At 50.2% G+C, this 46,137-nt stretch carries 28 protein-coding genes (1 of these 28 cut by a window edge); 16 read left to right on the top strand and 12 right to left on the bottom strand.

Going from position 1 to position 46,137, the window contains the following annotated elements:
* The 11 genes from ACQ4MZ_RS29750 to ACQ4MZ_RS29800 all read left to right on the top strand — a co-directional run.
* Nucleotides 1-359: the end of an alpha/beta hydrolase-fold protein gene (locus ACQ4MZ_RS29750; RefSeq protein WP_430851452.1), read on the top strand. The gene continues 1,555 nt to the left of window position 1, outside the view; only the last 359 of its 1,914 coding nucleotides appear in the window; its start codon lies off the left edge, out of view; the stop codon is at nucleotides 357-359.
* A gap of 192 nt (nucleotides 360-551) precedes the next feature.
* A complete protein-coding gene (locus tag ACQ4MZ_RS29755) occupies nucleotides 552-4,700 on the top strand; it encodes a hybrid sensor histidine kinase/response regulator transcription factor (protein WP_430851400.1) in 4,149 nt (1,382 codons plus the stop codon).
* A 277-nt stretch (nucleotides 4,701-4,977) separates the two neighbouring features.
* Nucleotides 4,978-8,073, top strand: coding sequence for a SusC/RagA family TonB-linked outer membrane protein (locus ACQ4MZ_RS29760; RefSeq protein WP_430851402.1), 3,096 nt, complete (start codon nucleotides 4,978-4,980; stop codon nucleotides 8,071-8,073).
* A 44-nt stretch (nucleotides 8,074-8,117) separates the two neighbouring features.
* Nucleotides 8,118-9,701: a RagB/SusD family nutrient uptake outer membrane protein gene (locus tag ACQ4MZ_RS29765; RefSeq protein WP_430851404.1), complete on the top strand. Its 1,584-nt coding sequence runs from the start codon at nucleotides 8,118-8,120 to the stop codon at nucleotides 9,699-9,701.
* A 12-nt stretch (nucleotides 9,702-9,713) separates the two neighbouring features.
* Nucleotides 9,714-10,904 (top strand): hypothetical protein, encoded by a 1,191-nt coding sequence (locus ACQ4MZ_RS29770; RefSeq protein WP_430851406.1) that lies wholly within the window; start codon nucleotides 9,714-9,716, stop codon nucleotides 10,902-10,904.
* An 80-nt stretch (nucleotides 10,905-10,984) separates the two neighbouring features.
* Nucleotides 10,985-13,114, top strand: coding sequence for a glycoside hydrolase family 44 protein (locus tag ACQ4MZ_RS29775; protein WP_430851408.1), 2,130 nt, complete (start codon nucleotides 10,985-10,987; stop codon nucleotides 13,112-13,114).
* 54 nt (nucleotides 13,115-13,168) lie between these two features.
* Nucleotides 13,169-14,059 carry a hydroxypyruvate isomerase family protein gene (locus tag ACQ4MZ_RS29780; protein WP_430851410.1) on the top strand — a complete coding sequence of 297 codons (891 nt, stop codon included), beginning with the start codon at nucleotides 13,169-13,171 and terminating at the stop codon, nucleotides 14,057-14,059.
* A gap of 108 nt (nucleotides 14,060-14,167) precedes the next feature.
* Nucleotides 14,168-15,193 carry a sensor histidine kinase gene (locus tag ACQ4MZ_RS29785; protein ID WP_430851412.1) on the top strand — a complete coding sequence of 342 codons (1,026 nt, stop codon included), beginning with the start codon at nucleotides 14,168-14,170 and terminating at the stop codon, nucleotides 15,191-15,193.
* On the top strand, nucleotides 15,190-15,888 hold the full coding sequence (locus ACQ4MZ_RS29790; protein WP_430851414.1) for a LytR/AlgR family response regulator transcription factor: 699 nt from the start codon (nucleotides 15,190-15,192) through the stop codon (nucleotides 15,886-15,888). Before ACQ4MZ_RS29785 ends, ACQ4MZ_RS29790 begins: the two co-directional genes overlap by 4 nt.
* 128 nt (nucleotides 15,889-16,016) lie before the next feature.
* Complete coding sequence (locus ACQ4MZ_RS29795; RefSeq protein ID WP_430851416.1) at nucleotides 16,017-18,323, top strand: TonB-dependent receptor; 2,307 nt, start codon at nucleotides 16,017-16,019, stop codon at nucleotides 18,321-18,323.
* 3 nt (nucleotides 18,324-18,326) lie between these two features.
* A complete protein-coding gene (locus tag ACQ4MZ_RS29800) occupies nucleotides 18,327-19,121 on the top strand; it encodes a DUF4249 domain-containing protein (RefSeq protein WP_430851418.1) in 795 nt (264 codons plus the stop codon).
* Between the two features lie 275 nt (nucleotides 19,122-19,396).
* Here the strand turns inward: ACQ4MZ_RS29800 and ACQ4MZ_RS29805 are convergent, their stop codons facing one another.
* The 4 genes from ACQ4MZ_RS29805 to ACQ4MZ_RS29820 form a co-directional block, all read right to left on the bottom strand.
* Nucleotides 19,397-21,823, bottom strand: a complete 2,427-nt coding sequence (locus ACQ4MZ_RS29805) for an ABC transporter permease (protein ID WP_430851420.1) — start codon at nucleotides 21,821-21,823, stop codon at nucleotides 19,397-19,399.
* Nucleotides 21,824-22,094: 271 nt separating this feature from the next.
* Nucleotides 22,095-24,161, bottom strand: coding sequence for a copper-translocating P-type ATPase (locus ACQ4MZ_RS29810; protein ID WP_430851422.1), 2,067 nt, complete (start codon nucleotides 24,159-24,161; stop codon nucleotides 22,095-22,097).
* 216 nt (nucleotides 24,162-24,377) lie between these two features.
* Complete coding sequence (locus tag ACQ4MZ_RS29815; RefSeq protein WP_430851424.1) at nucleotides 24,378-24,755, bottom strand: RidA family protein; 378 nt, start codon at nucleotides 24,753-24,755, stop codon at nucleotides 24,378-24,380.
* 40 nt (nucleotides 24,756-24,795) lie between these two features.
* The gene (locus ACQ4MZ_RS29820) at nucleotides 24,796-25,488 is read right to left on the bottom strand and encodes an NUDIX hydrolase (RefSeq protein WP_430851454.1); all 693 of its coding nucleotides are present in this window, start codon (nucleotides 25,486-25,488) and stop codon (nucleotides 24,796-24,798) included.
* A 77-nt stretch (nucleotides 25,489-25,565) separates the two neighbouring features.
* Between ACQ4MZ_RS29820 and ACQ4MZ_RS29825 the strand changes: the two genes are divergently transcribed.
* The gene (locus ACQ4MZ_RS29825; protein WP_430851426.1) at nucleotides 25,566-27,188 is read left to right on the top strand and encodes a carboxylesterase/lipase family protein; all 1,623 of its coding nucleotides are present in this window, start codon (nucleotides 25,566-25,568) and stop codon (nucleotides 27,186-27,188) included.
* A 27-nt stretch (nucleotides 27,189-27,215) separates the two neighbouring features.
* Here the strand turns inward: ACQ4MZ_RS29825 and ACQ4MZ_RS29830 are convergent, their stop codons facing one another.
* Nucleotides 27,216-27,866, bottom strand: coding sequence for a hypothetical protein (locus tag ACQ4MZ_RS29830; protein ID WP_430851428.1), 651 nt, complete (start codon nucleotides 27,864-27,866; stop codon nucleotides 27,216-27,218).
* A gap of 80 nt (nucleotides 27,867-27,946) precedes the next feature.
* On the bottom strand, nucleotides 27,947-28,429 hold the full coding sequence (locus tag ACQ4MZ_RS29835; protein ID WP_430851430.1) for a CinA family protein: 483 nt from the start codon (nucleotides 28,427-28,429) through the stop codon (nucleotides 27,947-27,949).
* A gap of 194 nt (nucleotides 28,430-28,623) precedes the next feature.
* On the opposite strand from ACQ4MZ_RS29835, the gene ACQ4MZ_RS29840 reads away from it, so the two are divergent.
* The gene (locus tag ACQ4MZ_RS29840; protein ID WP_430851432.1) at nucleotides 28,624-29,394 is read left to right on the top strand and encodes an SDR family NAD(P)-dependent oxidoreductase; all 771 of its coding nucleotides are present in this window, start codon (nucleotides 28,624-28,626) and stop codon (nucleotides 29,392-29,394) included.
* Nucleotides 29,395-29,403: 9 nt separating this feature from the next.
* Here the strand turns inward: ACQ4MZ_RS29840 and ACQ4MZ_RS29845 are convergent, their stop codons facing one another.
* Together ACQ4MZ_RS29845 and ACQ4MZ_RS29850 are read right to left on the bottom strand one after the other, a co-directional pair.
* Nucleotides 29,404-31,503, bottom strand: a complete 2,100-nt coding sequence (locus ACQ4MZ_RS29845) for an HRDC domain-containing protein (protein ID WP_430851434.1) — start codon at nucleotides 31,501-31,503, stop codon at nucleotides 29,404-29,406.
* A gap of 75 nt (nucleotides 31,504-31,578) precedes the next feature.
* Nucleotides 31,579-32,040 carry a hypothetical protein gene (locus ACQ4MZ_RS29850; RefSeq protein WP_430851436.1) on the bottom strand — a complete coding sequence of 154 codons (462 nt, stop codon included), beginning with the start codon at nucleotides 32,038-32,040 and terminating at the stop codon, nucleotides 31,579-31,581.
* Between the two features lie 541 nt (nucleotides 32,041-32,581).
* Here ACQ4MZ_RS29850 and ACQ4MZ_RS29855 point away from each other — a divergent pair.
* Entirely contained in the window at nucleotides 32,582-32,974 is a 393-nt protein-coding gene (locus tag ACQ4MZ_RS29855) for a hypothetical protein (RefSeq protein WP_430851438.1), read from the top strand.
* Between the two features lie 88 nt (nucleotides 32,975-33,062).
* On the opposite strand, the gene ACQ4MZ_RS29860 is transcribed toward ACQ4MZ_RS29855, so the two are convergent.
* From ACQ4MZ_RS29860 to ACQ4MZ_RS29875, 4 genes are all read right to left on the bottom strand, one after another.
* Nucleotides 33,063-35,348 carry a multicopper oxidase domain-containing protein gene (locus ACQ4MZ_RS29860; RefSeq protein WP_430851440.1) on the bottom strand — a complete coding sequence of 762 codons (2,286 nt, stop codon included), beginning with the start codon at nucleotides 35,346-35,348 and terminating at the stop codon, nucleotides 33,063-33,065.
* 76 nt (nucleotides 35,349-35,424) lie between these two features.
* A complete protein-coding gene (locus ACQ4MZ_RS29865; protein WP_430851442.1) occupies nucleotides 35,425-36,273 on the bottom strand; it encodes a DUF3347 domain-containing protein in 849 nt (282 codons plus the stop codon).
* A 121-nt stretch (nucleotides 36,274-36,394) separates the two neighbouring features.
* Complete coding sequence (locus ACQ4MZ_RS29870; RefSeq protein ID WP_430851444.1) at nucleotides 36,395-36,757, bottom strand: hypothetical protein; 363 nt, start codon at nucleotides 36,755-36,757, stop codon at nucleotides 36,395-36,397.
* 328 nt (nucleotides 36,758-37,085) lie between these two features.
* On the bottom strand, nucleotides 37,086-41,048 hold the full coding sequence (locus tag ACQ4MZ_RS29875; RefSeq protein WP_430851446.1) for a hybrid sensor histidine kinase/response regulator transcription factor: 3,963 nt from the start codon (nucleotides 41,046-41,048) through the stop codon (nucleotides 37,086-37,088).
* Between the two features lie 236 nt (nucleotides 41,049-41,284).
* Here ACQ4MZ_RS29875 and ACQ4MZ_RS29880 point away from each other — a divergent pair, with 236 nt between their 5' ends.
* On the top strand, nucleotides 41,285-44,296 hold the full coding sequence (locus ACQ4MZ_RS29880; protein ID WP_430851448.1) for a SusC/RagA family TonB-linked outer membrane protein: 3,012 nt from the start codon (nucleotides 41,285-41,287) through the stop codon (nucleotides 44,294-44,296).
* A 14-nt stretch (nucleotides 44,297-44,310) separates the two neighbouring features.
* Nucleotides 44,311-46,038 carry a RagB/SusD family nutrient uptake outer membrane protein gene (locus ACQ4MZ_RS29885; protein ID WP_430851450.1) on the top strand — a complete coding sequence of 576 codons (1,728 nt, stop codon included), beginning with the start codon at nucleotides 44,311-44,313 and terminating at the stop codon, nucleotides 46,036-46,038.
* Nucleotides 46,039-46,137 lie beyond the last annotated feature (99 nt).

The raw sequence follows: 46,137 nt of genomic DNA on the forward strand, positions 1-46,137 counted from the left end.
GCGCACTGGCCGGCCTTTCTATGGGTGGGATTCAGACACTTTACGCCGGTATCAAAAATACGGACATGTTTTCGTCGCTTGGCGTGTTCAGCTCGGGCTGGTTTGCGAATAATAATGCATTGTCGGGGCCGCATTACGAGTTTGCCAAAACCAATGCGGCCACTATCAATAACAACCTGAAAAACTTCTGGATTTCGATGGGCGGCCCTGAGGACATTGCCTTCAAGAACTGCAAGATTATGCTTGCCAAATATGACGAGCTCGGCATTAAATACCAATACAGTGAATATCCCGGCGGGCACACGTGGCCGGTATGGAGGCACGACCTGTTTGGATTCGCCCAACTGCTTTTTAAATAGTATCAATACACGCGCTCTGCGCACAAGATAACCTGGGAACCCGATCATTGCATTGGGTTCTTTTAGATGTGGTAGTTAACTTTGGCCGAAGGATTCACTTTGGCCAATTTCGTTTAATTAAGTATTCAAAAAGCTGAATACGCGGAACCGCCTTAGGGATTTGAATGACAAACCTTAATCTGAATTTTGGTGGTGAAAAGACAACGTCCGTGGAAGAGCAGCGTGTTGGTGATGGCGCTTCTCCTAATTCATGCCTCATTCCAATTATTTGCGCAGCAGCGCCGGTTTGTTCATATCGATGCCCGCCGGGGACTTTCCCACACTCATGTCAAAGCGATTTACCGTGACAAAAGCGGTTTCCTGTGGATTGGCACAGAATCCGGCCTTAACCGGTTTGACGGTTACGCGATCAAGGTTTTTCGGAATGACGCTTCCGACCCTGCATCCCTGTTTGACGACGATATAGCGGCATTATTTGAAATGCCGTCTGGCAAAATGGGCGTCATCACCAGCCTCGGCCCCTGCGTCTATGACCCGGCCACGGAGACCTTTTCGCGGCCCCTGCAAGGGTTTCAGCCTTATTCAATCCGTAAACCGGCTAAGCTGAGAGTCGTCGTGCCGGATCGTAAGGGTAATTACTGGTTTCTTATTGAGGACGACGGAATTATTTGCTATAACGAAAAAAGTAAAAGGGCTTTTTCGGTCAGGCATTCGGGCGGTGATACTACTTCCATTGGCAGCAACGATGTCACGTCCATGGTGCAGGGTAATGATGGCACCTACTGGCTGGCGCATTCGAATGGAATAGTGGAAAATATAGTCCTCGAAAAGCAGATCGTTCGGGTGATCAAAAGACATAATTTCTTTTACGATCGCAGACGGAGCAAAAATGATAAGCTGCAATGCCTTTTGATCGCAGATCGGGATGGGGACGTTTGGGCGTTTCCCACCAACTTTGATTTGGGTATAGCATATCTTGACAAGCGGCTGGGAAAGATCAACTACCTGGGCAAGACCTTCGGAAATCCCCGTCTGAGTTCGGATTTGATTACCGGGGTGACAGAGGACGATAGGGGCAATATCTGGATCGCCAATGGCCAAAACGGCATCGACGTGCTGGACAAAAAGACCCTATCGCTAACCAATATGCGGTATGCTTCGGAGAATGCGAATGGACTAAGCCATAATGCAATCACCGCCATGCTGAAAGATTCCGACGGGCTGATCTGGGTAGGAACCTACAAAGCAGGGGTCGATTATTTTCATGAGAATATCCGTGTGTTTCCCCTGGTTAACCGGCGAACGAAGCCTCACGGCCTGCCTTTTGAAGATATCAATGCGTTTGTCGAAGACCGTAAAGGTAATCTCTGGCTGGGAGCCAATGGAGGGGGACTGATCTATTTTGAAAGGAATACAGGGAAATTCACCACTTACCGCCACGATCCTGGTAATCCGAGGTCATTGAGCAGCGATGTGATCGTCAGTTTGTGCCTGGATCATAAAAACCAATTGTGGATAGGCACTTTTCTGGGTGGGTTAAACAGCTTTGACGGGCGCCAATTTACCCGCTACCAGCACGATCCCACCAAGGTTGAAAGCCTTCCGGGGAGGAGCGTATGGGAGCTATTCGAAGATTCGCAGCGACGACTTTGGATCGGTACCCTCGACGGCGGCCTATGCATATTTGACCAGGAAAGGAAGAGCTTCACCCGGTATCGGCATCCTGACCAGCGGGCGCTTTACTCTACCTATGTTCCCACCATTTTTGAGGATTCCAAAGGAAATATGTGGTTCGGGACTTCAACGGGGATCGACGTCTTGAAAAAGACATCGGGCGCATTGGCGCATTTTGAAACAGAAAAAGGTAACCCGGCTTCTATTGTCAGCAACGACATCTTTGGCATACTGGAAGATGCCCGTGGGCGGATCTGGATCGGCTCCCGGGGGGGGCTTAGTCTGTGGATGCCCGGATCCAATACTTTCGTGAACTATGGCGAAAAGCAGGGGCTTCCGCATAATGCGATTTTATCGATGGCCGAGGATCAAGAAGGACGGCTCTGGCTGGGTACGCCCAATGGCTTGTCATGTGCGACGATTACTCCCGGCAAGGAGCGTTTGCAGGTGAGTTTCCGGAACTACTCGGAAATGGACGGGCTGCAAGGGAGGCAATTTACGGAAGACGCTGCATTCAGGACACGTGCCGGAGAGCTGATCTTCGGCGGAGCCAACGGGTTCAATATATTCAGGCCCGCTGATTTGGCAGAGAATAAAATGGTGCCGCGGTTGGTGTTTACTGATTTTCAGCTATTCAACCGCAGTGTCCGCCCCGGACCCCTGACCGGAAGGAAGCCGGTATTATCTTCGTCGGTCACGACAAATCCTTCCGTCGTATTGCAGGCGAGCGACAATGTCTTTTCCATCGAATTTGCCGCACTAAACTTCATCCAGCCCGCCGGGAGCCAATACAAGTATAAATTGGAAGGCTTTAATGACGACTGGCTCGTAACAGATGCAAACAACAGGAAAGTCACTTTTACCAACCTCGACGCCGGCGACTACGTTTTTCGTGTGATCGCATCCAACAACGACGGATTGTGGAATCAGGAAGGGATATCGCTCCGCATCAAAGTCCTGCCTCCGTTCTGGCGATCGCCGATTGCCTATGTCTTGTATGCGACAGCGATTGCTTTACTGTTGCTCGCGGCATTAAAGCTCATACAGGAAAGGGAACGTATGAAATTTGCCATCGTGCAGACGCGCGAGGAGGCAAGGCGCTCGCAGGAGCTGGATATGTTGAAGACAAAGTTCTTTACCAATGTGAGTCACGAGTTGCGTACCCCGCTGTCCCTGATACTTGCGCCCGCTGAAAAGCTCACCGAGAAAGCTGTCGACGGCCAGGACCGCAAACAGCTGGATCTGATTCTGCGAAATGCGCGGCGGTTGCTGAACATGGTCAATCAGCTGCTGGATTTCAGAAAGCTGGAAGTAAATGAAATCCGGTTTCACCCCACGGAAGGGGACGTGATCAGATTCGTCAAGAACACCGTCTATTCGTTCTCTGATCTTTCGGAGAAAAAAGATATCCGGCTTCTGTTTGCCTCCAATGTCTCCGGGCTGGAAACGTCGTTCGATCATGACAAGCTCGAAAAGATTTTATTCAACCTGCTATCGAATGCGATCAAATTTACTTTGGGTCCCGGTGAGGTATCGGTGAACGTAGATGTCCGGGATACAGGCGATGACTATTTCGTTGAGATCCGGGTGAAAGATACAGGCATAGGAATACCGCCCGAAAAACAAGAGCTGATTTTTGAGCGCTTCTTTCAGAGTGATTTGCCGAATTCGATTATCAACCAGGGAAGCGGTATCGGGTTGGCCATCACCAGGGAATTCGTCCGGATTCACGGCGGGTCTGTCGGGGTGGAGAGCGAAGTCGGGGAGGGAAGTTGTTTTGTGGTGAAACTGCCTTTGAAGAAACGTAGCGAAGTAATCACTGCCGGACTGACTAACATATCGGGCGAAGCGACAGCACCTCCGGAAAAAGACGAGGAAAAATACGAAGCGGAAGGAAAACCACGCATCCTGATTGTGGAAGACAATGAAGATTTTCGTTTCTACCTCAAAGACAATTTGAAACAATTTTATTCGGTCATCGAAGCATCGACCGGTAAGGAGGGCTGGGAAAAAGTGCTTGAACATCGTCCGGCCCTGATTGTTTCGGATATTATGATGCCTGACCTGAACGGGCTCGACCTTTGCAGGATGGTCAAATCGGATGAACAGATCTCACAGACCCCGGTGATTCTGCTCACTGCCCGATCGGACGATGAGCAATTTCTCGAAGGCTTCCAGGCCGGTGCAGATGACTATATTACCAAACCATTCAATTTTCAGGTGCTGGAATCAAGAATCCGGAACCTGATTTCGTCGCGGGAAAAACTCCGCAGTCTTTTGGTCACCCGCAATGGGGTCAAAGCCAGCGAAATCAATGTAACGCCGCTGGATCAGCAATTTCTTCATGAAATGATTCAGGCGATCGAGCGGCATATCTCCAATCCGGAATTTACGGTAGTCGACCTTGCCCGGGAACTGGGCGTGAGCCGTTCGCAATTGTTTAAAAGAGTTCAGACGGTTACCGGCAAATCTCCTCTGGAAGTAATCCGGGAGATCAGGTTGCAGCACGCGGCCCAGTTGCTGGAAAAAAGCCAGCTTTCCATCTCTGAAATTGCCTACCAGGTCGGATTCAACAATCCTAAGTATTTCGCCCGCTATTTCAGGGAAGTTTATCATGTATTGCCTTCGGAGTATTCATGCGGCAAACGGGAAGCGGGTCGCAGCTAGGCCCGGGATTTTGAATTATTTCCCGGTTTTTTGGTCTTTAAATACCATTCTGGACTTTTTATACCCTTTATTCGGACTAATCGATACCCTTTAGTACTTAGGCTGCACTCTACCTTTGGTGCAAATAATTCCTTCTATTGTTACAGTTCGACGTAGTATGCCCGGGCGCTCCGGACTGTGATCTTTAGGTCTATTTGCAAAACATATGGTGTAATTACTTAAGGCTAATCGAATGATGAGGAAAATTTACAGGTGCTTATGTGTTACTGTGCTTATTTTGTTTTCGTGTATCGCGGCCCATGCGCAGCGACGGCAGGTGTCGGGAATCGTCAAAAGTGAAACCGGTACCCCGATGCCGGGCGTGACTGTCCTGCTGAAAGGAACCACGATGGGCGTATCAACGGATACGGAGGGGAAGTTTTCCATTCAGGCGATGCCCGAGGATGTTCTTAAAATTTCCTTCATCGGCTATCTGTCCGAGCAAATTCCGGTAGGAAACAAGACTTCCTTCGATATTACGATCCAGCCTGATATCGCCACGCTTTCCGAAGTCGTGGTGATCGGTTATGGTGAATCCAAAAGAAAAGACGTCACCGGCTCCATATCCTCTGTTACCGGAGCTGAAATTCGCAAAACGAACCCGGTGACCTTTGATCAGGCATTACAGGGAAAAGTGGCGGGTATGGTGGTCCAGCAAACATCCGGCCAACCGGGCGGAGGCGTTTCCGTACAGATCCGGGGAATATCATCGTTCGGCTCCGGGGGACCATTATATGTGATAGATGGCGTAATTATAGGCTCTACCGCTTCCATGGGCGCTGGAACTAACCCGCTGGCGGCAATTAATCCATCGGAAATCGAGTCGGTGGACGTGCTGAAAGATGCGTCTGCTACGGCGATTTACGGTTCGCAAGCGACCAATGGCGTGGTAATCATCACCACAAAGCGAGGGGTAGTAGCTCCTCCGCGCATTTCTTACGATGTCTACACAGGCTTTCAACAATTGCCGAGGCGGATTCCTACCATGAATTTACGGGAGTACGCAACCTTCATCAATGAACGAAATACCGGCTTGGGCTGGGGATTCGATACCCGGCCCGAGTTTGCCAATCCTCAATACCTGGGCAAAGGTACCGACTGGCAAAAGGAGCTGTTCAGAAACGCGCCGATGACTAACCACACCATCACCGTCAATGGAGGCGATGTCAAGACCCAATACCTGCTGTCGGGCTCGTATTTCAAACAGGACGGTATTGCGTTGGGCTCGGATTTCAGAAGAATTTCTGTCAGGTTGAATCTGGACAACAAGACGACCAACTGGCTGAAAATCGGTACGAGCCTGCAACTTGCGAACATACGCGAGAATGTAAATTCCACCAGCTCGAACGTCATCAATTCGGCGCTCAGCCAAACGCCCGACATTCCCGTCACCAATGCTGACGGCAGTTGGGGTGGTGCGTATAACCCTAACGGTTGGGTGAACAGCACCGTGAACCCGTATGCGGTGGCGAGCATCAACAAAGATCAGGTAAACCGAAATCAGCTGTTTGGAAATGCCTACGCGGAAATCGCTTTTAGCAAATCGCTGACGCTGCGAAACGAGGTTACGGGAAGTTTCTCTATGGCAACAGAGGATAAATTCAACCCAAGCTACACCATGGGGCTTGTGAAGAACAACAGCAACAGTGCTTCCTACAATTACAGCCAGAGCATTTACACCACTATCAGAAATTACCTCACTTATGCGCATACGTTCGACGACCGGTATAATACCAATGTAATGGTGGGACACGAGGCTCAATTGAGCAAAGGCGAAAACGTGGGTGCGGGGCGTAATAATTTCCCGTCCAACAACGTGCAGGTGATCAACAGCGGTGACCCTACTTCGGCTACCAATTCCGGTTCGAAAACGCAGAATGCCCAAGAATCCTACTTCGGTCGGTTGAATTTCGGGCTGTTTGATAAATACCTTATAACCGGTAACGTCCGTGCCGACGGTTCTTCAAGATTTGCGGCCGGAAACCGGTGGGTAACCACTTATTCGGGAGCGTTGGCCTGGAAAATTCAGAATGAAGGCTTTTTGAAAAATATCAAAGACATCAATGAATTGAAGCTTCGGGTAGGCTATGGCTTGACCAATAACCAGAACGTCAGGGACTTCGCCTATACATCTACGTTAGCGACGGTGGCCACCGGTTTGTCGGGGATATCCCAGCTCACCGAGAACATCGGAAACCCGTACGTGGAATGGGAGAAAACTAAATACGCCAATGTGGGTCTCGACGCTGCATTGCTATCCTGGCGGCTTAATTTTTCCGTTGACTTGTACAACCGAAAAACGGATGGCCTTTTAATGCAGATTCCGTTGCCATTTTACTCGGGGACGGCAGTGGGCTGGTCGCCAGGTGCATTGGATGCTCCATATGTGAATGTAGGTACGATCAGCAACAAGGGATTCGATTTCAAAATCAGCTCGACCAACATTCAGGGCAAAGCGCTTACCTGGAAAACCGATCTGACCGTTTCCAGGAACGTCAATAAGGTGTTGAGGCTGAATACCGATGGCGCCTCGCTTGTGGGATGGCCATATAGCCAGACGATCGTCGGCAATTCGATCGGTGAGTTTTACGGGTACAAGGTAGACGGCGTTTTTGCCAAGAAAGAGGACTTCGAGACGCATGCGCTCCCTACCAAGAACGGGGCACCCCTGCCCGTTGGCGCAGCGGGAGGTAGTATCTGGTATGGCGACCTTAAATTCAAGGATGTCAATGGAGACGGGGTGATCGACGAGCGGGACCAGGCCTACCTCGGATCACCGATCCCGAAGCTGCAATTCGGGCTTAATAACTCGATCTCGTATAAGAAGTTTGACCTGAACATCTTCCTGACCGGTAACTACGGCAATAAGGTGTTTAACCAAATGCGCATGACCGGCGAATATCCCGGAACCAGTTTCGGCTACCTCAAAGCGCTGAACAACTACGCCAAACTCGCGCTGATTGACCCCAGTAAACCGGAGACCGATATCAATAATGTTTATGTGACCAACCCCGATACGGATATTCCCGGCATCAGAAATGACAACACGAACGGCAACAACAGGGCTTCCGACAAATATGTAGAAGACGGGTCGTTCATCCGGTTCAAGACTATTTCACTCGGCTATACGCTTCCCGAAAACCTGTTGGAAAAGGCGCACATTCACGCCCTCCGTGTTTATGTAAATGTGTCGAATGCCTTCCTGATCACCAAGTACAAGGGAATGGACCCGGAAATAGGTTCCTGGAATCCGCTCAATGCAGGATATGACAATGGTTTCTATCCGCAACCGCGCGTGTTCACGGTAGGCGCAAGTTTGCAGCTGACGAAATAGCGTGCCGATTCTTCCTAATGATTTGAATCTTAAAATATCAAGCAATGAAAATAAAGAATAAACTGGCGACAGCGTTGCTTTTCGCCGGCGCGTGCATGGCTGGCTGCAGTGAAAGCTTTCTGGATCGTCCGCCTTTATCGCAAATCAGTGCCGATAACTTTTATCAGACTACCAATGACCTGCGGCTGGCGACGGCTGCTCTTTACGGAGGTAAACCGTGGGCGGAGTGGAATTATACTTGTTACCTGCCGATCGGCGAAGTTTTGAGCGGTAATATGGCCGTTAATTACTGGGGGGATGCAGTGCAGCTGCACACTTTTTCTGTCAGTGGAAGCAATGAAATCATGATTGCGAGCTGGAAAGCGATGTACAAGATCATCGCACATTGCAATGTTACCATCAAAGCCATTCAGGAAAAAGCGCCTGCTTCCATTCCTGAAAAAGACCGGAATGCAGCGATTGCCGAAGCGAAATTTTTGCGTGCATACGCCTACTATAACCTGGCCCTGCAATGGCGGGACGTTCCCATTATAGAAGATAATACCAAGCTGATCAATTCTCCATTGGTGTACCGCAATACGGTTGAGGATGTTTATCGGTTTGCGGCAAATGACCTGCTTTTTGCTGCGAAACATCTCCCGGCAAAAGATGCCGGAAGGGTATCGACCTGGTCGGCACAAGGCATGCTGGCCAAAGTATACCTGACCTGGGCGGGGCTGGACGCAAAGGGCAACGGTCCGCGAAACCAGGCGCTGTTGGACAGTGCCAAATTACATGCGGGCAATGTTTGCAAGCAAAGCGGCCTATCGCTGCTGCCCAATTATGCGGACCTTTTCAAAACGCAGTTTAACGATAATCAGGAATCCTTATTTGCTTTGCAATGGGCGGCGGGGGCAGGGTGGCTGGAAGGAAACATGCTGCAAATCTATTCGCCAGGGGGAGCAGAGATTTCAGCTGCGGGCCAAGCTGGTTGGTTTGCAATATCGCCCACTTACGATTTGTATAAGCAATACCAGGGAGGAGACTCACTCAGAAGGAAGGCTACTTTCATGCTCAAAGGCGATTATTATCCCGAGCTGAATGCGGCAGGAGGAGGTTATAAATTTAACGGTAACACCGGTTTGAAAAAGCACATTATCGGCACAAGGGTAGACAACAGTGCCCCAACGATGACATTGACGTCGTCTACCGAGCACAATGCATTGTTAAGGCTCGCGGAGGTGTACCTGATTTACGCGGAAGCCGTAATGGGTAATAATACCTCTACGACCAATGCCGACGCGCTGCTCTATTTCAATAAAGTGCGCACAAGGGCAGGTCTTGCCCCGGTAACATCCCTGGACGCCGAGACGCTGTTCAGAGAAAGAAGGGTCGAATTAGCCGCAGAAGGGCATTTTTGGGAAGATCTGGTCAGGCTTTCTTATTACAACGAACCCAAGGCCATCAAAAAGCTCAACGAACAGGAGCGGATCCTGTTTACCTATGATGACAAGGGTGTTGTGACAAAAGGTGATGCGCTCGGAGCCATTACGCCGGCCAATACGACCACATTCAAATTCCCGATCCCTTCGCCGGAAGTGACGGCTAACCCTAAGCTGCTGGAAGCTCCCGTGCCTTACTCGTTTTAAAAATTCAGAGAAATGAAAAAGACTTTATATAAGAGAATATGTTTGACGCTGTTTTACTGCATGGCGGCGGTTTCGCTGCTGCTGTCTGCCTGTGAAAAGGACGAGCTGTCTCCACCTGTTATCACTGAAATACGCAATTATGCGGCGTCTCCGGCCGATACTGTGGTTCAAACACTGCAGGCCGCCCAATGGGTAGTTGTCCTGGGGCAAAACCTGGGAGATGTTTCGCAGGTCTATTTCGGAAGTATTCCGGCGACGATCAACCACACGTTATTGACCGACAGGAGCATTGTAGTGCAGGTACCTTCGATTCCATTCGATTCTGTGGCACGGGAAAAGGTGAATGTCGTTACTGTGGTGAACGGCAGCGGCTCGGCTTCTTTTACCATCAACATCACCGGTGCACCGATGATCTCACACGTGAGAAACTACGCCGCGGCGCCAAAGGATACGATCATCAATACCATTATTCCGGGCCAAACGATCAATATTGTCGGGTATAACCTCAAAAACGCCACCAAAATAGCATTTCAGGGTCTGGGCGCTAACTTGGCGGGAGTTACTTACACCGATTCGAGTGTGATCGTGAAAGTCCCCGGCAGTTTTACCGGAGCCGATCCTTTGCTGGCGAACAAAATCACTTACGGTACAGCGATCGACACGGTCGATTATTCCATCCAAATTTTTGACCCTGCCATTCTGGAGTACTATAAAGACCCTGTGTTCAAGCTGCTTACCGGCGGAATTGGTAAGGAAAAGACCTGGGTACTTGACCTGGATGCGAAAGGTGTTTCAACCAAATTCAAAGGTCCGTTGTACTTCTCGGGCGTCGATTATGGCTGGGATAATCAATGCGGTAAGGCAGGAGGGGATTGCTGGCTGTACGATCCGAATTACGAAAGCTGGATGGGGGCCGCGCAGGACTATGGCACCATGACAATAGGTCTGAAAAGCGGAACAGCGGAGCCCGCGGTGAAGGTGAGCCAGAAAGGGATAACCAAAAGCGGGATTTTCTCGGGCAGCTACTTTTTTGATGTTAAGACAAAGACCATGTCGTTCATAAATGTAGTGCCGCTTAATATGGGCAGGGACCAGGTCTGGTCGAAGGCATATGTCATCAGTCTCAAAGAGGACAGGATGCAGCTTGGGTTCAAGGACCCGGTTAAATCGGAACTGGCCATTTACAACTACGTCCGGAAGTGATATCAAGCTGCTGCCGGTTAACATCGGCATGACGCTTCCCCCATAAACTGGAAAAACAAACCAATCAGAAGAAATTTAAAATGGTAAAAACAATACTTTGTCAGGCAAAAAAGAGCCTGGCAGGAGCCTTACTTTGCAGCATTTCGGTGACGGCTTTTGCCCAGAATGTGACTATTTCAGTGAATGCAACGCAGGACAAACGCCTGATTTCCCCCAACATATACGGGAAGAATGACTTCCTTGACAAATCAGATCAATTCTACAAAGACGCGGGACTGCGCTTTGCGCGCATGAACGGAGGAAATAATGCATCCGCCTACAACTGGCGCGCAAAACTGGCAGTCCATCCCGACTGGTACAACAACGTATATCCGGCTGACTGGGATGCAATGGCCCAAAAGGTTAATAACAACTTTTCCAACATGCAGGGGATGTTTGCTTTCCAGTTATTAGGCAGAGCTGCGTCCAATAACAGCAACAACTTCAATGATTGGGAATATAATCAGGCGCAGTATTGGTCGGGGGTGGGCCAGAACCTGGCCGGCGGAGGGCAAGTGAACCCGGCCGGTGGGACCCAGGCGCTGGTCGATGGGAATATTGATCTGTTCAGCAAGCCCTGGCCGGCCGACTCTTCGGTGGCGATCCTGGACCATTGGTTTGGAGCCAATGGCTTAGGACTCGACAAAAACCGGTTCCGGTATTGGAGTATGGATAATGAGGTGGATATCTGGAACGGTACGCATGACTGGGCCATGCCTACCTTGATATCGGCCTCTGCCTTTATGGATCGCTTCATTGAATTGGCCAAGAAGGCCAAAGCGATCGATCCCAATGTGAAGATCTGTGGTCCTGTGACCACTTCGGAATGGCAATGGTACCGATGGTCCAATGAAAGTATTGTAGTCGACGGCAGGTATTATCCCTGGCTGGAATATTTCATCAAACGCCTCGGCGACGAATATAAAGCAACCGGTATCAAACTGGTAGATGTGCTGGATATTCACAATTACCCGTGGTACAATGGGGATGATGCGGCAGCATTGCAGGGGCACCGGATCTATTACGATGAAACCTACGATTACCCGGGTTCGAATGGTATCAGGACCATGAATGGCGGATGGGATACCTCCATTACAAAACAGTATATTTTCAAGCGAATCGACGGCTGGCTGACCGAGCATTTCGGTGCAAACCACGGCGTCACCACCGGCGTAAGCGAATGGGGAACTATGTCCAGCAGCAACCCTAGCCTGGAATCTGTCATTTACGCTTCCCATCTGGGAACATTTGCAAACCACGGCGTCGAATTGTTTGCACCATGGAACTGGTCGGTGGGCATGTGGGAAACGCTGCACCTGTTTAGCCGCAATGCGAAAAAATACAGCGTAGCCAGTACTTCTTCTCTCGAAAACACGGTTTCAGCCTATTCTTCGGTCACAGAAAACGCCGACTCCCTGACAGTAATGCTTGTCAATCGCGACATGAATGCACCCCGCACGGTTACCATCAATCTGAACAACTTTACTGTTGCCAATGGAAATTACAAAACCCTGCAATTGGCATCGTTGCCGGCGACGGAGACATTTGTGTCTGACACCCAGAATGCCTTGCAGGAGGGCACGGCATCCGTGAATTCAAACTCCCTGACTATAACCGTTCCTGCGTTGTCCACAACGGCTATTCTGCTCGCAAACCAGACTACGCTGCCGGTAAACCTGATCAGCTTCTCGGGAAAGGCTTCTTCCGAGGGCAATGTGCTGCTGTGGAGCACAGTAGGAGAGGTGAATAATGAAGGGTTTGAGATCGAAAGAGCCGCGGATGGAATGACGTTCGAAAAAATCGGTTTTGTAGCCGGTAAAGGTACCGCGTCTGCCAGGGCCGATTACCAGTTTGTGGATCAACAGCCGCTTGCGAATGCTTACTACCGGTTGAAACAGTTGGATTCCGACCATAGCTATACGCTTTCAAAAAGCATCAATCTGAAAAATGAATCCGGAATCAGGCTGATCGTTTACCCCAATCCGGTCAAAGGAAAATTGTACTTCGATGTTCCGCCTGCAAAAAGGAGGTTGGTCGTCCGGAATATGGCGGGAGTAGTCGTCGACGACCGAGCCGATTTTTCAGCGACCAACTACGAAACCGGTCATTTGCCGAAAGGGCTATATCTGATCTCGCTAGGAGCCTACACTTTCAAGGTAGCGATAGAATGAGCAAATGGATGGACACAATTAAATGACCCGATTAACCATAATAGTTATAGTTAAATGAAAAGTACAACCAACAGACGTGTTGCATTAAAAAGTGTTGTTGCCGGAGCTTTGGGCTTACCGCTATCGATGACGAAGGTCATGGCAGCGTCCCAAAAAGCTCTTGGCCCGAAACTCAATGGAAAAATCAATCATTCGGTTTGCCGCTGGTGCTACGGCAAGATTCCTTTGGAAACGCTGGCAGTCGAAGCGAAGAAAATCGGGCTAACCTCCATAGAACTTTGCGGACAGGAGGAATGGCCCATTTTGAAACAACACGGTCTTACGTGCGCGCTTCCGTGGGGAGAAGGCCTCACCAGGAGCCTGGACAGGGGCTTTAACGATCCTAAAAATCATGATGAGCTCATTAAAGGGTTTACAGACCTCATTCCCAAAGTTCAGGCCGCCGGTTACAAGCAGGTTATTTGCTTTTCCGGTAACCGCAGGGGCATGAGCGATGCGGACGGTATGATAAACTGTGCCGTGGCATTGCGCAAATTGATGCCGCTTGCTGAAAAACATAACGTTACGCTGGTGATGGAGCTACTCAATAGCAAAGTGGACCATAAGGATTACATGTGTGACCGCACCGAATGGGGCGCGGCGTTATGTGAAATGGTGGGTTCAGAGAAATTCAAATTGCTTTATGACATTTACCATATGCAAATCATGGATGGCGACGTCATCGCCACCATCCGGAAATACCACCGATACATCGCGCATTATCACACCGGTGGCGTTCCGGGCAGACGGGAAATCGACGAAACGCAAGAGCTCAACTATCCGGCTATCATGAAAGCCATTGCCGATACGGGTTATACGGGCTTCGTTGGTCAGGAGTTTATGCCCAGCCGCAACGATGATCTTGCATCCCTGAAACAGGGTGTTACTATCTGTGATATTGCCTGATACGCTCCGGTCAATTTTGTTTATTGGTCTACAAATAATCCCCGTTCTTCTCAAATTTTTGCGATGGACGCAATAATATTATTGGTTTGGGGATTATTTTAATGACTCATGAAAGTAACTCGCGTCGCCGTTGCCATGCATGCCCTGGTCTGGGTTTTGTTGCTGGTAATCCCTTATGTACCAACCGACCAGGTTTTCAATACGCTTGACCCTACGGCAGACCGGAAGTATCTGCTCCTATGTCTGGCGCTGAGCTCGCTGCTACTGGCGATATTTTACATCAATTACTTTTTGTTAATACCGAGGTATTTGCTCGCCAAGCGGTATTGGGCCTATTTCAGTGCGCTTACGGGCGCGATCCTGACGGCGGGAGCTGCATTTTGGGGCATCCTGTATTTTGCGGATTTTAATTCCGTCCTGGTGTTGCATAGCAACCCGGTTGTAGAAAAAATCCTTCCGGTCATTATCGTGAATGCGTTGTTACTGTGGTCTTTATCCATTGTATCTTCCATTCTTTGGACGATCTACAACAGGTTGAGGCAGGCCGAAAGCGAAAAACTCTCCGCCCAGATCGCTTCCCTTAAATCGCAGATCAACCCTCATTTCCTTTTTAATACACTGAACAACATCTACGCCATCGTGATAGACACCTCGCCCCGAGCGGCAGATATGATCGATAAATTATCTGAAATGATGCGTTATACCACTAAGGATACGCAGCAGGATTTTGTATTGCTGGACGATGAGATCAGTTACATTAGCAACTATATTGAATTGCAGAAATTGCGCCTGGTCAGAAGCGTAAAGCTCGATTATGATTGCCCGGCGGATATTCCTGCTCTCAGGATCGCGCCGATGCTGTTGATTCCGTTTGTTGAAAATGCTTTCAAGCATGGCGTCAACTCGGAGCAAAAAAGCCGTATCAGGATAGAAATCAAAGTAAGTAATACAGAGTTTCAATTGAGCGTGGTCAACAATAAGGTGGACATCCAGCGGGATATTTCAGAACGGAGCGGGTTAGGGATCGAGAATACCCGGCACCGCTTGAACTTGATTTACCCGTCCAGGTATTTGCTGACGATCCATGACGCGGAAAAGGAGTTTAGTGTTTCCCTGCACATCGACCTACAATGATAGCAGCCATTGCCATAGATGACGAGCCGCTCGCCCTGAACGTGATCAGGTCGCTGTGTGACAAACATGAGAGCATCCATTTGCAGAAAACCTTCACGCAGCCCAGCGAGGCACTGCGCTACCTGAATAAATTTCCGGTAGACCTGCTATTCTGTGACATACAGATGCCTTCGATGACGGGGATAAGTCTGGTGAAATCGCTCAGGCAGAATACGATGGTGATTTTTACCACTGCGTTCAGCGAATATGCCGTAACCAGTTATGAATTGAACGCGATCGACTACCTGTTGAAGCCGATCAATCAAAAACGGTTCTCGCAGGCCGTTGCCAGGGCAATGGATTATTTCGATTATATCTATAAAAAGAATGAAGGCGCGGAAAAGAACCTGTTTGTCCGTTCCGATTTTTGTTTAGTGAAGGTGCCGCTAGCCGATATTGTTTATATAGAAGGACTGGCGGATTATTTGAAAATACATACCACCGGCAGAAAGCCGATCGTCGCACGCATGCCGATGAAGGACATAATCGAGAAGCTCGGTGCCCGTGACTTTGTACGGGTGCATCGGAGCTACATCCTGCCATTTTCCAGAATTGAAGCCGTCCGCGGTACCGTGATTTATATGGCGGGGCAGGAGTTTCCTATCGGACGTACTTATGCGGAGGAGTTTTTCAGCCGCTATGCCTGCGAGGAATAGCCTGTCGGTGCGTTTATCGCATAAATCCAACCCTTCTTCTCATTAATTTTTGCAGGCCTTTTGGAGATCACACATTTGTATCGCAGTCGGTTCGCGGCGCAAAAACGATCAAAAAAATGTTTGTATTCATGAAGTGTAAGAAAGTGTTTTTAACAAGTCTCTTGCTACTATTTGGTCCGGCCTTACTGATGGCGCAATCCAAATACACGGTAAGCGGGACAGTCAAACAGAAATCTTCCGGCGAAACGCTGATAGGCGTAACGGTGGTAGTGGCAGAACAGCCTGCCATGGGGGTAATCACCAACGAGTACGGTTTCTATTCGATATCCCTTCCGAAAGGGCGGTACACTTTGCGGTTCTCCTATGTGGGCTACCAGCAGCAAACGGTGGCTGTTGATCTGGAAGCCAACGCGAAAGTCAATGTAGACCTGTCCGATGATATCAGCTTGCAGGAGGTGGTGGTGACCTCCAAAAGGGACGATGATAATCTCACGCAGGCAGTGATGGGGACCGAGACGCTTAATATGAAGACGGCTGCCAAGATCCCGGTCGTATTCGGTGAAAAAGATCTGGTAAAAACCATTCAGCTGATGCCAGGCGTGAAATCCAACGGAGAAGGATCGAATGGGTTTTCGGTTCGAGGCGGTGCGACCGATCAGAACCTGATCCTGCTCGACGAGGCGCCCGTGTACAATGCATCCCATTTGCTGGGTATTTTCAGCACATTCAACAGCGATGCGATCAAGGACGCAACGATCATCAAAGGCAACAGCCCGGCGCAGTTCGGGGGGCGGCTTTCCTCGGTACTGGATGTGAAAATGAAGGAGGGTAATAATAGAAACTACCAGATAAGCGGAGGGATCGGCTTGATAAGCAGTCGGTTAACCATTGAAGGGCCCATTCAAAAGAGCAAGTCGTCGTTTATCGTCTCCGGCAGGCGCACTTATGCGGACGTGTTTGCCAGGCTCTCCTCGGACCTGAAAGACACGAAGCTGTATTTTTATGATCTGAACATGAAGGCCAACCTGGAAATCAATGACAAAAACAAGGTTTTCTTTTCAGGCTACTTTGGTAAAGATGTGCTGGGGATTTCGACGTTGTTTTCAAGTAAATGGGGAAATTCAACCGGTACTTTAAGATGGAACAGCGTGCTTGGCAGCAAGTTGTTTTCGAATACCTCATTCATTTACAGCAATTATGATTTTAATGTGGGTTTCAAAAGCGACGGCGCTGAAACCAACTTTAACTCGCATATTAAAGACCTGAACCTCAAACAGGACTTCACCTACTTCGCCAATGTGAAGAACAACATTCGCTTTGGTTTTAATATCATACACCATACCATTACACCTACCAGGGCGGGGGGAACCGACATTGTCAGCACCAAGAAAGATCGCAAGGGATTAGAGAATGCCGTGTACGTATCCAATTCATACAAAGCCACCGAACAACTGACCCTGGATTACGGCCTCAGGTTCTCTTTTTACAATGCGCTCGGAGGGGATACGTATAACATATACCGTAACAACGAGCTGGTCAGGTCGGTTGAGCTCGCGAAAGGGAAAGTGGGCAAGACCTATACCAATTGGGAGCCCAGGTTTTCCGCCAATTACCGGTTGAATGAGTTTTCCAGTGTGAAGGCGGGCTATGCGCGCAACACGCAGAGCCTGCATCTAATGAGCAATTCCACCAGCGGCAGCCCAACGGATCAATGGATAGGAAACAGCTACAACATCAAACCTGGGATTGCCGACCAGTTCAGCATTGGTTACAGCAGGAATTTTGAGGACAATGCTTACGAGCTCAACGCGGAGACCTATTATAAGTCTATGAAAGACCAGATTGACTACCGCGACGGCGCTGACATCAACACGGTTCCCGACATCGAAAGTGAACTGCTGTTCGGAAAGGGTAGGGCTTATGGCCTGGAAATATTGCTCAAAAAGAAAACCGGCAAGCTGACAGGCTGGATCGGTTACACCCTCTCGAAAACCGAACGGCAAATCAACGGAATCAACAACGGCGCATGGTACAATGCGAAGCATGACCGAACGCACGATTTGTCGGTGGTAGGTATTTATGAGCTATCGGCCAAGTGGACGCTGTCGGGGACATTCATTTATAACACCGGCAATGCAGTCACATTCCCGACCGGTAAATATGTGCTCAACGACCAGGTTATCTACCAATATAGCAGCCGTAATGCGGACCGTATGCCTGCTACCCACCGCCTGGATCTGAGCGCCACCTACGAGCGGCCATCTCATAGAAGATTTCAGGGGTCGTGGAGTTTTGGATTATACAACGTGTACGGGCGCAAAAATCCCTACATGATGACATTCAAGGAAAACAAAGTCAATCCTGAGAAAATCGACGCGGTTCAGACATCGCTATTTCAATGGGTTCCCAACATTAGTTATAATTTCAAATTTTAACACATGAAAAATATTCTCAGGACCACCGCCGCTGCTTTGCTTCTGACAAGTTGCGAGAAAGTAGTAGAGCTGGATTACAAGGGTAACCAGTCCCGGATTGTGATTGAAGCCAATATCACCAACCAACAAGGTCCTCATACGGTAAAAATCCGCAAGTCAATTGCGCTGACTGAAACCGGCGCTTATCCGACAATCGATAATGCGTTGGTAATCATCAGCGATAATGCAGGAAATTCCGATACCCTCAGCCCGCAGGGGAACGGCACTTATTACACCAAAACTTTAAAGGGGGTAGAGGGCAGGACTTACACGATGACCGTCGCCGCTGAAAACCAAACCTTCACAGCGCAAAGCACCATGCCGGCGCGGGTTCCATTTGACGGAATAAAAATAGAAGAGGTCGTGTTCGGCGGAGAAACCGAGTTCAACATTATTCCCGAATATGTAGACCCGGCTGAAAGAGGGAATAATTATCGGTTCGAGTTATTGGCGAATGACAAGTTGATGAACCAGCATTTCATTCAGAACGATGAGGTAAAGAACGGTGTAAAGAACACCGCGCGTCTCGAACTGAGCGATGACGAAGATCTGAAATTGAAACGCGGGGATTTGATCACACTGAAAATGCAATGTGTTGATGCCAGGGTGGCACTTTACTACAAGACCCTTGCACTGATCGCGGATAGTGGTCCAGGTGGCGGTATCACGCCCAACAATCCGCCAAGCAATATTTCCAACGGTGCACTAGGCATCTTCTCTGCTCACACAGCGGAAATAAAAAGTATTACCGTACCCTAGGACATCGAAGCGGCAAGATCTTTCGTGGAGATGGATGTTTGAACAGTGATGTGAGGTTAACAAAACTGCCGGTACTAAGAAATACTCCCTGCGGATTGCGGGGATGTATTTTGCTTCAATGAATATATCCGAAACATGGCGCTTATGAAGTTACTAGTTGAAAAGATTGGCGGTGAGGCCGGTAAGCTGTCAACTAACCAGGAGGTGATCCCATCCGCGGTAGTTTTGTGTTATTCATGACGAATGCTGAAAGCATGGGTTAAGGCGCATGTAATTTACTCGCTCCGCAACGATTTGATGGGATCTAGCAATGCGGTGGCTATCGTTTTGCTTCCAATCGAAACGAGCACCATCAGGAGCATCGTAACAGCAGGGCCTGCAAACATGTAAAACGTGAGTTGGGTGCGAGTGGCATAATTGTCGAGCCATGCGTTGGCCAGAAAGTAAGTGAGCGGCAATCCAATCGTGGTGGCAAGGAGTATGAGCTTCAAAAAGTCTTTGGATAGCAGAACGACAAGGTTGCCCGTGGTTGCACCGATTACTTTCCTTATGCCAATCTCTTTTGTCCGTTTGGAAGCGGTGAATGTAGCCAGGCCAAATAGTCCCAGACAGGAAATTACAACGGCGATGATGGCAAGAAAACCAAAAACCTGGCGGAACCGGTCCTCAGTTTTGTACTGCTTGTCATATTCACTGTCCAGAAAGAAGTAAGTGAAGGGCGAATAGGGGAAGTTGGCTTCATAAGCCCGCTTCAGGGCAGCCAATTGGTCGCTTGGGTTGCCACCAGCAAACTTAACGCTGGCATAGTGGTCAAACTGCGGCGAATACAAGTGGATAATGGGAATATGGGGCACCTTCGGAGAATCGTAGTGATAGTTGGCTACTACGCCCCTGATCGTAGCCCGGTTTCCCCATAGATCGACCCGCTTGCCGATGGCTTCCTGCGGGGTTCTGATCTCCCATAGCCTGAGCGTTTCCATATTGACGATCAGTTGCCTGTCGGTCGTGTCCGGGAAACCCAGCCTGGTCGACCCGTCGAAATTTTTGCCAGCCAGCAGCCGGATGTCCATCTGATCGATAAATGCCGTATCGATGGCCGTAATATGGAAATTATAATACGTTTTTTTGATGGCGCCTGAAAGATTGACGCCCGTTGTTGTTCCCATCCCGGCCGTTCCCATTCCTGGCACAGTACCAGAAAACGAAACCGCTTTCACCTGCGACTGTTCGAGCAGCATTTGCCGGAAAGCATTGTAATCGTTCCGTCTATCGACTCCCGCGGGTGCCTTCACCACCAGCGTGTGGTCCATGTTGAGCCCCAGTTTCTGCACCCGCAGGTATTTCACCTGCCGGTAGACGACCACCGTCTGTACCAGCAAAATCAATGTCACGACAAACTGAAAAACGACCAGCGACTTACGCAGAAAAGCACCTTTGACAGAAGTCGAGAAATTACCTTTCAGCACCTTTACAGGCTCGAACGACGCGAGCACAATGGATGGATAAAATGCTGACAGTGTCACACTAAACAGGAGGAATGCTCCCGCACTTTTCCAGAAAAATACATCACCAAGCATGTGGAAATCTTTCGGCAGCCCGGTCATATTTATAAAGGCTGGTTCGAGAATTGCTACCATGCTGACGGCCAATACTCCGGCAAGCAGGTTGACGAAAACGGTTTCGACCAATACCTGCATCCTGATTTGGCGCTGGTTGGACCCAACGGCCTTTCTGACGCCGATTTCCCGGGCTCTGTCCAGTGCCTTCGCCGTGGTCAGGTTCACGTAATTGACCAGAGCGCCCAGCAGCACGAGCACCGCCACTCCCAGCAGCATGTACACCGCGTGCGGATCGCCGTTGGTTTCGGTTTCAAATGTTTTATGAGAGTAAAGATGTATGTCACTGATTTTCTGCGCGATCACCCGCTCGTTCTGGAATCGTTTTTCCTGCGAGAAACGATCGTTGAATTTTTCCAGCGATTTGACAAATCTTTCATGGGTTGTACCATCTGCGATTTGCAGGTAAGTGTAAGCGTTGTTGTTGTTCCAGTTATTTTCATCCTCGCCAAAGTCTGACAGCATCGTTGGGTAAGATATTACCATATCGAATTTCAAATGCGTATTAGCGGGGGAATCCGGGACTACTCCCGCTATTTCGAATAATACGTAGCCGTCTGATTTGGGAATTTTGATCGTTTTTCCGACGACGTCCAAGGTATTAAAATAGGTTAGCGCCATGGTTTTTGTCAGGATCGCTTCCCTTGGCTTGCCGAAAACGCCGCTTGCCTTACCGCGGAGCAGTGGATAGTTGAACATCCGAAAAAAAGAAGAATCGACCGCATACACATTGTCGAGCTGGTAATACCGGTCGCCAATCTGCACCGTGGAAAGACGGTTGCGTAACGGATAGGCCCGTGCGTAACTTTGCACCTCGCTCATTTCCCGCAATGCTTTGGCTGCAATCGGCGGATATGTTTCCGCATCCTGGGCATTGACGGTGCCGCCATTCAGGTAATCCATGGACAGCCGAACGACCCGGTCGGCCAGCGGATTGGCATTCTCGTAGCTTAATTCAAACCGCACATGTTGCGTGATCAGCAACGCTACCGCCAAGCCGGTAGCCAACCCAAATATGTTGATGAGCGAAAAGGTACCGTTCTTCCGAAGATTCCGCCAGGCAATAATGGTATAGTTCAGGAGCATAGGATGATAGTTTCAGTCGTAATGATTGACCTGCCTGGGTCACCGACAGTTTCAAAGTCTGTGGTAAAACAACTATACCTAAGCAGAAAGTCCTCAAATAGCGTGCTGGAACCCTTTTTGAATTTTATGCGTGTTCGAAATCGGACATGAGAGTTCGCTATTGAGCGCTGATCGTCGATTCAAGCCCATGGAGCATTCTGCTTTGCGCTAAGCTCCCAAGTTGTCTTGAATCTTCGCAGAGCGGGCTGTACCCGTACTGCGAAGATCCGGGCTATTGGGGCGTTACCCGCAGAAGTTTTGCGTTGATCGCCACGACAATCGTGGATGCGCTCATCAGCACGGCCCCCATTGCAGGGCTTAGCATGAAGGATGGGTATAGCACACCGGCAGCCAAAGGAATGGCAATCACGTTGTAGCCGATTGCCCAGGCCAGGTTCTGCACCATTTTTCTGTAAGTGGCCCTTCCGAAGGTGATCATCTGAACGACGTCCATCGGGTCGCTGTCAACCAGGATAATGTCGGCTGTTTCAGCTGCGACGTCGGTCCCCGAGCCCACTGCTATACCTACATCCGCCTGGGCAAGGGCTGGCGCATCATTGACGCCATCGCCGGTCATGGCAACTATCTCTCCCTTGCGTTGAAATTCCTTGACTTTGTCTTGCTTCTCGTGGGGCAGCACATTCGCCAGGTAGCCGTCCATATTCAATTTTTGGCTGACCGCCTCCGCAATTTTCTGATTGTCTCCGGTTAGAAGAAAGGATTTGATATTCATCTTTTTAAGCTCCGCGATGGCTTGCGCGGCGGTCTCCCGAATGCTGTCGGCGAAAGTAATCAAGCCAATCAGGTCTCCATCAATCAGAATGAAGTTCACCGTATCCGTGGCCTGGTCGACTTCTTCGGGAATGGCGGGCATGGGCTTATTCTCCTGCTTGAAATAGTTGGGCCCTGCGGCGATCACCTTTTTACCATTCACTACGCCAGTTACACCAATGCCTTGCATGTAGGTAAAATCGGTAGATTTCCAGAGTTCCAGGTTCTTTTGTTTTAACCCCCTGATAACCCCATGAGCAATGTGGTGCTCGGAGTTCTGCTGTATTGCGGCGGCATACTGCAGGATTTCGTCGGGTGAAACCTTATTGCCGACGGGGATAATCTGCTGTATTTCATGTGAGCCTTTAGTAAGCGTGCCGGTTTTATCGAAAATGATCGTGGTGAGCTTGCGGGCATTCTCAAATGCGGTACGGTTCCTGATTAACAGGCCATGCGTTGCCGAAAGCGTCGTTGATATCGCAATGACCAGCGGAATGGCCACGCCTAATGCGTGCGGGCAGGAAGTTACCATGACGGTGACCATCCTTTCCAGGGCGAATGCCAGATCCTGCCCGCCCGTATACCAAACGATGAAGGTAACCACGCCCACCGTGATGGAAATCAGTGTCAGCCAACCGGCCACTTTATCGGCCAGGTTCTGGGTATTCGATTTGGCACCCTGGGCAGTCTTAACCATGTTGATGACCTTATTGAGATAGCTGTCATCGCCCGCTCCTGTTACCTGGATTTTTAAAACCCCATCACCATTAATTGCACCGCCGATTACCTTGTCGTCCTTCTGCTTCTGAACAGGAATACTCTCGCCGGTGAGCATGCTTTCGTTCACGTAGGAACTGCCTTCGAAAACAAATCCATCCGCTGCGACTTTTTCACCGGGTTTAACGAGTAAAATATCTCCTTTGCGAAGGTCTTTCAATGCAATATCAGTTACCTGATTATCCTTCTCAACGTGAACTACCGATGGAAGCAGTGCCACCAGAGATTCCAGGGCCTGTGAGGCGGCCATCTGCGATTTCATTTCCAGCCAATGGCCAACAAGCATGATGTCGATCAACGTGGCAAGCTCCCAGAAAAAGTCCATCCCTTCGAGCCCGAACACGACGGCTACGCTGTAAACATAAGCGGTAGTAATGGCTACGGCAACGAGCGTCATCATGCCCGGACTTTTGCTTTTCAATTCGCCTGCCAGGCCGGTAAGAAATGGCCACCCGCCATAAAAATAGATAATGGTGCTCAGCGCCATCAATACATACTGATCGCCGGAAAACCGCCAGTGAAAGCCTGCCCACTCCTGAATCATATGGGATAACAAGAGTATGGGTACGGTAATGATCAGGCAAATCCAGAACCGTTTCAGAAAGTCTGCCGTATGGTGGCCCGCATGCTTATCATGTCCGCCATGCCCGTCGTCGTGCCTTGCGTGATCGTGATGCGCGTGAGCGGAGGCCTTCATTGAGTGCGCGTGCTCCTGCTTGTCGGGGTGGTTACTGTGGTGGTGATGTTCCATGCCATTGCATTTAAATCCTATCTATACAAGGATGTAGGCCATGCAAGTACCAACATTATCAGCAGGTTATTCTACATAATTTCTAACATCCTTTACATAATTATTGGATTGGCTGATAAGGGGAGGGGAAATCAGTCATGTGATTGCATTTGCCGCTCCCCTTAGCCACTACGTAGTTACTAATTCTCGCGTTAATCACTGATCAAGGAATGCGCCTTAACTAGCTTTCAGTTCTAAACTCGCAATGGTAGTTAACTCGACGCGCGCCTGTTTAGGCAAACCGGCCACGGCGATGCATGTGCGGGTGGGATAGCGGTCGGTGAAATAGGTTTGATACACGGCGTTCAGCTGATCGAAATACCTCATGTCGGTCAAGTATACGGTAACACTGACAATGTGGTTGAATGTCAGCCCGTACTCGTTCAGTATGGTCTCGATATTTGTAAACACCTGCCTGGTCTCATCCTCGAACGAGGAAGTTACCAGCTGTCCGCCGGCGGAGCCGATCTGACCCGAAATGAACAAGAACCCGTTGGATACCAAAGCTTTTGAAATCGGTACTGCCGGTGCAGAAGCCTTTTCGATTGTACTCATGTGATAGATTGTTATGGATATGAATGGAGTTTGTTTCGCTTTACTTGAAGCTGTATAGGTAAGGAGCCATATGTGCCTTCCCAGAAAAATGCTTCTCGTGGCGGGTTAATACGTCTGCTGCGAGCATCTTTCGCTGAAAAGTGGTCCTCCGGAGTTTGGTGCCCAAAATGGCTTCGTATACATTTTGAAGTTCATTCATGGTGAATTTCCTGGGAAGCAGGTTTCCGCCCACTAATTTTCTGTCCAGATTGTCCCGCAAGGTCCGGATGGCTTTTTCAACAATATGCCGATGATCCAGGATGAGCTCTGGAAGCTCATTCACCGGGTACCACTCACAGGAATCGGAAAGCGCGTCGGGTCTTGGCGTCACGTCTTCGTAATTGATCAACGCGTAGTATGCCACCGAAATAAACCGGTCCAGCATCCATTGGTATCCGTCATCGGGTGAAATACCGTTGGCTTCGAGCAAGGTACGCATGACTTCAGGGTTAAAACGGCTGAAATCGCCGAATGTATAAAACTGTTCGAGGTATATGTCTGTCAGCCCCGTCCGCTCATTCAAACCGCGAAGTACAGCGTCATTCAGGTTCTCCTGTAATTGTACAAACCCGCCCGGCAGGGCAAACAGGCCGGTATTATGATACTCCATAATCAGGATTTTTAGGTCACCTTCCGAAAACCCAAAGATCACGGAATCGTAAGCAATATGGGGTAAATAGGCCGTATTGGGCATTTTGAATATTTTCTTCAAAAATAGTTAGCACTTCTGATAATTACCAATTACTATTGTCACAAACTGAGACAATAAGAATGAAAACTTTCTTCTTCCTGGCGGCACTTCTGCTGTGCTGCGTGAGTAACACCGGCCTGTTCGCACAGGGCAACAATGGATTTGCCGTGCAGGCAAAAGTTGAAAATGGCACTATTGAGGGCCTGTACGACACCAAAACCGGCCTGCAATATTATCTGGGAGTTCCCTTTGCCAAACCGCCGGTGGGCGAGCTGCGATGGAAGGCCCCCCAGGCGCTCAACAACTGGACGGGCGTAAAGCAAACGAAGGCTTTCGGACCCCGTGCCATACAAGCTCCCGTATTCGGCGACATGGGTTTCCGCTCGAACGGGATCAGCGAAGATTGCTTGTACCTGAATGTATGGACCCCTGCTAAACGCAACACAACCGGACTTCCCGTTTTGGTCTATTTCTACGGCGGCGGATTCGTTGCCGGGGATGGCTCCGAGCCTCGTTATGACGGCGCAGCCATGGCCAGGAAGGGAATCGTTGTGGTTACGGTCAACTATCGATTGGGATTATTCGGATTCTTTGCCCACCCGGAGTTAAGCAAAGAGGCTTCCTACAAAGCATCGGGGAATTATGGTTTGCTGGATCAGGCTTTTGCACTGAAATGGGTGAACAAAAACATCGCAGCATTTGGCGGGGACCCTAAGAAGGTGACCATTGCCGGCGAGTCGGCCGGGTCGGTTTCGGTGAGTGCCCAAATGGCTTCGCCACTGTCGAAGAACCTGATAGCCGGAGCAATTGGTGAAAGCGGCTCAGGGATGGGCGCATTATCGGCGGTACCATTGGCCGAGGCTGAAAAAATCGGGGCCGATTTTGCTCAAAAGGCCGGATACACCTCCCTGGCCCAACTCAGGGCAGCCAGTACCCGCGAGCTGTACGAGGCATACACGGAATCCAAACGTTTCGGTTTTCCTTCCGTGATCGATGGCTATTTTCTTCCAAAGCCTATGCTTGAAATCTTCAAAGCCAAAGAGCAGGCGCAAGTTCCATTACTGGTGGGCTGGAACTCTGCCGAGATTCCGGGAACTGCTTTTACACAAGGCCCTATCAATGAAGAGAATTTGGTCAAGAAGGTAAAAGAGGCTTATCCGAATGACTGGGAAGAGGTGTTGAAAGTGTATCCGCACAGCAATGCAAAAGAAGTTGAATGGGCTGCTACAAATCTGGCTTCCGATCGGTTCATCGTTTACAGCACCTGGAAGTGGTTTGATGTACATCGGAAAAACAGCAATCAGCCCGTGTACCGTTACCTGTACAGTAAACTGCGCCCGCCTTTGGTGGACAAAAACCTGACGCCCGGCCTGGCCGGCGGCGTCCAGCAGGGCGGCAATAAAATGCCAGAACCCATTGGTGCACCGCATGCCTGCGAGATCGAATATTGTATGGGGAACCTGGACCTGGTTAAAGACTACGCCTGGACACCGGATGATTACAAAGTATCGGAAACGATGCTGAATTACTTCGCCAACTTTATCATCAAAGGAAATCCAAATGGCGATAAACTTCCAGAATGGCAGGCGTCACAGCCTAACGATGCGACGCCGCCGGTAATGATTCTGAATACGGAATCGAAAGCGGTAAAATACGATGATGCCCGGTATCTGTTCCTGGATCGAAATAACAAGAGTAACTAGGCGAAAGAGCTGTTTCCCGGAGGGCATCTATCTGTCGTCGGAATACGTAGCGTTGATCGGCAGATAGTAAGCCTCCGAGCGGTCTCTTACAAGGGCATAGTTATACGGGGGATCGGCGAGCGTCTGATAAGTAACCGGATTCTGTATCGATACCATCGTTGGTTGGCCCTGCAACAGGCCATCCAGCGTTGAGTACGTCAGTCGCGAAAATACCAGACTTGTTTCACCAATGGCCATATTGAGTTGCGGAGCAGGATAATACCGGTTTGGCCAGAGCACACTGGGATCGTCCGGTTCACCTCCCGCCACCGACTCACTGATCCAGTAGCCTGCCGGCGTTGCAAATGCAGGACGGGCAATCCGTTTTACGTGCAGCCTGATTTTGTATACGAGTGTTGCGGTAGTCGTGCCTGTACGGTCGTAAGAAAAAGCCGTTGTGGTGAGCAGGTGTACATTGTGATTGCCGGGTGTCAGTGCGGCATAAACGTCGGTATTGGAACTGCCCCTCATAACATCGATCTGAACGATCTCAAATTCGCAAGGATAGAGCCTCGGCGTTCCGTTTATGCGCAAACAATCAGGTTGTTCGGGCCCTCCCGGGTTAGAATGGTCCGTACAGGACAGGGCGACTACCACTAATAAGATGGAGAGGCCGGCAAGGGTTTTTTGTAAAGTCATTTCACGGATGTTAAAGTGGTGAGTGTATTATGTTGAAATTCAGTGTATTGTTGGCTGTAATTTAAACAAAATAATAACACTCATATCGTTTCCACCTCTTGCATAATCGTCTTCGCAGCCAGGTCAGCCGCGAGCAAGACGATCTGCTCTGGAGTTCCCTCGAATACCTTTCGGATAGCGATCGACCGCTCTTTGATCAGAATATGAATAAAAATGGTCCCGACAGGCTTTTGGGGTGTTTCACTTCCACCTGGTGTTGTAAGCCCGGTCACCGCCACCTGAAGATCGGAACTGATCAAGTCGCGCAGGCGGAAGGCAAGCTCTCTGGTTACCTCTTCGGATTCAGGGGTAAACTGCTGAATCAGGCCGGGATCAATTCCTAAAACACATTCTTTCACTTGTGCATCGTAGCAAACAAGCCCGCCTTTCAGCATTCCGCCCGAATCCGGGCACAACGAAAATTCGGAAGCAAGACGTCCGGCAGTCGCGCTTTCAGCGAAAGCAATGGTTAGTCCACGGTCTTTTAACGTTTTACCGCAATCGAGTATAAGCTTCGAGGGCATAAATGACGATCGTTAAGTTGGTCGAATGCCTGGCTTGGTTTTAGTGCAGGCAAATTGTCAAACATAAAAAATGTGCCATTATCCATTGCAAAATAGTATCGCCTGGAAGGTTGATGGTTCGTTCAGCGATGTGTTTGTAAATGCGGAGTCTATGTCTTTGTTTAATTTAAGATGTTATAAATCAGTTAGATAATATGGATGGAAAGCTCTCTGAAAGTCTCAGTCTAAAGGGAAAAACTGCCCTGATCACAGGATCCAGTCAGGGAATCGGCGAGGGTATAGCACTGGCTTTCGCCGAGTACGGCGCTGATGTAATTCTACATTACCGCGAGGATCGGGATCAGGTGGAAGACGTGCTGGCTGAGATTGGAAAGTTCGGGGTAAAAAGCGCGGTAGCCCGTGCTGATTTCTCCAAAACGGGAAGTGTCGCATCCATCGAAAAGCAGCTGGGCAAAAAAGTGAAACCGGATATCCTGGTCATCAATGCGTCCATGCAGATTGCAAAACCCTGGGAGCAGATCACGCAGCGCGACTTCGATATCCAGATGAATGTCAATGTGAAATCGACGATGCTGCTGATACAGCGGTTTTCGCCTTCGATGATCCAAAAGGGTTGGGGACGCATTATCACGATCGGGAGTGTCCAGCAAGTAAAGCCGCATCCCGCTATGCTGGTGTATGCGGCCAGCAAAGCTGCCGTGCTCAATATGGTCCAGAACCTGGCCATGCAGCTGGCCGACAAGGGAGTGACGGTCAACAACCTCGCGCCCGGCGTGATTGACACACCCCGTATTCAGGAGCCGGTGCCCAAGGTTGAAGAACGCATCACGAAAAGGCAGGAAACGCCGCTGGGAACAGTAGGAGAGCCTCTCGACTGTGCCGCGATGGCCGTCCTTTTAGCCTCGGACGCAGGAAAGTTCATTACCGGCCAGAATATTTTCGTCGACGGCGGAATGAGCTTGTGACGCAAACCGCTAAAAAAGCTGGGCAGCCCCATTGTTGGCCAGGACGATACGGATAATGTCCTGACCGAAGTCGGAGGCCCTGGCTTGTCCGAAATTTTTGATTTGTGATAACTGGGTCAATGTATGGGGCATCTTGTCGGCTACCCGTGCCAGCACGGAATCCGATACAATCGTGTACGGCTGCGTGTTTCGTTGTTCGGCGAAATGGGCCCGCCATTCAACGAGTTTGTCGAAGAGTGCTTCATTGATGGGCTGCTTCTTGCGACTGGCGGCAGATTTTGTTTCCCCCACGCCAGATTGATATTGGCTTAGCGCCCTTTCGGCCGTCAGAACCAGTTCATCCAGGCTTTGAGCCTCTGATAATCTTAGAAAGATGCCCGCTTTCAGCGCGAGGCAATACCTTAGTCGCGCCGCGGGTAGGTGAAAATCCGGATCCGGTGCGCGCTGATCCCATTGGGAAAGCAGATGGTTTACTTCCCGCTCCGTTTCGCCGAGTTTGGAAAAGAAATAACCAGTGGCTTTGGTTAACCTTTCGGGCAGCGCTTCGGAACTCGGCTTCTCTGTCGAATTCAGGAGAGCCAGTAGTTCTTGCCTGCGAAAACGGATACCGACCCTGACCAGATCGGCATTAATCAGACTGGATATTGTATTAGTCCCTTGTCCGGCAGACCCATTGTCCCGATCATTTTCCCTGATAAATCCTAAAACCTGCTCCCAGTATTCTGCGAGAATCGTAAAGTCAAAGAGATCCAGCACCGTCTCCCGCAGACAATGAAGGTGCAGTGCGGCCAGGCGGGAATCGTCGTAGGCATTAATAGAGGCGTTTTGCATGAAGGCTTTCACGGCAGGCGCTACCATCACATTCGCGGCGCTGATAGGTTGAAGTAATACCAGGCCTTCCAGCGATCGGCACCGGCTTAGAGCAACATACACCTGTCCGGGTGCAAATGCGGTACGTACGTCGACAACCAGCTTGTCAAAGGTCAGACCCTGACTTTTATGAATGGTTACCGCCCAGGACAATCTCAAAGGCAGCTGCGTAAATGTTCCCGCAGTCGATTCACTGATTTTACCTTCGGTCTCAGACAAGGCGTATTTCACATTCTGCCAGATTTCAGGGACTACGACAAAGTCAGAGCCGTCGTCCAAAAAGGTGACGTGCACACGCCCGTTCCCGATATGCGTGACCCGCGCCGCGCGCCCGTTGTAATATTGTTTCTTTCCCGAGCTGTCGTTTTTGACAAACATCACATAAGCCCCTTCTTTAAGGACAAGCTCCTTTTCCGCCGGATACGCCTCCGCAGGAAAGTCGGCCGAAATAGTGGCGCTGAAAACGTGTTCTGGGCTTTGCAATGCGTCGAGGCGCTGCTGGTTGATCTCTTTGACCTTGTTGTTGTGGGTGGAAAGGGTAACGTAGTCGGATAGGTCAAAGTCCGGCTGGGGAATATACCGTTCGTTTAGCGCGGACAGCGTGTTTTCAGTAACCTTACCATCCCTGACATTGTTGAGGATGTCGATAAAAACCGGGTCGCTCTGACGGTAAACACGGGATAACTCAAAGGTGAGAAAGCCGGACGCGCTCCACACGAGGCTGTCGAAGAAATAAGGGCTTCTATAAAGAGAACTTAACATCTCCCAGTCGTTGTTCGCCACGGGCGGCAACTGGTAAGGATCGCCGATCATCAGCAGCTGAACGCCGCCGAAAGGCCTCGCGGAGGCCCTCACGACCCGGAGTAGTGCGTCGAGGTAGTCGAACGTGTCCGCCCGCACCATACTGATCTCATCGATGATCAGCAGCTGCATTCGCCGAAGCATTTTTTCTTTCTCCGGATTTACAGATCGGATGGCCGGCTGAGCGGCAGTCTTCCCGCGAATGCCGGGCATTAAAGGACCCAGCGGAACCTGGAAAAATGAATGGATGGTAACGCCGCCCGCATTAATGGCTGCCACGGCCGTCGGGGCAACGACGACCATCTCTTTGGCCAGGTTGAGGCGGATATGTTGCAGAAAGGTTGTTTTACCTGTGCCCGCCCTTCCGGTCAGAAAAATAGGCTTGTCGGTCTGCGTCAGGTAATTCAGGATGGTTTGATGATGAAGATCGAGTTGCATGCTGGTTTTTTACCGCAAATTAACCGGAATCCAGAATGCATTTGAATCGTCGTCCTATTTTATTAGCTGCCAGTCTTAAAAGGAAGCGTAGCCATGTTCCTTTGCCGGCTGTATTTTTTCCGAGTGCATCAGGAGGTCATCGGTCATTTTGACCATCTGCTTCCTATGCTGGTGGATAATTTGGGTGTTGATATTGGAATCTTCGGCCAGATCGAGCAATATACCATATTCAGTGATGATCTGCCGGTGGGCAATCGCGATGCTTTCGAGGGTTGTCTGAATGTCCCGCCCGGTGGCGGCGGTGATGCTTCCCGCACTATCGGGACGAAACCTGTCGGCCATGCAGCACCGAAGGCCGTCATAGAAGTTAGCCATCTCCTTTTTCAACAGTGAGCAAATCATGTAATCCCGGCTCAACAACGTTCTGAGTTGAAACGGAATCTCCTCGCGCATCGCAGCTGTCAGTACCAGTTGCTGGGTTTTATAAAGACGCCAGATCTTTACAACCTGTTTCACAATCGCTTTCACGTTTTCCATGATCAGTTGATGTTTACATGAATAAGTAATATCTGTCTGACTCACCACTGAGGGGACGGAATAAGTAATGGTTGATTGAATGTATCTACAATCCGCCGGGATTCCAAGATTCTATATCCAATAATCGTGCCTTTATTAGAATTATTCTATTAATTTATTTAACATTTTGAATTTTATTTCAAGGATTATTCCAATTTCAAATCGTCAGGCCGAACCCCGTCGACAGGAATCGACGGTAGTGTTTCAAACACCGCTTTCCATCGGATGCGCTGCATTGTTTGTAACCGAAATCCTTCGTACTCAATGAACTCCGGTTACTACTCTATGAATCCTTGATTTTACTCTATGAACGAGCGTTTTTCTGGATAAGTGTCTTATTTTCTGTTGTTTAAAGTCCGATTGGGTTGATCTGTCGCTGTTCTGTGCCTATCCGTCGAATCCGTTTTGGGAGGCGAAACCGGGTGCTTAACATTGTATCGGAAGCCGGCAGCAATGACGCTGCCGACAAACGTTAAACAATCATATTTAAACATAGGTAACCATGAAAACGCTCATCGCATCCCTCTTCCTCACAGCTTCTCTCGCCTTCTCTTCCTTAGGTTATGCGCAATCGGAAACGGCGGTTTCCAACCCTACCGCCGAAGAAGTTGAAACCCGGTTTTGGGTCGTAACCACAGCCAATGGAAAAATCGAAGTGAATGTCATTAAAGCTGAAAGAGAGGTATCCGTAAATGTCCTGGATCAATTCGGGCATACATTGGCATCTAAGGTTATTGACAAAGACGATGTCGCCACCCGCACCAAATTTGATCTGAGCCAGCTGCCGGACGGTTCTTACAAGGTGGTCCTGATCGACGGAAAACACAAGGAGGTGAAAAACATCGAGTTGAATACCCGGTCGGTAGAGGCTCAGCGGGTTGTTTCCCTGGGATAATACACCAGGTAAAAGCTCCATATCCCGCCCTCCCGACCCGGTATTGCGCGTGTCCCCGGAGGGCGGGAGTGAGTTTTTGAAGGAGATATCAATAGTTTAGCGTTAGCCCGAGCCCGAATCCCATGTCACTGTCGTAATGCGCGGTGGCACCGATGTTCCGGGTAAAAATGTACCGGAGGGCCGCCATGTATTCTTTATCGGTATTGACCATCAGGTTCATTCGCAGACGGCGCGAGACGGGTATGTCCATTCTTTCCAGTTGAAAGCGGACATTGCCGTCGGTGAAAATCTCTGCCTGAGCCGTCACCAGCATCGGCAGCACATAGTTTACACCGGCGCTGAACAGCGCTCTCCGGTCTTTGGTATTCCGCTGACCGAACAGGTTGCTCTCCACTTCGTCCATTCCCATTTTGCGGTACCGCCAGTCGAAGCCAATAAAGGGCATTAGCCACTGCATTCTGCCGATATACCGGCCCAGGTGCGTTTCCACCTCGTAGCCATGGTGGTCGTTATAGCCCAGCCGCCATTCCGAACCAATGCTCCAGCGTGTGTTTTGTACCATCGCCTGGCCGTCGTTCCCGTTGGTGGCAAAGTCGTTTTCCGCCATGAAGTGAAACATCCGGTCGTCGGCGAACAACTTGCGCCGCGCTAGCCTCGGGTTGGGTATTTCGGGATTGGCGGGCGAATTCTCATAGGAGAAGATCCCGCCCATTCCGCTCATCATGTGATACAGAATATGGCAGTGGAAAAACCAGTCCCCGCTTTCGGTAGCAGCAAATTCCAGGGTGTCCGTTTCCATGGGCATAATGTCGATCACATTTTTCAACGGCGCATTGGCTCCCTGGCCGTTGAGTACCCTGAAATCGTGCCCGTGAAGGTGCATCGGGTGCCGCATCATGGAATTGTTGTAGATGATCATCCGGATGTTCTCGCCCTTTCTGATCAGGATCTTGTCCCGTTCCGAAACCACCTTGTTGTCCATGCTCCATACGTAACGGTTCATGTTCCCGGTAAGCGTGAAGCGCAGCTCTTTCACTGGCGCATCTTTGCGGATCGAAGTCGGCTCCGGTGATTTGAGCATGGCGTAGTTCAACGTGGTGATCGACGACAATGCATTACTGTTATACATATTGGCATGGCCATCGCCGCTATTCATATCCGATTTGTCTATCTGTGTATTGCCCGTGCCGGGTTCCTTCTTTCTGCTTTTCTGAGGGCCTGTGATTTCCGGGTACATGACCACATTCATGTCCATCTGGTTCAGGCTCATTTTCATGCCCATATCGTCCAGGTTACCGTCCATTTTCATCATCCCGTTCATCATTTTCATCCCTTCGAAATATTTGAGCCGGGGCAATGGCGACGCGAGTTGTCTTACACCTTCCCCCAGATACAACGAGGCCGATTTGGTACGGTCTTCCGAGGTAGCCAAAAATTCGTAGGCGACCGGCGCGGCACCCGGTTTGACATCCGGAATGGTAACAATCACGTCGTACGTTTCCGAAACGGCAATGATCAGCCTGTCTACTTCCACGGGCTCGACATCGTTGCCGTCCGTAGCGACCACGGTCATTTTTCCGCCCGCGTACGTGAGCCAGAAATACGTAGAAGCCCCTCCGTTGGAAATTCTGAGACGAACCTTGTCGCCGGGTTTGAACTGGGAAAGCTGGCTTTCATTCTTTCCATTGATCAAAAAACGGTCGTAATACACGTCACTGACGTCCATCGCTGTCATCCGTTTCCATTCATTTCCTATTTTGGTTTTGAAATAACCCTGCGCGATCGCCTCCGAGTAGCTCTGCGTCGCGCCCTTTTTAATGGCAAACCAGTCGCTGGCATTGTGCAGCATCCGGTGTACATTATTCGGGTTCATGTCCGTCCATTCGCTGAGGATAATAGGCACGGTCGGTATGGCCGGTTCTTGTTTTTTGTTAAGGATCATGGAGCCGTACATGCCGATCTGCTCCTGCAATTCGGTATGGCTGTGGTACCAGTGCGTTCCGTTCTGAATAATGGCAAAGCGGTATAAATGTGTCGTATGCGGCTTGATGGGCATTTGCGTGAGGTTAGGTACGCCGTCGTATTGGTTGGGAAGGAACAACCCGTGCCAATGGAGCGAGGTTTCTTCATCAAGCTCGTTGTGTACGTAGATTTCTGCGGTGTCGCCTTCCGTAAATGTCAGGGTAGGCATGGGGATTTGTCCATTCACCGCGATGGCTCTTTTGAGTGTACCTGTGAAATTGACGATAGTATCTTGTACATATAAGTCGTATCGTACGATCTTCTGAGCGAACAGTCTGTGGGAAAAAACAGAGAGGAAAGCCGCCCATAATATAACAGGCGTTATCCACGGGATTTTTTGAAAATCCTTCATAAAAGGTGCGTTGATTAAGGAAGAGAATGCTGTCCCGCAAGCGTCGGTGTACAACGCTTGCCGGGACAACCTTCGACTATTTGAGCGTTTCGGTGGTTTTGCCGCAATTCAGCATCTGGGCACCATAGTAGGGATTTTTGATGGCGGGTATTCGGCTGAGCCAGTTCGCCCCTTTCCCTTCTTTGGCCATCGGGCAATGCTGGTAGTACACCGGCTCCGCAGGTTTCGCCGCCTTGATCACCTTATACATATTCTCCGAAAGCGATGAGAAATGGTCTCTCTGGTGGCCCACATCTTTGGTCTCAGAAATGTGGTCCGCATCGAAATCCAGGTCTTTCATCACTTTCATCCATACATTGTGCTGCTCGTGGCCGAGCTCGTTCATCTTCACTTCCTTGATCGCTTTAACCAGGCTGGCCGCCTTCAAAGAGGCTGCATTGCCGTCCGAAGCTACCAATGCGTCTTTGATCCCATAGTAGGCTTCCAGCACCGGTTTCAGCGGATCGGCTTCGGCGGGTTGGGCTGCGGCATTGCCCGTCGCATAGTGTTCGTGTGCAGCTGGTTTTACATCAGCGGGTTCGCTTTTACCTGTGCGTTCGTACCGGCAGCATGCTTCCAGTTCGGCATAAGCCTTGTCAGGCGCGAGGTAAGTCTGATTATCGAAACCGGCCAATGCGATCTTTTTCAGGATGGCGTCCAGTGAAGTCTTTTTGCTGTCGTAGGTGACGGAGGCAACCTTCGTTTCCTGGTTCCAGTTCGCTTCGGAAATGTTCTTTTCGAAAGCGGCCGATTCGATACGCGCTTTGCACAACGCACAGGAACCGTTCACTTTTACATTTTCAGTCACTGCGTTTTTGATCGCCGCCTGCGACAGCGCGGCGGATAGCAATAATACCACTGCCATCCATATTTTTATTGATTTCATCGGAAATAGGTTTAAGCTGTTAAAAAGTTTTAATGATCCCGGGAAAGCAGGTGAGCAATCCCGGACAGGCATACCTGTGGCAGGCACTCCTGTGGCAGGCATACCTGTGGCTGTACGGAGCCTAGCAGCTTATATTGGGAGGCAACCAGAGGGCTAGATAGACGGGCTTGGGAATGGCCTGCCGGAAAAACCAGCAAATATTATTACCCACTGCATCAAATGGCTTTTCGAAGAGATCGAGGGCCTGAGCTTTCTCTGCAAGAGACGTAGCAGGGTGTGCACAGTCGCAGCCCGACTCGCCACAGTGATGCATGCATTGTTTGCAATGACCCGATTGATGATGGGTGTGGCAGTTGTTGCGGCGAGGTTGTGCGTGCCTGATCTCTTTTTTAACGAAGGCGTGTTTGCTACCGCATGCGTAACCCGGCCGGCCCGAAACGAGCAGGCAGAAGATCGTGAGCACCAGTAATATGCAACCTTTCATGAGCAGGACAGACAGCTTTCAACGCTGCAAAGATCACCGTTTGTCTGCCAAATTTTCTACATAATTTTTCTCGTGTTTTACATAGTTATGGGATCCGGAAGTGTCTGGAGCCCCACTGTCAATGATTGTTATCGTAGACAAAAACCAACGGTAGCATTCATTTTTAATAAAAACCATGGCAATACTTCCTCGTCCGTCGTCCTCGGTCTTAAATGAGGGACGATTCGTTGTCACGATGTCAAAGCGCTCGAACCTATGGACCACACTCGATTTTGTCAACCCAAACCGGGAAATGATATTGCCGGTAAATCTTTCACTCATTCAAAACTTACAACGCATTCACATAGCCGGAAGGACTTACGCCGAATTGTTTCTGGAAATCGCGTGAGAAGTTGGTCGGTACGCTGTACCCCACCATGTCCGCCACCTCATTGATCTTGTAATTCTTCTCCGCCAGCAGCTCAGCTGCTTTTTTGAGGCGCGAAAGATTGATCAGTTCGTTGGGCGTCATGTCGGAAATCCCCTTGATCTTCCGGTAGAGCGTAGGGCGGCTCATATTCATTTTGGAAGAAAGCATATCCACGTCCAGGTCGCTGTCGGCGATGTGGGCTGTGATAATGGCATTGAGCTGTTCAAGGAAATCCTTGTCCGCGCGCGAGAATGCAATACCCTTAATGTGCGTAAGCGGCGAGCGGGCGAAGTAGTCCTTGATAATGTCGCGGTTTTGCAACAGGTTACTGATTTGCGCCGACAAATGATCGAGCGAGAACGGTTTTTCGATATAGGCATCCGCACCCACTTCCAGTCCTTCGATTTTCGAGCTGATCGAGTTTTTGGCGGTTAACAGGATAATCGGAATGTGGCTGAAACGGACGTCGTTTTTCATTTCGCGGCATAATGCAATGCCGTCCATCACAGGCATCATAATGTCGCTGATCACCAGGTGGATATTTTCTTCCTGCAAGAGATCAATAGCCTGCCGCCCGTCGGCGGCCCTGAAAATGTTGTATTCCAGCGCCAGTTCACGACCCAGATACCCCAGGATTTCGGTATTGTCTTCTACCAGCAGCACATTCGGTTTGTTGGGGTTCGCTTGCCCGGTTGTCTGAGCGTTTTCGACCTCCGCAGGCCCTTCGGTGTCCTTGTTCAAATCCAATTCATAATCCTGGTGAATGGGGATCGAAAGCAGGAAAGTGTTCTGGTCGAGCTCGGAGCGTTTCAGTTCGAGCGTTCCCTTGTGCAGTTCTGCGAGGGAGCGCGCGAGCGGGAGGCCGATGCCCGTTCCTTGTTCCTTGCTGTTGCCCTGGGCGCGGTAGAACGGTTCAAAAATGCGGTCGCGGTCGTCATAGACGATTAATGGGCCATCGTTAGTGAACTCGATGTGAAATAGCAGGTCGTCGCTGTTGAACGGCGAAAGCTTCACTTTGACGCTGCTTTCAGCATATTTGATGGCATTATTCAAGAGATTACTCGTGATCTTCTTACAAGCCTCTTCGTCCACAAACGCCTGCAAGGTAATGCGCGGCAGTTCGAGCTTGTATTGCAGCTGCTTTTGCTCGGCGGCCGGACGGAACGTGGAGAAAACGTCGCTCAGCAGGTCGTTAATGTCGGTTTTGGTAAAATTAAGGCTATAATTATTGGCCTCGGCCTTGCGGAAGTCGAGGAGCTGGTTGGTCAGATCAATCAGTCGGGAGGTGTTTTTATCAATCATATTCAAGCTCTCAATCATTTCGGGATCCGATTTCCTGCTCGCCAGCAGCTTGTCGAGCGGCATTTTGATCAGTGTCAGCGGCGTGCGTATCTCATGCGCCACATTGGTGAAAAAGTCGATCTTGGCATTATAAATCTCCCGCTCTTTCCCCATTTCGATCGTCTCGATCTGTCGCCGGCTTTTCTCATGGAGGGCGAGAAAATAGTAACGGAAAATCACCACAATAATACTCACTACCACCGCTACATAAAACAGCCAGGCCCAGCCGGTGGCCCAAACAGGCGGCAGAATGGTGATGCGCAGCCTGGTTTCGCGGTTGTTCCAAAGGCCGTCGTTGTTGGCCCCGCGGATTTTTAAGGTATAATCGCCCGGCGGCAGTTTCGAAAAATGGATGCGCCGGTTACCATGGAACGGCACCCATTCTTTGGCCAGGCCTTCGAGCTGGTACTGGTAGGAGTTCTGTTCGGGAATGACATAACTCAGCACCGCCACATCGAAACTCAGGCTGGAACTCTGGTAAGGCAGGGTAAGCTCGTCGGCGTACATGATCGACTGTTTCAGCGGCGCGTCCTCCTGCCGTATATCGAAATCGCGGTTATTGACCTGCAACCGGGTAATGTAAACCGGTGGTACGAATGCGTTCCGCAGCAATTCGGAGGGCTTGAAGCCCACCATACCCGCCACAGTGCCGAAATACAGCGTGCCGTCCGTGTCCTTGTACGAGGAGTTGTAGTTGAACTGGTCGGTAGGAAGGCCGTTGCCCATGTGGAAGTTGGTAAAACGGTCGGTGCGGCCGTCGAGTTTCGCGAGCCCGCGCGACGTGGTGATCCAGAAATTACCCGCATTGTCTTCCAGGATACGGAAAACCTGGTTATCGGGCAGGCCGTCGGTCTTGCGGTAGTTCCGGAATTGGCCCGTTTGAGGATTATAGCGTGAAAGGCCGTGCTCGGTGCAGAGCCAGATGCTCTTGTCGGAGCTTTGGTAAATGCTGTTGACGTAATTGTCGGGCAGGCTGCCGGGGCGGTTGGTACTATATTCTAAATGCCCCTTTTTCTGTGTTTTCGGATTGAAATACCGGACTCCGCCGCCGTAGCTCGCCGCCCAGATTGTCCCCTCATCGTCCTCGTGAATACTCTGGACTTGCCCATTGAAGAACGGCAGCCGTGTGAAATCGTCGGTGTCACGGTTGTAGCGGCAAAGGCCTCCCCATGTGCCCACAAGAATATCGCCGGAGCGCGTTTTATAGATGGTTACAATAAAATTGCTGCTCAGCGACCTGGGGCTGGATGTCAGGTTATAATGCCGGACGACCCGCTCAGTGCGCAAGTCCATCACATCGAGGCCGTGCTCGTAGGTGCCTATCCAAAGCTCGTCGCCGTCGACGACCATTCCGTGCAGGTTGCGATAAGAAATACTTCCCGACCGGCCATCGGACAGGAATGCTTTAAAATGGCCTGTCCGGGTGTCGAGGCGGTTGAGACCCGCATCCTCGGTACCGATCCACAAATAGCCGTTTTTGTCCCTGGTAATCTCGTGTACAATGCTGCCGCTGATGCTGTTACCGGGTTTCGGGAAAAACTTGCGGAAGTTGTTGAACTGGGTCGAGTAGTAATTGATGCCGCCAAACTGCGTCGTAATCCATATCCCTCCCTCGCGGTCGCGCAGGATGGAGTTGACGATATTGTCGGTAATGGAGTAGCGGTTGAATTGCTCACGCACAATGTGCTGTGAGCGGCCCGAGATCAGGTCCAGAATGTACAGCCCCGATTCGGAGCCCAGCCAGAACTCGCGGTCGCTTTTCTGGAAAATGGTGTGCACCTGAACGTCCCCCTCCGGCAAATGGGCGGCTGTGAGGTTACGGATCTGTTTTTTGGCAAAATTTAGCAGCAGCACCTTCTTCATCGTCCCGATCAGCAATGCCGTATCGCCCACTGCGTGCACGGTAGTGGAGCCGTAAATATCCCTGACGCCTGACATTTCTCCCAGGTCGAACGCCTCGAAACGGCCGGTATCCTGCTGGTAATGTCGCACCACGCCATTGTTGCACGCCACCCACACCTCCCCGGCCGGCGATACATGCAGCGAAACCGGCTGGTCGTTGCCGAGGCTGATGCGCGCCACGCGACCCGTTCGGACATGATAGCGGTATAATGTGCGGTCGGAGATGATCCAGATGTTGCCATTGCGGTCGCCGCGGATTTCGAGCACTTCGCCGGCAGGGATCAGTTTGAACGGATCGAAGCGGTCGGCGACGGGATCGTATCGGTACACGCCCCGGTGCGTGCCTACCCACAGTTTCTCGGAGGTATCTTCGTATAATGCAAAAATGGAATTGCTGCCGATGCTCAGCGAATCGCCGGCAATACTCTGGAAAACCCGGAAACTATGGCCATCGAAGCGGTTGAGGCCATTGCGGCTCGCAAACCACATAAAGCCTTTTTTGTCCTGAACCATCTCGCCTACGGCATTCCCCGAAAGGCCGTCGGAAACCTGGTAATTCCTGAAATAGAACGGGATATCCTGCGCAATAGCCTGTGTGGCAACAGAGAGGAAAAGCAGGATGGAAACAAGTATTCTCACCAATTTAAGCTACATAAAAAAACACGACCCGACACAACCATTATGTAAAGATATCCACTAAAATCTTAGTTAAATCATAAAAATCAGGGGTGAGACATTTTGATTCAAAATTGAGACAAAACGATCATCCCGTTATCTGGTAAACCCTGAACTTCGCAGCAGTCTTAATTAATCCAATATTATAGTTAAAAAGTAACAACGCTGCGGAGCCTTTCACCTAACTATCCTTCATGAAAATGAAATTATACAAATCTACCGGCCAGGGCAGACGCCTGTTGCCGGTCGGGCATTCCCTGGCACGGGCAGTTGCCTGGCTGGGCTGTCTGCTGCTGATACTTTCGGCCTGGCAAGCCAGCGCGCAAAATGCCGTGCAAATTTCGGGTAAAATTTTGGATTCCAGGGACGTGTTGCCAGGGGTAGCGATTCTTGAAAAAGGAACCAATAACGGGACTGTCTCGGAGCCCGATGGAACATTTAAGCTGCAAGTGAGTAATGCCAATGCCACGCTGGTGATTTCCAATGTGGGCTATGTAACCCAGGAAATACCCCTGGCCGGCAAAACTTACCTGGAAGTTAATCTGGCGGAAGACCAGAAAACCCTGAACGAAGTGGTCGTGATCGGCTACGGCTCATTGAATAAAAAAGAGGTTTCCAGTGCCATTACGCACCTTTCGGGCAAGGACCTGCTTCGGGTGGGTGGTAACAATCCGCTGATGGCCATCCAGGGCAAAGTAGCAGGACTTTCGGTGACCAACACGGCTGCCGCCGATCCAAACTCTTCGCCCAACATTCAGTTGCGCGGGGCGTCGTCACGCAGCGCGGGCCTTGGGCCACTATTTGTGATTAACGGTGTGCCGGGCGGTAATATCGACAACATTAACCAGAATGAGATCGAGTCGATCGACGTCCTGAAAGGTGGAGCCGCATCGGCTATTTACGGTACGCGGGGCAGCAACGGGGTGATCGTGATCACGACCAAAAAGGGCTCGGAAACCTCGCGTATATTTTATGACGGTTACACGACATTCGATTGGGCCACCAACCAGCTGGAAGTGCATTCGAAAGACGATTTCCTCGCACACAAGCGCGGGGTCGACTTCGGCGGTAACACCAACTGGATGAACGAGGTGAAGCGCAATCCGTCCTTTTCGCATAAGCATACGCTCCAATTTTCGGGAGGTAACGGCAAAACCAACTATTTCACTTCCCTCGATTACCGCGATGCGAACGGTCTTGACTTGCGTTCGAGCAAGCGGGAATATGGCGGAAGGATCAATATCAACCACAAGACGGCCAATAACCTCGTCGAACTGGCATTTACCGCTGCGCCGCGCTATACCAAAAACAGCGATGCCGATTACAGCGGTTTTAATTACGCACTGACCCTGAACCCGACGCTCTCTGTGCGCGACTCAGCCGGCAAGTATGCCTATCTGACATCCGGATTTTTTGCCAACAACCCGGTTGAAGTCGCGAAGGGCGTCAAATCGGACCGGGAGTACAAGCTCCTGGATATGAATGGGTCAGCGAAGATCAATATCCTCGAAAACCTGAATACGGTGGTGACGATCGGTGAAGTGAACTCTTCGATGCGAAGGTATTTGTTTACGCCTTCGACGCTGACGACCGTTATCAATGGCAGCAAACGCAATACAGGCGAGCAGATTTTGGAGGAAAACGACCAGAAAAGCTTCGAGTGGATCGGTAACTATTACCTGGACCTGAACAAGCATTCCGTGAAACTGCTCGGAGGATACTCGTTTCAGTATTTCACATCGTCGGGTTTCAATGCGAAAAACGAGAATTTTCCTTCCAATGTATTGACCTATAATAATCTGGGCAGCGGTTTGTGGAACTTGCAGCAGGGGATCAACAATGTGGGCTCTTACAAAAACACTTCTAAACTGATCGCGTTCTTCGGTCGTTTGAACTACGATTTCGACCAGAAATATTACCTGTCGGCCAGCTTGCGCCGCGAGGGTTCCTCAAAATTCGGTTTTTCCAACAAATGGGGCTACTTCCCAGCAGCTTCCGTGGCCTGGCGTGCGACCCAGGAGAGTTTCCTGAAAGACATTCCCTGGCTGAACGAGCTGAAAGTGCGTGCGGATTACGGCGAGACGGGTAACCAGGATTTCGGTAATTATCTTTCGCTTGATACCTACGGCGGCTATGGGTATTACCTATATAATGGCATCAACTACCAGGTGTGGGGCCCGAGCCAGAACACCAACTACGATTTGCGGTGGGAAAAGGCGGCTAACTTCAATGCCGGTCTGGATTTTGAGCTTTTCGGCAGCAAGATTTCCGGTAGCCTGAACTATTATATCCGTACCAACCGCGATTTGTTAGGTAATTACAATGTATCCAACCCGCCGAACATTCAGGGACAGACTTTTGCGAACGTGGGTACCATGCGTAACACCGGCATAGAGTTGCAATTGAATGCCTCGGTACTTCATAAAGGTGATTTTTCTTATGATCTGGGTTTCACAGGCGCTTATAACAACAACAAGTTCGTTTCATTTTCCAATGCGCTTTTCAAAGGGCAGAAATATGTGGATGTAGTTGGCATGCCGGCTCCGGGTAGCCCGGGTACATTGCAGCGCTTGCAGGAAGATACCCGCATCGGCAGCTTCTATGCGCTCAAATCGGCCGGAGTGAACGAGCAGGGCGCATTGCTGGTGTACAACAAAAAGGGGGAAGTAATACCGGGTAACCAGGCGACGAATGACGACAAGCAGTTTGTTGGAAACGGGCTGCCGAAGTTTACAATGGGTCTTTCCAACAGTTTCAAATACAAAAAATGGGACCTGAGCGTGTTCCTGCGCGGTGCGTTCGGCTATAAGTTGTTCAATACCTATGCATTTTACCTGGGAACGCCTGCGACACAGGAGAATGCCAATGTGCTGAAATCAGCTTATGACGGCAGTAAGTACTCGAAACTGACAAGCCCTTCGACCTATTCGACGCTGTCGGATTACTTCCTGGAACCAGGCGGTTTCCTGAAAGTGGATAACGTGACGCTAAGCTATACCCAACCGGTTCAGACGAAATTCCTGCAATCGGTGCGCATTTACGCGACTACCCGTAACCTGGCGACTTTCACGAAGTTCACCGGCGGCGATCCCGACCTGATCAACGTGAACGGCCTGTACCCTGGTGTGAATAAAAACCCGGATAACAACGGTACGCTCGATTACTACCCGTCGACCACCCAATTGTTGCTGGGTGTTCAGCTTACCTTCTAACATTTTGAAATACAATGAAAAGCATTAATATATTGAAAAGCACATCCAGAATCGGTGCTGGCATGCTGTTACTGGCTACGGTGGGCTGTACAAATTTGGACGAGGAACTTTACGACAGGATCACCTCCGATAACTTCCTTCAAACGCGTGAAGACGTGACCCGCGACTTCCTGCGTGCATTCGAACACAGCTATTGGAGCATCCAGGGTGGTAACACGTTTATGTTGCAGGAAAACAGCTCCGATGAGATTATGACTCCCAACCGTCAGGGCGACTGGTTCGACGGCGGGCAGTTCCAGCGCGTGCATTATCATACCTGGACGCCTAATGACGGCTTCACGGCAGATCCGTGGAATGCATTGTACGGCGGCGTGACCCTGGCGACCAACTCCCTGGAAGATTTGCAGGGAATCAAAGACCCTTCCAAATTCGACATGACCCAGGCGGAGCTCGATGGCATGATCGCCGAGTTGCGCACGCTCCGCGCGTGGTTGAACATTCGCCTGCTCGATTTCTATCGGAACATCGTGATCGTGACGAAGGTGAAAGGCGAAACCACCGGCGGACCGCAGGTGACTCCCCAGGAGGCATTCGCATTCATCGAGCAGGAGCTGAAAGAGTCGCTGCCGAAACTGCCGACCGTACAAAGTCTTGGAGCGAATGCGGTAGGTCGCTGGACACAGGGCGGGGCGGTATCTTTGCTGGTGCGGCTGTATCTCAATTCGAAAGTGTACACTGGTACCGACCGTTTTGCCGACTGCGCGAAGCTCTGCCAGGAAATGATCGACGGTAAATATGGTACTTATGCCCTCGAATCGCGCTGGGACGCACCATTCGATTATAACAATGCGACTTCCAAAGAAACGGTATTCGGTTTTCCGGGTAGTTTCGGGCTTACGCATTGGCAATATGATGGCGGAATGTATTTCTGGATGCTGCCCAACCTGGCGCCGAGTTATTTCGGATTCACTGATTTTGGGAATGCCAATCCTAAATATGCCATGCAGCCCGGCCTCGACGTCGACGGAAAGGAATATCCGCATGCATTGGGCAAGCCATTCGTGAAGTTCCAGAAGTACCCGGATGATGTTCGCTTGAAAAAGTACAAAAACCTGGGCAACAGCAAGCGCGAGGGAATGTTCCTGCATGGCTACCTGACCTATACCAATTCGGCCGGCAAGCCCGACACCGTCCGCGGTTTCAAAGGACCATACGCATTGTATTTCCGTGACCAGGTAGGCAAGTTTCTCGATGCGAAACCGGGTACACCGATCGCCGACAAGACGTCGAACATGAACAATGCGGATAACAACTCGGGTATTTTCCCGGTAAAGTACCCGTTCTATCCGAGCGACGATGCAAACAAGATCTCGTCGGCCTATGCAGAGATCCGTTTCGCGGAAATCTACTATTCACTGGCAGAATGTAAATACCGGGCAGGTGACAAAGCAGGTGCCGCCGCATTGCTGAATGCTGTCCGCAAACGCAACTATCCGGCTGGTTCACCAAGCTTATACAAAGCCGACGGCAGCCAGCTTACCGACCAGGAAATGCTTGATGAATGGGGTCGCGAATTCCTCGTAGAAGGCCGTCGCCGCACGGATATGATCCGCTGGGGCGTGTTCAACAAAGGTACCTGGTGGGACAAAACCCCGGACGCTGACAATCATACTGAAATATTCCCGATCGGACAAACGGTACTGAACTCGTCGCCGCAACTCAAACAAAATCCCGGCTATTAATCAATCGATTGGTGATTAATTCGCGCTTGATATCCAATCGATTCCCGTCGACTTAAGTCGACGGCTAGAAATTATACGATTGAATTTTAATCAATTCCC

This window comes from Dyadobacter sp. BHUBP1 (assembly GCF_050587785.1).
Taxonomy (GTDB): Bacteria; Bacteroidota; Bacteroidia; order Cytophagales; family Spirosomataceae; genus Dyadobacter.

Excerpts from the sequence above, each read along its gene's own strand:
- ACQ4MZ_RS29765 (WP_430851404.1), top strand. The coding sequence starts at position 8,118 with ATGAAAATAAAGAATAAACTGGCGACAGCGTTGCTTTTCGCCGGCGCG.
- ACQ4MZ_RS29770 (WP_430851406.1), top strand. The coding sequence starts at position 9,714 with ATGAAAAAGACTTTATATAAGAGAATATGTTTGACGCTGTTTTACTGC.
- ACQ4MZ_RS29775 (WP_430851408.1), top strand. The coding sequence starts at position 10,985 with ATGGTAAAAACAATACTTTGTCAGGCAAAAAAGAGCCTGGCAGGAGCC.
- ACQ4MZ_RS29780 (WP_430851410.1), top strand. The coding sequence starts at position 13,169 with ATGAAAAGTACAACCAACAGACGTGTTGCATTAAAAAGTGTTGTTGCC.
- ACQ4MZ_RS29785 (WP_430851412.1), top strand. The coding sequence starts at position 14,168 with ATGAAAGTAACTCGCGTCGCCGTTGCCATGCATGCCCTGGTCTGGGTT.
- ACQ4MZ_RS29790 (WP_430851414.1), top strand. The coding sequence starts at position 15,190 with ATGATAGCAGCCATTGCCATAGATGACGAGCCGCTCGCCCTGAACGTG.
- ACQ4MZ_RS29795 (WP_430851416.1), top strand. The coding sequence starts at position 16,017 with ATGAAGTGTAAGAAAGTGTTTTTAACAAGTCTCTTGCTACTATTTGGT.
- ACQ4MZ_RS29800 (WP_430851418.1), top strand. The coding sequence starts at position 18,327 with ATGAAAAATATTCTCAGGACCACCGCCGCTGCTTTGCTTCTGACAAGT.
- ACQ4MZ_RS29805 (WP_430851420.1), bottom strand. The coding sequence starts at position 21,823 with ATGCTCCTGAACTATACCATTATTGCCTGGCGGAATCTTCGGAAGAAC.
- ACQ4MZ_RS29810 (WP_430851422.1), bottom strand. The coding sequence starts at position 24,161 with ATGGAACATCACCACCACAGTAACCACCCCGACAAGCAGGAGCACGCG.
- ACQ4MZ_RS29815 (WP_430851424.1), bottom strand. The coding sequence starts at position 24,755 with ATGAGTACAATCGAAAAGGCTTCTGCACCGGCAGTACCGATTTCAAAA.
- ACQ4MZ_RS29820 (WP_430851454.1), bottom strand. The coding sequence starts at position 25,488 with ATGCCCAATACGGCCTATTTACCCCATATTGCTTACGATTCCGTGATC.
- ACQ4MZ_RS29825 (WP_430851426.1), top strand. The coding sequence starts at position 25,566 with ATGAAAACTTTCTTCTTCCTGGCGGCACTTCTGCTGTGCTGCGTGAGT.
- ACQ4MZ_RS29830 (WP_430851428.1), bottom strand. The coding sequence starts at position 27,866 with ATGACTTTACAAAAAACCCTTGCCGGCCTCTCCATCTTATTAGTGGTA.
- ACQ4MZ_RS29835 (WP_430851430.1), bottom strand. The coding sequence starts at position 28,429 with ATGCCCTCGAAGCTTATACTCGATTGCGGTAAAACGTTAAAAGACCGT.
- ACQ4MZ_RS29840 (WP_430851432.1), top strand. The coding sequence starts at position 28,624 with ATGGATGGAAAGCTCTCTGAAAGTCTCAGTCTAAAGGGAAAAACTGCC.
- ACQ4MZ_RS29845 (WP_430851434.1), bottom strand. The coding sequence starts at position 31,503 with ATGCAACTCGATCTTCATCATCAAACCATCCTGAATTACCTGACGCAG.
- ACQ4MZ_RS29850 (WP_430851436.1), bottom strand. The coding sequence starts at position 32,040 with ATGGAAAACGTGAAAGCGATTGTGAAACAGGTTGTAAAGATCTGGCGT.
- ACQ4MZ_RS29855 (WP_430851438.1), top strand. The coding sequence starts at position 32,582 with ATGAAAACGCTCATCGCATCCCTCTTCCTCACAGCTTCTCTCGCCTTC.
- ACQ4MZ_RS29860 (WP_430851440.1), bottom strand. The coding sequence starts at position 35,348 with ATGAAGGATTTTCAAAAAATCCCGTGGATAACGCCTGTTATATTATGG.
- ACQ4MZ_RS29865 (WP_430851442.1), bottom strand. The coding sequence starts at position 36,273 with ATGAAATCAATAAAAATATGGATGGCAGTGGTATTATTGCTATCCGCC.
- ACQ4MZ_RS29870 (WP_430851444.1), bottom strand. The coding sequence starts at position 36,757 with ATGAAAGGTTGCATATTACTGGTGCTCACGATCTTCTGCCTGCTCGTT.
- ACQ4MZ_RS29880 (WP_430851448.1), top strand. The coding sequence starts at position 41,285 with ATGAAATTATACAAATCTACCGGCCAGGGCAGACGCCTGTTGCCGGTC.
- ACQ4MZ_RS29885 (WP_430851450.1), top strand. The coding sequence starts at position 44,311 with ATGAAAAGCATTAATATATTGAAAAGCACATCCAGAATCGGTGCTGGC.